General features: G+C 65.1%; 54 protein-coding genes, 1 tRNA gene and 1 pseudogene (1 of these 56 running past the window's edge). 29 read left to right on the top strand and 27 right to left on the bottom strand.

The features are described 5' to 3' along the window. Both lysA and IOC82_RS11925 read left to right on the top strand, forming a co-directional pair. Positions 1–852: the 3' portion of a diaminopimelate decarboxylase gene (gene lysA, locus IOC82_RS11930; protein WP_290546418.1), read on the top strand. It extends 420 nt beyond the left edge of the window; the window shows 852 of its 1,272 coding nt (coding positions 421–1,272); its start codon lies beyond the left edge, outside the window; its stop codon occupies positions 850–852. A 79-nt stretch (positions 853–931) separates the two neighbouring features. Continuing rightward, positions 932–3,457: a TIGR02302 family protein gene (locus IOC82_RS11925; RefSeq protein WP_290546417.1), complete on the top strand. Its 2,526-nt coding sequence runs from the start codon at positions 932–934 to the stop codon at positions 3,455–3,457. Here IOC82_RS11925 and IOC82_RS11920 read toward each other — a convergent pair. From IOC82_RS11920 to leuS, 4 genes are all read right to left on the bottom strand, one after another. Next, positions 3,451–3,903, bottom strand: a complete 453-nt coding sequence (locus IOC82_RS11920) for a hypothetical protein (protein ID WP_290546416.1) — start codon at positions 3,901–3,903, stop codon at positions 3,451–3,453. The two genes, IOC82_RS11925 and IOC82_RS11920, sit on opposite strands and share 7 nt — an antisense overlap. Positions 3,904–3,967: 64 nt before the next feature. Further along, positions 3,968–5,005 carry a DNA polymerase III subunit delta gene (gene holA, locus IOC82_RS11915; RefSeq protein ID WP_290546415.1) on the bottom strand — a complete coding sequence of 346 codons (1,038 nt, stop codon included), beginning with the start codon at positions 5,003–5,005 and terminating at the stop codon, positions 3,968–3,970. Beyond that, on the bottom strand, positions 5,002–5,511 hold the full coding sequence (locus tag IOC82_RS11910) for a hypothetical protein (RefSeq protein ID WP_290546414.1): 510 nt from the start codon (positions 5,509–5,511) through the stop codon (positions 5,002–5,004). Before IOC82_RS11910 ends, holA begins: the two co-directional genes overlap by 4 nt. Continuing rightward, a complete protein-coding gene (leuS, locus tag IOC82_RS11905; RefSeq protein ID WP_290546413.1) occupies positions 5,511–8,084 on the bottom strand; it encodes a leucine--tRNA ligase in 2,574 nt (857 codons plus the stop codon). The genes IOC82_RS11910 and leuS overlap by 1 nt, the downstream gene beginning before the upstream one ends. Before the next feature lie 108 nt (positions 8,085–8,192). Here leuS and IOC82_RS11900 point away from each other — a divergent pair, with 108 nt between their 5' ends. Then, positions 8,193–8,852, top strand: coding sequence for a YggS family pyridoxal phosphate-dependent enzyme (locus tag IOC82_RS11900; protein ID WP_290546412.1), 660 nt, complete (start codon positions 8,193–8,195; stop codon positions 8,850–8,852). Here the strand turns inward: IOC82_RS11900 and IOC82_RS11895 are convergent. Next, positions 8,849–9,373, bottom strand: coding sequence for a L,D-transpeptidase family protein (locus IOC82_RS11895; protein ID WP_290546411.1), 525 nt, complete (start codon positions 9,371–9,373; stop codon positions 8,849–8,851). The two genes, IOC82_RS11900 and IOC82_RS11895, sit on opposite strands and share 4 nt — an antisense overlap. Before the next feature lie 105 nt (positions 9,374–9,478). Between IOC82_RS11895 and IOC82_RS11890 the strand changes: the two genes are divergently transcribed. Next, entirely contained in the window at positions 9,479–10,165 is a 687-nt protein-coding gene (locus tag IOC82_RS11890; protein ID WP_290546410.1) for a response regulator transcription factor, read from the top strand. Between the two features lie 259 nt (positions 10,166–10,424). Then, positions 10,425–10,892, top strand: coding sequence for a Crp/Fnr family transcriptional regulator (locus IOC82_RS11885; protein ID WP_290546409.1), 468 nt, complete (start codon positions 10,425–10,427; stop codon positions 10,890–10,892). On the opposite strand, the gene IOC82_RS11880 is transcribed toward IOC82_RS11885, so the two are convergent. From IOC82_RS11880 to IOC82_RS11850, 7 genes are all read right to left on the bottom strand, one after another. Next, a complete protein-coding gene (locus tag IOC82_RS11880; protein ID WP_290546408.1) occupies positions 10,893–11,702 on the bottom strand; it encodes an exodeoxyribonuclease III in 810 nt (269 codons plus the stop codon). 265 nt (positions 11,703–11,967) lie between these two features. After that, positions 11,968–12,903, bottom strand: a complete 936-nt coding sequence (locus IOC82_RS11875) for an HAD family hydrolase (RefSeq protein WP_290546407.1) — start codon at positions 12,901–12,903, stop codon at positions 11,968–11,970. After that, on the bottom strand, positions 12,893–13,306 hold the full coding sequence (locus IOC82_RS11870) for a hypothetical protein (RefSeq protein WP_290546406.1): 414 nt from the start codon (positions 13,304–13,306) through the stop codon (positions 12,893–12,895). Before IOC82_RS11870 ends, IOC82_RS11875 begins: the two co-directional genes overlap by 11 nt. A gap of 322 nt (positions 13,307–13,628) precedes the next feature. Next, a complete protein-coding gene (locus IOC82_RS11865) occupies positions 13,629–14,276 on the bottom strand; it encodes an outer-membrane lipoprotein carrier protein LolA (RefSeq protein ID WP_290546405.1) in 648 nt (215 codons plus the stop codon). Positions 14,277–14,388: 112 nt separating this feature from the next. Continuing rightward, entirely contained in the window at positions 14,389–16,977 is a 2,589-nt protein-coding gene (locus IOC82_RS11860; RefSeq protein ID WP_290546404.1) for a DNA translocase FtsK, read from the bottom strand. 154 nt (positions 16,978–17,131) lie between these two features. Beyond that, positions 17,132–18,667, bottom strand: a complete 1,536-nt coding sequence (locus tag IOC82_RS11855) for an ammonium transporter (RefSeq protein WP_290546403.1) — start codon at positions 18,665–18,667, stop codon at positions 17,132–17,134. Between the two features lie 25 nt (positions 18,668–18,692). Continuing rightward, positions 18,693–19,031 (bottom strand): P-II family nitrogen regulator, encoded by a 339-nt coding sequence (locus IOC82_RS11850; RefSeq protein WP_111197642.1) that lies wholly within the window; start codon positions 19,029–19,031, stop codon positions 18,693–18,695. Between the two features lie 227 nt (positions 19,032–19,258). On the opposite strand from IOC82_RS11850, the gene IOC82_RS11845 reads away from it, so the two are divergent. Then, a complete protein-coding gene (locus IOC82_RS11845; RefSeq protein ID WP_290546402.1) occupies positions 19,259–20,497 on the top strand; it encodes an FAD-dependent monooxygenase in 1,239 nt (412 codons plus the stop codon). Here the strand turns inward: IOC82_RS11845 and IOC82_RS11840 are convergent. From IOC82_RS11840 to IOC82_RS11820, 5 genes are all read right to left on the bottom strand, one after another. Beyond that, the gene (locus IOC82_RS11840; RefSeq protein ID WP_290546401.1) at positions 20,494–20,847 is read right to left on the bottom strand and encodes a DUF971 domain-containing protein; all 354 of its coding nucleotides are present in this window, start codon (positions 20,845–20,847) and stop codon (positions 20,494–20,496) included. The genes IOC82_RS11845 and IOC82_RS11840 overlap by 4 nt on opposite strands. Next, a complete protein-coding gene (locus IOC82_RS11835; protein ID WP_290546400.1) occupies positions 20,840–21,025 on the bottom strand; it encodes a Trm112 family protein in 186 nt (61 codons plus the stop codon). The genes IOC82_RS11840 and IOC82_RS11835 overlap by 8 nt, the downstream gene beginning before the upstream one ends. A 9-nt stretch (positions 21,026–21,034) precedes the next feature. Then, positions 21,035–21,703 carry an LON peptidase substrate-binding domain-containing protein gene (locus tag IOC82_RS11830; RefSeq protein WP_290546399.1) on the bottom strand — a complete coding sequence of 223 codons (669 nt, stop codon included), beginning with the start codon at positions 21,701–21,703 and terminating at the stop codon, positions 21,035–21,037. Further along, positions 21,703–22,629 (bottom strand): thioredoxin, encoded by a 927-nt coding sequence (trxA, locus tag IOC82_RS11825; protein WP_290546398.1) that lies wholly within the window; start codon positions 22,627–22,629, stop codon positions 21,703–21,705. The genes IOC82_RS11830 and trxA overlap by 1 nt, the downstream gene beginning before the upstream one ends. A gap of 72 nt (positions 22,630–22,701) precedes the next feature. Further along, complete coding sequence (locus tag IOC82_RS11820) at positions 22,702–23,193, bottom strand: prolyl-tRNA synthetase associated domain-containing protein (RefSeq protein ID WP_290546397.1); 492 nt, start codon at positions 23,191–23,193, stop codon at positions 22,702–22,704. Positions 23,194–23,303: 110 nt separating this feature from the next. On the opposite strand from IOC82_RS11820, the gene IOC82_RS11815 reads away from it, so the two are divergent. After that, a tRNA-Gly gene (locus IOC82_RS11815) sits at positions 23,304–23,378 on the top strand. Between the two features lie 248 nt (positions 23,379–23,626). Continuing rightward, positions 23,627–24,295 (top strand): annotated as a pseudogene (locus IOC82_RS11810) (integrase core domain-containing protein); the annotation flags it as partial. Positions 24,296–24,342: 47 nt separating this feature from the next. Here the strand turns inward: IOC82_RS11810 and IOC82_RS11805 are convergent. Together IOC82_RS11805 and IOC82_RS11800 are read right to left on the bottom strand one after the other, a co-directional pair. After that, on the bottom strand, positions 24,343–25,269 hold the full coding sequence (locus IOC82_RS11805; protein ID WP_290546396.1) for a glycosyltransferase family A protein: 927 nt from the start codon (positions 25,267–25,269) through the stop codon (positions 24,343–24,345). A gap of 64 nt (positions 25,270–25,333) precedes the next feature. Beyond that, positions 25,334–26,239, bottom strand: a complete 906-nt coding sequence (locus tag IOC82_RS11800; RefSeq protein ID WP_290546395.1) for a glycosyltransferase — start codon at positions 26,237–26,239, stop codon at positions 25,334–25,336. Positions 26,240–26,504: 265 nt separating this feature from the next. Here IOC82_RS11800 and IOC82_RS11795 point away from each other — a divergent pair, with 265 nt between their 5' ends. The 5 genes from IOC82_RS11795 (at position 26,505) to IOC82_RS11775 (ending at position 29,567) form a co-directional block, all read left to right on the top strand. After that, the gene (locus tag IOC82_RS11795; RefSeq protein ID WP_290546394.1) at positions 26,505–27,209 is read left to right on the top strand and encodes a 1-acyl-sn-glycerol-3-phosphate acyltransferase; all 705 of its coding nucleotides are present in this window, start codon (positions 26,505–26,507) and stop codon (positions 27,207–27,209) included. Between the two features lie 105 nt (positions 27,210–27,314). Further along, positions 27,315–27,572 (top strand): acyl carrier protein, encoded by a 258-nt coding sequence (locus tag IOC82_RS11790; protein WP_290546393.1) that lies wholly within the window; start codon positions 27,315–27,317, stop codon positions 27,570–27,572. Continuing rightward, positions 27,572–28,786, top strand: coding sequence for a beta-ketoacyl synthase (locus tag IOC82_RS11785; protein WP_290546392.1), 1,215 nt, complete (start codon positions 27,572–27,574; stop codon positions 28,784–28,786). Before IOC82_RS11790 ends, IOC82_RS11785 begins: the two co-directional genes overlap by 1 nt. Positions 28,787–28,819: 33 nt before the next feature. Next, positions 28,820–29,176, top strand: a complete 357-nt coding sequence (locus tag IOC82_RS11780; protein WP_290546391.1) for a hypothetical protein — start codon at positions 28,820–28,822, stop codon at positions 29,174–29,176. Beyond that, complete coding sequence (locus IOC82_RS11775; protein ID WP_290546390.1) at positions 29,166–29,567, top strand: MaoC family dehydratase; 402 nt, start codon at positions 29,166–29,168, stop codon at positions 29,565–29,567. Before IOC82_RS11780 ends, IOC82_RS11775 begins: the two co-directional genes overlap by 11 nt. On the opposite strand, the gene IOC82_RS11770 is transcribed toward IOC82_RS11775, so the two are convergent. From IOC82_RS11770 to IOC82_RS11755, 4 genes are all read right to left on the bottom strand, one after another. Next, positions 29,564–30,460: a phosphatidate cytidylyltransferase gene (locus IOC82_RS11770; protein WP_290546389.1), complete on the bottom strand. Its 897-nt coding sequence runs from the start codon at positions 30,458–30,460 to the stop codon at positions 29,564–29,566. The two genes, IOC82_RS11775 and IOC82_RS11770, sit on opposite strands and share 4 nt — an antisense overlap. Then, a complete protein-coding gene (locus tag IOC82_RS11765) occupies positions 30,457–31,263 on the bottom strand; it encodes an SDR family oxidoreductase (protein ID WP_290546388.1) in 807 nt (268 codons plus the stop codon). The genes IOC82_RS11770 and IOC82_RS11765 overlap by 4 nt, the downstream gene beginning before the upstream one ends. Positions 31,264–31,271: 8 nt before the next feature. After that, on the bottom strand, positions 31,272–32,213 hold the full coding sequence (locus tag IOC82_RS11760; RefSeq protein ID WP_290546387.1) for an inositol-3-phosphate synthase: 942 nt from the start codon (positions 32,211–32,213) through the stop codon (positions 31,272–31,274). Between the two features lie 266 nt (positions 32,214–32,479). After that, complete coding sequence (locus tag IOC82_RS11755; protein WP_290546386.1) at positions 32,480–34,168, bottom strand: hypothetical protein; 1,689 nt, start codon at positions 34,166–34,168, stop codon at positions 32,480–32,482. A 147-nt stretch (positions 34,169–34,315) separates the two neighbouring features. Here IOC82_RS11755 and IOC82_RS11750 point away from each other — a divergent pair, with 147 nt between their 5' ends. Then, a complete protein-coding gene (locus IOC82_RS11750; protein ID WP_290546385.1) occupies positions 34,316–36,001 on the top strand; it encodes an ATP-binding cassette domain-containing protein in 1,686 nt (561 codons plus the stop codon). A gap of 5 nt (positions 36,002–36,006) precedes the next feature. On the opposite strand, the gene IOC82_RS11745 is transcribed toward IOC82_RS11750, so the two are convergent. Beyond that, positions 36,007–36,747, bottom strand: coding sequence for a phosphocholine cytidylyltransferase family protein (locus IOC82_RS11745; RefSeq protein WP_290546384.1), 741 nt, complete (start codon positions 36,745–36,747; stop codon positions 36,007–36,009). A gap of 98 nt (positions 36,748–36,845) precedes the next feature. On the opposite strand from IOC82_RS11745, the gene IOC82_RS11740 reads away from it, so the two are divergent. Further along, on the top strand, positions 36,846–37,598 hold the full coding sequence (locus IOC82_RS11740) for a phytanoyl-CoA dioxygenase family protein (protein ID WP_290546383.1): 753 nt from the start codon (positions 36,846–36,848) through the stop codon (positions 37,596–37,598). 111 nt (positions 37,599–37,709) lie between these two features. Continuing rightward, the gene (locus tag IOC82_RS11735; RefSeq protein ID WP_290546382.1) at positions 37,710–38,879 is read left to right on the top strand and encodes a glycosyltransferase family 4 protein; all 1,170 of its coding nucleotides are present in this window, start codon (positions 37,710–37,712) and stop codon (positions 38,877–38,879) included. Here IOC82_RS11735 and IOC82_RS11730 read toward each other — a convergent pair. Then, a complete protein-coding gene (locus IOC82_RS11730) occupies positions 38,852–39,835 on the bottom strand; it encodes a stealth conserved region 3 domain-containing protein (RefSeq protein WP_290546381.1) in 984 nt (327 codons plus the stop codon). The two genes, IOC82_RS11735 and IOC82_RS11730, sit on opposite strands and share 28 nt — an antisense overlap. A gap of 66 nt (positions 39,836–39,901) precedes the next feature. Between IOC82_RS11730 and IOC82_RS11725 the strand changes: the two genes are divergently transcribed. Genes IOC82_RS11725 through IOC82_RS11715 form a run of 3 tightly spaced genes read left to right on the top strand, consistent with a single transcriptional unit; the run spans position 39,902 to position 42,548 of the window. Further along, entirely contained in the window at positions 39,902–41,434 is a 1,533-nt protein-coding gene (locus IOC82_RS11725) for an FGGY-family carbohydrate kinase (RefSeq protein ID WP_290546380.1), read from the top strand. Then, positions 41,431–42,030, top strand: a complete 600-nt coding sequence (locus IOC82_RS11720; protein WP_290546379.1) for a CDP-alcohol phosphatidyltransferase family protein — start codon at positions 41,431–41,433, stop codon at positions 42,028–42,030. The genes IOC82_RS11725 and IOC82_RS11720 overlap by 4 nt, the downstream gene beginning before the upstream one ends. Next, complete coding sequence (locus tag IOC82_RS11715; RefSeq protein ID WP_290546378.1) at positions 42,027–42,548, top strand: DUF4833 domain-containing protein; 522 nt, start codon at positions 42,027–42,029, stop codon at positions 42,546–42,548. The genes IOC82_RS11720 and IOC82_RS11715 overlap by 4 nt, the downstream gene beginning before the upstream one ends. On the opposite strand, the gene IOC82_RS11710 is transcribed toward IOC82_RS11715, so the two are convergent. Further along, on the bottom strand, positions 42,538–43,002 hold the full coding sequence (locus tag IOC82_RS11710; RefSeq protein WP_290546377.1) for a phosphatidylglycerophosphatase A: 465 nt from the start codon (positions 43,000–43,002) through the stop codon (positions 42,538–42,540). The two genes, IOC82_RS11715 and IOC82_RS11710, sit on opposite strands and share 11 nt — an antisense overlap. Before the next feature lie 119 nt (positions 43,003–43,121). On the opposite strand from IOC82_RS11710, the gene IOC82_RS11705 reads away from it, so the two are divergent. The 8 genes from IOC82_RS11705 to IOC82_RS11670 all read left to right on the top strand — a co-directional run bounded on the left by IOC82_RS11705 (position 43,122) and on the right by IOC82_RS11670 (position 52,029). Next, positions 43,122–44,087 carry a glycosyltransferase family A protein gene (locus IOC82_RS11705; protein WP_290546376.1) on the top strand — a complete coding sequence of 322 codons (966 nt, stop codon included), beginning with the start codon at positions 43,122–43,124 and terminating at the stop codon, positions 44,085–44,087. 47 nt (positions 44,088–44,134) lie between these two features. Beyond that, positions 44,135–45,214: a calcium/proton exchanger gene (cax, locus tag IOC82_RS11700; RefSeq protein ID WP_290546375.1), complete on the top strand. Its 1,080-nt coding sequence runs from the start codon at positions 44,135–44,137 to the stop codon at positions 45,212–45,214. An 11-nt stretch (positions 45,215–45,225) separates the two neighbouring features. Beyond that, positions 45,226–45,888, top strand: a complete 663-nt coding sequence (locus tag IOC82_RS11695; protein ID WP_290546374.1) for a VIT1/CCC1 transporter family protein — start codon at positions 45,226–45,228, stop codon at positions 45,886–45,888. 80 nt (positions 45,889–45,968) lie between these two features. Continuing rightward, on the top strand, positions 45,969–47,636 hold the full coding sequence (locus IOC82_RS11690; protein WP_290546373.1) for a tetratricopeptide repeat protein: 1,668 nt from the start codon (positions 45,969–45,971) through the stop codon (positions 47,634–47,636). After that, positions 47,633–48,313: a glycosyltransferase gene (locus IOC82_RS11685; protein ID WP_290546372.1), complete on the top strand. Its 681-nt coding sequence runs from the start codon at positions 47,633–47,635 to the stop codon at positions 48,311–48,313. The genes IOC82_RS11690 and IOC82_RS11685 overlap by 4 nt, the downstream gene beginning before the upstream one ends. 12 nt (positions 48,314–48,325) lie before the next feature. After that, the gene (locus IOC82_RS11680; protein WP_290546371.1) at positions 48,326–50,638 is read left to right on the top strand and encodes a tetratricopeptide repeat protein; all 2,313 of its coding nucleotides are present in this window, start codon (positions 48,326–48,328) and stop codon (positions 50,636–50,638) included. A 30-nt stretch (positions 50,639–50,668) separates the two neighbouring features. Beyond that, on the top strand, positions 50,669–51,310 hold the full coding sequence (locus IOC82_RS11675) for a sulfotransferase family 2 domain-containing protein (protein ID WP_290546370.1): 642 nt from the start codon (positions 50,669–50,671) through the stop codon (positions 51,308–51,310). A gap of 14 nt (positions 51,311–51,324) precedes the next feature. Next, on the top strand, positions 51,325–52,029 hold the full coding sequence (locus IOC82_RS11670; RefSeq protein WP_290546369.1) for a hypothetical protein: 705 nt from the start codon (positions 51,325–51,327) through the stop codon (positions 52,027–52,029). Between the two features lie 48 nt (positions 52,030–52,077). On the opposite strand, the gene IOC82_RS11665 is transcribed toward IOC82_RS11670, so the two are convergent. Then, positions 52,078–52,743 carry a hypothetical protein gene (locus IOC82_RS11665; protein ID WP_290546368.1) on the bottom strand — a complete coding sequence of 222 codons (666 nt, stop codon included), beginning with the start codon at positions 52,741–52,743 and terminating at the stop codon, positions 52,078–52,080. A gap of 147 nt (positions 52,744–52,890) precedes the next feature. On the opposite strand from IOC82_RS11665, the gene IOC82_RS11660 reads away from it, so the two are divergent. Together IOC82_RS11660 and IOC82_RS11655 are read left to right on the top strand one after the other, a co-directional pair. After that, positions 52,891–53,655, top strand: a complete 765-nt coding sequence (locus IOC82_RS11660; RefSeq protein ID WP_290546367.1) for a sulfotransferase family 2 domain-containing protein — start codon at positions 52,891–52,893, stop codon at positions 53,653–53,655. 49 nt (positions 53,656–53,704) lie between these two features. After that, on the top strand, positions 53,705–55,708 hold the full coding sequence (locus IOC82_RS11655; RefSeq protein WP_290546366.1) for a tetratricopeptide repeat protein: 2,004 nt from the start codon (positions 53,705–53,707) through the stop codon (positions 55,706–55,708). The last annotated feature ends 136 nt before the right edge of the window (positions 55,709–55,844 follow it).

Genomic DNA, 55,844 nt, shown 5'->3' with positions numbered 1-55,844 from the left:
GGCCAGCGCGCCACGGTGTCGATCCGCGTCAACCCGGACGTCGATGCCAGGACGCATCACAAGATTTCCACCGGCAAGGCCGAGGACAAGTTCGGCATTTCCTACAAGCGCGCCCGCGAGGTCTATGCCCGCGCCGCGGCGCTGCCCGCGATCGACGTTGCCGGCATCGACATGCACATCGGCAGCCAGATCACCGGGCTCGAACCCTTCGAGAAGGCCTTCCGGCTGATGGACGAACTGACCGGGGAGCTGCGCAAGGACGGCCACAACATCCGCCACCTCGACTTAGGGGGAGGCCTGGGAGTGCCCTATCGCGGAGACAACGACATTCCTCCGCATCCGGACGAATATGCGGCCATGGTCAAGAAAACGCTGGGCCACCTGAATCTCAAGTTCGTGCTGGAGCCCGGCCGCATGATCGTCGGCAATGCCGGCGTACTGGTCTCCCGCGTGATCTATGTGAAGGACGGGACGGAGAAGCACTTCGTCATCCAGGACGCGGCGATGAACGATCTGATCCGCCCCACCCTCTATGATGCCTATCACGAGATCATCCCGGTGGAGGAGCCCACCGGCGGCGGGACCATGATGACCGATGTCGTCGGCCCCGTCTGCGAGTCGGGCGACTACCTCGCCAAGGGCCGCAAGCTGCCGAAGGTCGAGCCGGGCGACCTTCTCGCCACCATGACGGCGGGGGCCTATGGCGCGGTGCAGTCCGGCACCTACAACACGAGGCCCTTGGTGCCGGAAGTCCTGGTGAAGGGCGGCAAATGGGCCCTCGTCCGCCCCCGCCAGACCTATGAGGAGCTGATCGGGCTCGACCGGCTGGCCGCCTGGCAGGAGAAAAAGTGACGGTTTCGGGAGCTTGTCGCGATTGTGATCCGCGCCTTGGCGCATTTTGGCCGTCATCCGTGCTATGCTGCCGCTGATTATGGCAAATCCCCGCGCGACCCACGTCGACCACAAGATTGCCCAGGCCCGCCTGGCCCTGGGTTTCGAGCGCGTGTGGGCGGCGCTGCACTGGCCGCTGGTGCTCCTGGCTGCCGCCGCGGCCCTGGTGATCGCCGGCCTGTTGCCAATGCTGCCAGCCTGGGTGCGGGCCATTCCTATGGTGGCCTGGGCGCTGGCCTTCCTCTGGTCGCTCCGGCCCGTCTTCGGCCTCCGCTGGCCCAGCCGCCATGAGGCAATGCGCCGCGTCGAGCAGATATCCGGCCTTTCCCACCGCCCCGTCTCGGCGCGCGATGACCGGCTCCCCAGCGGGGCCGACGGCCCTGTACAGAAGGCGCTGTGGGAGGAGCACCGCCTGCGCCAGCTCAAGGGCCTGGGCGATCTCGAGGCCGGTGTTCCGCGCTCCCGCTGGCGCGATATCGACCCGCGCGCCCTCCGCCTGCCCGTTGCGCTGGCGCTGGCCGCTGCGATCCTGCTGGGTCCGGGCGACATCCGTGGCAGCCTTTACGGCAGCTTCACGTTCGCGCCGCCCGGTGCGCAGCCGGAACTGGCGCTGGATGCCTGGCTGAAGCCTCCTGCCTACACCGGCAAGCCGCCCCTGCTGCTCACCAGCGCCGCCATGGCCGAACGCCTGAAGCAGGACCCGGAGTTGCACGTGCCGGAGAATTCCGTGCTGTCGCTGCGCATTGCCGGGGCGAAGGCGCCCCAGCTCAGCTTCCATGAACTCTTCGACGGCGATGCGGCAACGCCCGAGATCACCGGCTTGAAGCCGAAGGTGAATATCGCGGATGGGTTGTTCCAGGCCGACGTGACGCTCACCCGCCCCGCCAATGTCAAGGTGACGGATGGCGGCCGCGACCTCGGCGCCTGGCGCATCGCGCTCATTCCCGATGCCGCGCCCAGGGTGGAGGTCACGGCCGCCCCGACGGGCGATTCCTCCGGCATGCTGACGGCGAAATGGAAGGTGGCGGACGATTATGGCGTCACCGGCGTCACCGCCGACATTTATCTTGCCGATGATCAGGACGAGGGCGTGGGCTTCACCGGCCCCGGCATCTTCGAGTTCGATCCTCCGAAGCTCAAGATCGGCCTGCGCAAAGCCTCGCCCAAGGACGAGGCGGGCGAATCCAAAGCCGATGTGGCCGAGCACCCCTGGGCTGGCTTCATGGTGGAGATGAGCTTGACCGCGCGCGATGCCGCCGGCCACACCACCGAAAGCGCCAAGCGCAATTTCCGTCTGCCAGAGCGCGTGTTCACCAAACCGCTGGCCCGCGCCCTCATCGAGCAGCGCCGCCGCCTCATTCTCAACCCGCAGGAGGCGGGCGGCGTGGCCGAGATGCTTGATGCCATCCTCACCTATCCCAGGGGCCTGATCGACCGTTCCGGCACGCAGATCGCCATTGCCGCCGTGCGCTCGCACCTGCGCGCCGCGGAGGATCGCGCCGGCATCGACACCGCCATCGGCGACCTCTGGCAGATCGCCGTCAATGTGGAGGACGGCGCCTATGCCGACGCCAAGGCGGAGCTCGAAGCGCTGCGCAAGGAACTCGAGAAGGCGCTGAAGCAAGGTGCGCCGCCGGAGCGCATCGCCGAGCTGACGGAGAAGCTGCGCCAGGCACTCAACCGCTACATGGACTCAATGATGAAGGAGGCGCAGAAGCGCCTCGCCGAAGGCCAGCAGAAAGAGGCCAGCCCGCCCCCGGGCAAAATGGTGACGCCGCAGGACCTGCAGAAGATGCTGGACATGATCGACAAGCTGTCGAAGAGCGGCAAAAACGAAGCCGCCCAGCAGTTGCTCTCGCAGCTCGAGGACATTCTCCGCAACCTGAGGCCGGGCATGCCGCAGCAGGGCCAGGGCCAGGGTCAGGAGAGCCCGCTGGGCCAGATGCTCGACAAGCTCACCGACCTGATGCGCCAGCAGCAGAAGCTGATGGACGAGACCCAGCGCATGCCGCAGCAGGGCATGGGCGGGGAAGACCCGCCCAACACCGGCCAGCAGCCGGGCGAGGGCAATCAGTCTGGCACGGGAAGCCTGGGCGACCGCCAGCAGGAGCTGAGCCGGATGCTGGAAGACCTGATGAATCAGTTCGGCCGGAACGGCATGGAGGCGCCGCGCTCCTTCGGCCAGGCAGGCAAGAACATGAACCGCTCCGAAGGTTCGCTGCGCCAGGGCGACCGCGAGCAGGCGCTGGGCGAACAGGGCGAGGCGATGCAGAATCTGCGGGAAGGCGCCAAAGGCATGGCCGAGCAGCTGATGCAGCAGTCGCGCGGCCAGCAGGATTCGCAAGGGCAGAACGGCGAGGCGCGCGGCGATGACCGTGACCCGCTGGGCCGCCCTTTGCCGAGCAGCGGCGAGGACCAGGGTCCGGCCAAGAACATGTTGCCCTCCGAGCTCGCCATGGAGCGCGCCCGCCAAATCCTCGAGATGCTGCGCTCCCGCGCCGGCGAATCGAACCTGCCGAAAATCGAGCGCGACTACATCGACCGGCTGCTGAAAGGCCTTTACTGAGCGGGCAGGCCCTGCTCGATCCGCAGCGGGCCGGCGGCCAGCCACCAGCGCCCGCCGCGGCGGCCCATCCCGGACACGGTGAGGCCGCCGGGCAGCTTGCTGCCGATGGTTACCGGCACCAGCGTCTTGCCCGCATCGCTGTCGACCGCCACGAAGGCCACGCTATCCACCACGGTGAGAAGCTCATAGGCGAGAACGGCGCCGGGCGTATCGCCGGCGCCGGCGCGAGGAACCGCGCCGAGCGACTGCGTGGTGAGCGGATCAGCGCCTGCCGGGCCATCCGTGATCACCTTGCGTTTGGGCGCCGGAAAATTGAGTCCGAGATTGGCGGGCGGGTCATCCATGCCGTTGAGCGCCACCACCTTGTAGGCGGCAAAGGCGATGACCCCGGCCGCCAGCGCCAGGGAAAAAACATAGGTGAGAATGTCGGTGAGTTTCTCTGCCATTGCGCGCCGCGGCCCCCTGAGCGCACTGTGCGCCAGCCAGCTTGCGCCAGCGTTGAGAGACGCTTCAGCGGTCGAGCCGCAGCGCAAGGCCCTTGCGCGCCAGCGACAGGAGGCAGCGCCCGGCAATGGCCTGCGCCAGTTCGCTGTTCTGGCGCGCCGCCAGCACATTGGCGGACAAGGTGCTGCCTGCCGTGACGAGGTCGGACAGGCCCCAGGCCCGCAACTGCGCAATGACCAGCCGCTGGCGGCGGAAGAACACCGGCGGGCGCGCCTGCTTCACCATCTGATCGGCCGTTGCGCCGCGGTCGATGGCGATGCGGAATTCGGCAAGCTTCAGCGCCTGACCGTGGACAACGCCGAGCAGCCGCCCGGCGTCATGCCCGCCGCGCACGAGATCGTGGAACAACCGGTCCGCCTCCTCCACCTCGCCGCCGAACACCGCATCCGCCAGCGCGTCAGGCGTCGAGCCCGTGTCGTTGCCGCAGATCGCCTCCACATCCTCCACGCTCACCCGATCGCGGCCGAGGCAATAGAGCGCCAGCTTCTCCGCCTCGCGCCTGGCGAGGCCACGCGCCGGGCCGGCGAGTTCGATGAAGCGCGCCAGTGCGTCCTGCCCGATCTTCAGATCATCCTTCTGGAGCAGTTGCTCCACCATGGCGGCGATCTCGCTCGCTTCCGCCTCGTAGAGCGGAAGAAGCAGCGCATGCGGGCTCCTCTCGAACTGGGCGCGGAGCTGCGAGTTCTTGGGCAGCGCGGCGGCTTCCGCCACCACCAGATTGCCCTTGGCCTTGCCCTCGAGCAGCGGCAGCGCGGCCTTGAGGAAGCCCTCGCCCACGCCCTTCACCCACACCGCCTTGGAGCCGCCGAACATCGAGATCGACTGCACCTCGTCGATGAGCCGGGCCGGGTCGGAGGCAACATCCTGATCGGTCAGCGCCGCCACGGTGAAGGGGTCGTCGAGCGAGCCCGCCACCTTCTTCACAGCCCGCTGGGCGAGTTCGTGCACCGCATCACCCTCCTCGCCATGGATCAGGATGGCGGCGATGGCGGGATCGGGTTTGCGGAGAAAGGCATCGAGCCCCGCGGGCTTAATGGCTGTCATGAGCTATGCTGTTGCTTGGCGAAGAAGGCGGCGAGCCTGGTGCGGACGTCGCCGCCCACTTCGCGCGCCGCGCGCTCGGTGGCGTCCCTCTGGGCCTGCAGGTCGGCGAAGGGCTGGCGGACCACGTCGTAGGGCACGCGGGAGAAAGTCGTGCCCTTGGTCACCACCTTGCCGGTGGTGCGGTCCACCAGTTCGTAATTGGTGGTGATCAGGATGGCCTGCCGCGTCACATTGGGCTGCTTGTTCTGGATTACCTCATTATCGGCCAGGGTGGTGGTGAGATTGAGGAGGTAGCGCTCCTCCTCGCCCTTGCCGGTCTGCATCGAGGAGATGAGCTCGTTGCGGATAAGCTGCCCTGTGCGGTCGGAGGCCTCGGGGATGGAGATCGCCATCAGGCTGCCGGCAACGCCCGGATTGCCGGCCGAGGAGGCATACATGGGACGGTAGCCGCAGCCGGCCAGCGCCAGCGCGGCTACCGTCAGCAGGATGGCAGGAAGCCTCGGCATCAGCCGACAATATTGGCGATACGGCCGGGCACCACAATCACTTTCTTCACCGGCCTGCCCTCCAGCGCGCGCGCCACCGACCCGAGCTTCAGCGCCAGTTCCTCCACCGCCTTGGGGTCCAAGTCCTTGGCCACCGTGATCTCGTCACGGCGCTTACCGTTCACCTGTACAGCAATGGTCACCTGGTCATCCGCTAGCAGAACTGGATCGGACTTGGGCCAGGCGGTGTCGACGACAAAGCCGGGTTTCTTCATGGCCTGCCAGCACTCTTCGGCGAGGTGGGGCATCATGGGGGCGGAGGTGAGGACGAGGAACTCGGCTGCTTCCTTCACCGAGGCTGCGTCAGCCTTGTCCGCGGAGAGGGCCGCACCCAACGCGTTGGCCAGCTCATAGATACGCGCGATGGCGCGGTTGAAGCGCAGCGAGGAAAGATCATCCGTGACGGCAGCGAGCGACTTGTGGGCCACGCGGCGCAGTTCCAGCGAAGCCGCGGCATCGCTGCCTCCGGCATAGGCGGCGGAGTCGTTGACGAGACGCCAGACGCGCTGGGTGAAGCGCCAGGCGCCCTCGGCGCCGGCCTCCGTCCACTCAATGTCGCGCTCGGGCGGCGTATCGGACAGCATGAACCAGCGCGCCGTGTCGGCGCCATAGCGGGCGATGATGTCATCGGGGTCGACCACATTTTTCTTCGACTTCGACATCTTCTCGACACCGCCCACCTCGAGCGGTTCGCCCGTCCCGGCATGCACCCATTTGCCGTCCTTGTGGACGGCATCCGCCGGCAGCACCCACTCGCCATTCCGTTTACGGAAGGTTTCGTGGATGACCATCCCTTGCGTGAACAGGCTCTCGAAGGGCTCCTTGACGGCGAGGTGGCCCGTCGCCGTCATGGCGCGCGCATAAAAGCGCGAGTAGAGCAAGTGCAGGATCGCATGCTCCACGCCGCCGATATACTGATCCACACCCATCCAGTATTTCGATGCAGGCATGCTGACCGGGTCCGCCGCGTGCGGCGAGCAGAAGCGCGCGTAATACCACGACGAGTCGATGAAGGTGTCGAAGGTGTCCGTCTCGCGCTTCGCCGGTTTGCCGCAGCTCGGGCAGTCGACGTGCTTCCACGCCGGGTGGTGCTCAAGCGGGTTGCCCGGCTTGTCGAAGGTCACGTCCTCGGGTAGCGTCACCGGCAGCTGGTCCTTCGGTACCGGAACGATGCCGCAGGAGGCGCAGTGAATGACCGGGATCGGGCAACCCCAGTAGCGCTGGCGAGAGACGCCCCAGTCGCGCAGGCGGAAATTCACCTTGCGCTCGCCGATGCCCATCTTCTCCATGCGCGCGGCGATATCGGCCTTGGCCTCAGGCACACTCATGCCATCGAGGAATTCAGAGTTGATGAGAACGGTGTTGTCGCCTTCCTTTTCGAGGAAAGCTTCAGTGCCGACTTCGAAGGTCGCCGGGTCCGTGCCCTTCGGCGCCACCACGGGTATGACCGGCAGATCATACTTGCGCGCAAAGTCGAGGTCGCGCTGGTCATGCGCGGGACAGCCGAAGATGGCGCCCTCGCCATAGCCCATCAGCACGAAGTTCGCGGCATAGACCGGGAGCCGCACGCCGGGGCGGAAGGGGTGGCGGGCATAAAGGCCCAGTGCGCAGCCCTTCTTTTCGGCGCGCTCGATCGTCTCTTCGGACGTGCCGAGTGCCGCGGCTTCGCGGCGGAATGACGCGAGCCCGGCGTCCTTCCCGGACAGGCGCCGCGCCAGCTCATGGTCGGCCGAAATGGCGCAGAAGCTGGCGCCGAAGATCGTGTCGTGGCGCGTGGTGTAGACGGTGAGGCGCTCGTCCAGCGCTTGGCCAGCTTCGTCCTCCAGCGCGAAGGAGAATCGCATACCCTCCGAACGGCCGATCCAGTTCTTCTGCATCAGCCGCACTTTTTCCGGCCACTTCGTGAGACCGTCGAGCGCCGAGAGCAGTTCGTCCGAGTAAGCCGTGATCTTCAGGAACCACTGCGCCAGCTCGCGCTTCTCGACCAAGGCGCCCGAGCGCCAGCCGCGCCCGTCGATCACCTGCTCGTTGGCAAGCACCGTATGGTCCACGGGGTCCCAGTTCACCATCGACACCTTGCGCTCGACAAGGCCCGCCTTCATGAAGTCGATGAACATCGCCTGTTCGTGGCGGTAGTAGGAGGGATCGCAGGTGGCGATCTCGCGGCTCCAGTCCAGAGCCAATCCCATGGACTGGAGCTGGCGCTTCATGGTGGCGATGTTGTCATAGGTCCAGGACTTGGGGTGGACGCCGCGGTCGATAGCGGCGTTTTCCGCCGGCATGCCGAAGGCATCCCAGCCCATGGGGTGGAGCACATTGTAGCCCAGCGCCCGGCGGAAGCGCGCGATCACATCTCCCATGGTGTAGTTGCGCACGTGCCCCATGTGGATGCGGCCCGAGGGATATGGGAACATCTCGAGCACGTAATACTTGGGGCGCGCGGCGTCTTCCCTGGCCTCGAAGCTCTTGGCGTCGGTCCAATGCTTCTGCCAGCGCGGTTCGGCGTCGCGCGGGTTGTAACGTTCGGTGCTCACGGCAGTCATCCTGTCGAAACGGGGCGGGATCGGTCGCCACGCTGGTACCAGTCCTTGAAAAGCCCTGCAAGCTTGGCCTAAAGCAGCGTGCTGACAGGAGTTTCCGGCATGGTCCACGAGGGTCTGAAAAAGCTGCTGAACGGGGTGGCGGCGGCCACCCGGCAGGCTCACCGGGCGCCGGACAGCGTCACCCTCATCGCCGTGTCCAAGACCTTCGACGGGCCGGAGATCATCCCGGTCATCGAGGCAGGCCAGCGTGTCTTCGGCGAAAACCGCGTGCAGGAGGCGAAGGCCAAGTGGCCGGCCCTCAAGATGGACTGGCCAGACGTCGAGCTGCACCTGATCGGGCCGCTGCAGTCCAACAAGACAGCCGAGGCGGTGCAGCTCTTCGACGCCATCCACACGGTGGACCGCCCCAAGATCGCGGCGGAGATTGCCAAGGAAATGCGCAAGCAGGCCAAGCCGGTGAAGCTCTTCGTCCAGGTCAACACCGGCCGCGAGCCGCAGAAGGCCGGGATTGACCCGGATCGGGCCGATGCGTTCCTCGCCGAATGCCGGGAGTTGCACGGCCTCGAGATCTCAGGGCTGATGTGCATTCCCCCCGCCGGGGAGGACCCGGCCCCGCACTTTTCCCTGCTGGCGGAAATCGCCCGGCGCAACGGCCTCAGCCAGCTCTCCATGGGCATGAGCGGCGACTACGCCACGGCCATCGCCTGCGGGGCCACCTATGTGCGGGTGGGTTCCGCCATCTTCGGAACGCGCGGTTAGATTCGGATCTTCGTCTGCGGCCCGATCAGGCCCAGGATGATGCGCATGTCGCGCATCGACACCGCGACGCAGCCCGCCGTGGGGCCGCCGCCGGGCTGACGGAGATGGAAGAACACCGCACTGCCATGCCCCTGCACCCGCGGCCGCTCATTGTGGGAAAGTTCGATGACGACGTCATAAAGTTGGTCAGGCCGCTTCATCGTCTCGTGCGACGTGGCATAGGGAATGCGGACGAGGCGGTTGTAGTTGCGGTCGCCCACCGTCTCGCACCAGCCATGGCAATCGCGTATCGCCTGCGCCTTAATGCCGGTGCGCGGCGGCAGGCCCTTGTCGGCTCGGTAGAACAGGCGGCGGACCTGCCAGTCGCCCCTTGGGCTCGCCCCGTCGCCTTCGCGCTTCAGGAAGCGTTTGCCGGAACGGCCAATAGAGCAGGGAAAGGTCATCTCGCCCACCTTCAGCAGGCCCGCTGCCGCCGTCGCGTTGCGGGTGAGGACGCGGATGGTCTGGAGAGTTCTTCTCACGGGGCGGAATTTCCGGCACTTCGGCCTTGAAAAGGCCATGTGACACCTTAACATTCAGCCTCGCCGGGGCAAGCGATTTCAAAGACTTCGGGGCAAGAGGTAGCGATGGGCAGCACGAAGAAGATCATCATCGTCGATGACGACGACATGCTGCGCGAGACGCTGACCGAGCAATTCTCCCTCCATGACGAATTCACTGTCATCGAGGCCGCCACAGCCACAGCCGGCGTCAAGGCCGTCAAGGCGGACGCGCCGGACCTTGTCATCCTCGATGTGAACCTCCCCGACATGGACGGCCGCGAGGCCTGCAAGATCATCCGCAAGAACGGCTACCGGGGGCCGGTGATCCTGCTGACTGCCGAGGCCTCCGAGGCGGGCATTATCCTCGGGCTGGATTCCGGCGCCAATGACTATGTGACCAAGCCGTTCCGCTTTGCCGTGCTCCTGGCGCGGATCCGCGCCCATCTCCGCCAGCACGAGCACAGCGAGGACGCCACCTTCAAGGTCGGCCCCTACACCTTCAAGCCCTCGGCCAAGCTGCTGCTGGGCGCAGGCGACCGCAAGATCAGGCTGACCGAGAAGGAAACCGCCATCATCAAGTTCCTGCTCCGTTCGAGCGAGCAGACCATCGGCCGCGACGTGCTGCTGCAGGAAGTTTGGGGCTATAATGGCGGGGTCACCACCCACACGCTGGAAACCCATGTCTACCGGCTCCGCCAGAAAATGGAGCGCGACCCATCGCGTGCCGAGATCCTGATCACCGAAGGGGGTGGCTACAAGCTCGTCCCCTGAGCTCCAGCCCCTTAGCGCAACGGGCCCTCAAGTGCATTCGCACTTGAGGGCGTAAAGTTGCGCCAGCTTTTGATTCTGGAGCATCTTTCGCTTCGCAAGCGATTCCACTTGCTCGCACGATGCTCTAAGCTTGGCGGCCCGCCCCGCCTCATGTAAACGAACCTCGAAGAGTCTGGCGCTTGTTCCTGTCGATCGGGCGATTGCACCCGATCGGATCATGCGCCAAGGACGAAAACAAGCGGGGCCGGGCTGGGATTTGATGAGCGTTAGGGCGGACGTCGAGACTTTGCGCAGCATTCCGATCTTCTCGGAGTGCGATGCCGTTCACCTGCAGCTGCTGGCCTTTTCCGCCCCGCGGCAGAACTTCTCCGCCGGCGAGTTCCTCATCCGTCAGGGCAACAAGGGCGCGGCAGCCTTCCTCATTCTCAGCGGCGAGGCCCGTCTTTCATCCACCGATGCGGGGCCACTCGGCTCCTTTGGCGAAGGCTCGCTCCTGGGCGAGATCGCGATGATCGGCGATCGGCCCTATTCAGTCACGGCCACGGCGGTCAACAGCATGTCCACCGCCCGCATCGACCGTGAATTGTTCATGCGGCTTGCCCGCGAATTTCCCGAATTCGGCACCGCCGTGTTCGGCGTGCTGTCACGCCGGCTCGACCTGGTGATGGGCGATCTCGAAGCCACCCGCAGGCAGTTCGAGAAGGCGCGCTCCTTCAAGTCGGTCTGATCAGGCGGCGGTGAAGCTCGCCATCACCGGCACGTGGTCCGAGGGCTGGTCCCAGCCGCGCGCTTCCTTGAGAATGTCGATCTTCTTGCAATGAGGCGCCAAGCCCGCCGTCGACCAGATGTGGTCGAGCCGGCGGCCGCGATCCGCCGCCAGCCAGTCCCTGGCGCGGTAGCTCCACCAGGTATAGAGCTTCTGATCCGCCGGCACGTGCTGGCGCAACAGGTCAACCCACTTGCCCTTCTTCTGGATGCGCAGCAGGCCCTCTGTCTCGACCGGCGTGTGGCTGACGACCTTCAACAGATCCTTGTGCGACCAAACGTCATGTTCCAGCGGCGCGATGTTGAGATCGCCGGCAAGAATGCTCTCATGCCCCTTCGGCACGCAGCCCTTGCCGAACCAGGCTTCGAGCTCGTCGATGAACTGGAGCTTGTGAGCAAATTTCCCATTGATCCTGGGGTCCGGCTCGTCGCCGCCCGCCGGCACATAGAGATTATGGATCGTCACCGGCTTCCTGCCGGCGATCGTCACCTGGATGTGGCGGCAATCCTCCTTGCCGCAGAACGGCTTCGTGGACTGCGCCAGGAACGGCCGCTTCGAGACAATGGCAACACCATGATAGCCCTTCTGGCCGAACTCGGCGATGTGCTCGTAGCCCGCGTCGCGGATGGGACCTGAGGGAAACTGGCCCTGCGGACACTTGGTTTCCTGCAGGCACAGAATGTCCGGCTGCCAGCGATCGAGAAGCTTGCCGACCAGCCCGATGCGGAGACGGACAGAATTGATGTTCCAGGTGGCGACCTTGAGGCTCATGCTCCGGTCTTAGAGCATGATCCGCGAAAGTGGAACCGCTTTTGCGATAAGATCATGCTCAAGCTGTTGATCTGGCGTATGTTCTTGTCGATCAGGTGAGTCCGTCTGACCGGAACATGCGCGAGAGCATCGTGCGAGCAAGCGGACTCACTTGCGAGGCGAAAGATGCTCCAAATTCAATAAGCTGGCGCAACTTTCCGCCATCAAGCGCAATGCACTCGATGGCCCGTTGCGCCGGCCGCGGGACAGCCTGGCTGGCAAGCCGTCACGAGCCGGCGGGGCCGAACACCGTGTTCCAGTCCCGCTTCATGTCGACGACCTGCCAGCCGCGCCCGGGCGCCTCCGCCAGCGCTGCAACCAGCTTTCCCGTGCTCTTCGTCACCGCGTCATAGGCATATTCGCGCTCGGCATCCGTATGGTGCACGATCAGGCCGAAGCTCGGGCGCGGGTTGCCGATGGTGGTGTATTGCAGCATGGCATGGTCGCCATCGCTGTTGCCGCAGCAGATGACCGGCCGCCGGCCGATGAACTGGTGGATGCCCGCGGGCTTGGCCTCCTTGTCGTTGACGAAGAGGTGGTCCAGCGACTTGGTCAGCACCGGCACCCCGTCGCGCAACGCGAAGGATGCTCGTCCCGCCGATCCCACCACGCGCTCGTGCGGAATGCCATAGACGCGCTCGACCCACACCCGCATGAAATCCGCGCCGCCGCCGGACACGATGAAATTCTTGAACCCCGCGTCATCGAGAAGGCGCAGCAACTCCCGCATCGGCTGGTAGGTCAGATCGTCGTAGCGCCGCCCGAAGCGCGGATGCCGCGCCGCCGCAAGCCAGGTTTCGACGGCATCGCGGAAGGCATCGGTGGTAATCTCCGCATGGCTGAGCGCGATCACCTCTCTCAGCCCGGCATAGCCATCCGCCACCAGAGCGCCGAAGTCGCCCGCCAGCGCCGCCTGAACCATGGGCGATGCGGAAAGTTCCGGCTCCGCCGCAACGCGCCGGCATAATTCGTGGAAGCCGAAGGCCGCTTGAAAGGGGATCGGGTTCTCCGGCCACAGCGTGCCGTCATTGTCGAACACCGCCACACGCTCCGGCAGCGGCACGAAGCCGGGCGAGGCGTCATCCGTCACGTGCGCCAGAAACGAGACGATGCCGCGCTTTGCCGCGCAGTCATTCCACGACGGCAGCGGATCAGCAGTCATGAAGGTGCTCCAGCTTCTTACGGGCCGTCCCGTAGTCGCCGAGCTGATAGAGGCTCACCGATACGGCGCGGACGGGGAAGCTCTCGAAGGGCTCCGCCTTCAGCGTCTCGACGAAATCGTGGGTCCCGATGCCCACCGTCAGATGGGCGTTGTAATTCTGCCCCGTGCGCGCGCCGATGAAACCCTTCACATAGTCGACCGTCGCCGCCCCGATCTCTTCGCCATCGGGGCGGGGCGCGAAGGCGGCGGCCGTTCCCTCCGGCGTGGCGAATGGAGAGATCGCGCCGATGACCTGCTGCTGCACGCGCCGCAAGTCATCCGTCGGCGTGATGACGATGCCGGCCAGCCCAAGCTTTCCGTCGCTCAGGGCATAGAGGCCCGTTGCCTTGCTGTGCCAGTTCACCGGACCGCGCGGCGGACACGGCCTGCGCCGCCTCGCCAAGCCTGGCCCGGTCGATGAAGCATTGCACCAGCGTCACATGCGGAGCGTGGTTGCCGTCGAGCGCGAAGCCCCGCGGAAAATCGGCCCTGAGTCGCGCGTTCACGGCGCGCGCCCGTTCGGCCGTCCGCGGGTCGGGGTCCATCAAAACGTTGACGGCAATCGAATTCATGAGGCCCTCTCGCAACAGCCGAACGATTTGCCGGATGGCCGGGGCCGCCAAGACGCAGAGAACACCCAACCGGCGAAAGCGCGAGAAGGCGCCCGCCTGCGCGGATAATCTGCGCTACGGACCATTCTTGCTCTCGCGCTTGATCTTGACCACGAAGAGCTTCGGATCCGGATCGATGCCTGCCTGCAGGTTCTCGAGCGAAACGGTGGTCTTGCGGCCCTTGCTGTCGGTGACGATCCACTGCTGCAGCGCCTTGCGGGCCTGGTCATAGACCAGTGTCAACTGGCCGTTGCCCAGCGTGTTCTTCTTGTCCTCGACGGTGACGGTGGTAATGCCGTCCTGGTCCTGGAAGTCGATGATGTTGGTATCGCCCAGGATGTCCACCTTGTCGCCCAGCACGAGGCGCAGCGGCGTCTGGGAGAGGGGGAACTGGTCGCCCTTCTCCTTCTTGACGTTCTTGATGGTGAGCCAGGTGCCGTCCGCCACGATCAGGAAGGGATTGGGTGGGGCATATTCGAAGCGCATCTTGCCCGGCTTCGCGATGTAGAAAATCCCCTGCGACATGTTGCCTTTCGGGCTTATTTGCGTGAACTCGCCCTGCAAGGTCTTGAAGCTGTTCAGATAACCGGAAATAGCGCCGATCGCCGTCTTCTGCTCCGCGCTCAGCTCGATCGGCTCCGTGGCCTGAGCCGGAAGGGCGGCGGCAGTGGCGAAGGCCACTCCCAGGAAGGCACGGCGCGAGAGCTGCAAGGGACTGGTCATCCTGTTCTTTCCGGATTGGGGGCGGCGCAAATCGCCCGGGCTTCTAGGTCATGGCAGGCTTTTCTGCAAGAACGGGCCAATTTTGAGGCAAGGGCCGGAGATAACGCAAATGTCAGTCCCGGGCGCTGTCCCCCGGCGCCAGGATTTCGCGTTTTCCCGTGGCATTGGCAGCCGAGATCAGCCCCTCCCGTTCCATCCGCTCGATGAGGCTTGCAGCCTTGTTGTAGCCCACCTGCAGGCGGCGCTGCACATAGGAGGTCGAGACCTTCTTGTCGCGCAGCACGACCTGCACCGCCTGGTCGTAAAGGTCGTCGCCAGAGCCGCCGCCTTCACCCGCCATGCCGCCGCCCTCGCCAAAGGCGCCGTCCTCCGGCTCTTCGGTAACCGCCTCGACGTAAAGCGGATCGCCCTGCGCCTTGAGGTGAGCGACGATCTTCTCCACCTCGTCATCCGACACGAAGGGGCCGTGTAGACGCGAGATTCGCCCTCCGCCGGCCATGTAGAGCATGTCGCCCTGGCCAAGCAGCTGTTCTGCCCCCTGCTCGCCCAAGATCGTACGGCTGTCGATCTTGGAGGTGACTTGGAAGGAGACACGGGTGGGGAAATTGGCCTTGATGGTGCCGGTGATGACATCGACGGAGGGGCGCTGGGTTGCCATTATCACGTGGATCCCGGCAGCACGCGCCATCTGGGCCAGGCGCTGCACGGCTCCCTCGATATCCTTGCCCGCCACCATCATAAGGTCGGCCATCTCGTCGATGATGACCACGATATAGGGTATGGGCGAGAGGTCCATCGCCTCCTTCTCGAAGACGGGCTCGCCCGTCTCGGGGTCGAAGCCGGTCTGGACGGTGCGGTGCAACTCCTCGCCCTTCTGGGCGGCCTGCTTCATGCGCGCATTGTAGCCGTCTATGTTGCGCACGCCGACCTTGGACATCTTGCGATAGCGCTCTTCCATCTCGCGCACCGCCCATTTCAGGGCGACCACCGCCTTGCGCGGATCGGTGACGACGGGGGCGAGGAGATGCGGAATTCCTTCGTATACGGACAATTCCAGCATCTTGGGGTCGATCATGATCAGCTTGCAGCGCTCCGGCGGCAGCCTGTAGAGCAGCGACAGGATCATGGTATTGATGCCCACCGACTTTCCGGAGCCCGTTGTGCCGGCGATCAGCAGATGCGGCATGCGCGCGAGATCGGCGAATACCGGTTCGCCGCCGATGTTCTTGCCGAGCGCCATAGCGAGGTTAAGGGTGGTCTTCTCGAAGGCCTCGGAGCCCAGCATCTCGCGCAGGAACACCGTCTCGCGCCTGGCGTTGGGCAGTTCGATGCCGATGGCATTGCGGCCCTGAACGACGGCGACACGCGCCGAGATGGCGCTCATCGACCGCGCGATGTCGTCGGCCAGCGAAATGACGCGCGACGATTTGATGCCCGGTGCAGGTTCAAGCTCGTAGAGTGTCACCACCGGGCCCGGGCGCACCTTTAGGATCTGACCCTTCACGCCGAAATCGTCGAGCACGCCTTCCAGCATGCGGGCATTCTGCTCCAGCGCCTCGTCGGAGAGTTCGGCGGGCTTGCCTACGCGCTTCGGTTCGGCCAGGAGAGTGAGCGGCGGCAGCTCGTATTCCGGCGCGGCGCCGAAGCCGAGGCCCGGCTGCATGTCCTTCTTCAGGCGCTTGCCTTGCTTCAGAGGCTTGTTGGAGCGCGTCACCTTGGGAGCGCGGGTGCTGTCTTCCGCGGCCTCCTCTTCCCCGGCATACTCCGGTCCGGTTTCGTAGCCGTCTTCCCCGGCGGAGGACTGTTCCTCCCCTGCGTAGTCTTCCGCCGCAGGCTCCTCATCCTCGAGGAGAGGGGCAGGACGGCGGGCGGAGAAAGTGGGCTCGATGCGCGCCGCCGTCGGGCTCCGGCCGCGGCGCGGTGTTTCGGTCTGCGGGGCAAGGCGGCGGATGATATCGTCGGCATCGCCCTGCTGCTGCTCGTACTGGGCTTCCGCCCGGCGCAGCTCGCGCCAGCGCGACCAGAGTCCGCCAAGCGAGCGGAGGGCCACGCCAATCCCCGAGCCCGCGGCGCGCAAGGCCTTGCGGCTTCGGCTTGGCGCAGCCGCGGCCTGCTCGACGGCGGCGGCGCGGCTGACGCCCAGCGCACGCAGCCCGAAGAACACCGTCATCGCCAGCATGAGGAGGCCGGTGGCGAGCGTCGGGACCCAGCCGGAGATGGCTATCGCCAGCACCATCATCAGGAGGTTGTGGATGACGTCCCCGGCATTGCCGCCGAGGCCCGATGTGAGCGACCAGCTGGACGGAGCAGGGACGGCCGCAAGCGTGGCACAGGCCGCGAGTGTGCACAGGATCCACGAGATAGACTGACGCAGCGGGCGCGGCAGTCCGTCATGGGCCAGAAAGCCCATCGCCCAGCGCATGGGGATCGCCAGAAGCACCAGCACGCCGAGACCGAAAAACTGCATCAGCTCGTCGGCGGCGACGGCGCCTGGATAACCCAGCCAGTTGCGCGCCGTGCGGTCGAGTGCATGGTTGAGGGAGGGGTCATCCACGGACCAGGAGGCCAGCGACAGGCTGGCGGCGATGAGGCCGAGGAACAGAATGGCGCCGGCCGCCTCGAACAAGCGGCGCATGAAGAAGATCCGGACCGCGGCGGGAACCGCACTGTCGTCGGTGTCGTAGGACGGTTGATAAGCCATCACAAAGCCTCCGCCGGGCAGACGCTCCGCCGGCCCTAACACATGGTTAAGGCTATTCTCGCCGGGCCGTGGTTAAGGCTGGGTTTAAGGGGGTATCAAGAGACCCGGCGGAGGCACCCCCGCCGGGTCCGATGCCGATACAGGATAGATCAGGTCAATTGTAGGCGCGTTCGCCGTGATCGACGAGGTCGAGGCCCTCGCGCTCCTCCTGCTCCTTGACGCGCAGGCCGGTGACCGCCTTGCAGATGAACAGCGCCACGGCAGAAACCGCCGCAGTCCAGACAACGGCGACGATTACAGCCATCACCTGCGCATACATCTGACTGCCGAAGGAATAGGCGGCAACCGCCGCGGTGGGACCCGCCGCAAGATAATCGGTGACGCCCGTGCCGCCCAGCGCCGGGTTGACGAAAACACCGGTCAGCAGCGCGCCGAGGATGCCGCCCACGCCATGCACGCCGAACACGTCGAGCGCGTCGTCATAGCCGAGCTTGGCCTTAAGCACGACCACCGCCCACAGGCAGAGGAAGCCCGCGGCGATGCCGATGAGGATGGCGCCGCCGGGGCCGACGAAGCCGCAGGCCGGCGTGATGGCAACGAGGCCTGCGACCGCGCCCGAGGCGCCGCCGAGCAGGCTTGGGTGGCCGCGGAAGATCCATTCGCCACCCATCCAGGCCAGTGCCGCCGCACTCGCCGCGATGGTGGTGTTGAGGATGATCAGCGCGGTGAGGCCATTGGCCTCCAGGCTCGAACCAGCATTGAAGCCGTACCAGCCGAACAGCAGCAGGCCGGCGCCGGTGAGCACAAAGGTCAGGTTGTGCGGCGTGATCGGGTCGCGGCCATAGCCTACGCGCTTGCCGAGGAACAGGGCGCAGACGAGGCCGGCGATTCCGGCATTGATGTGCACCACCGTGCCGCCCGCGAAGTCGAGGGCGCCGAGGCTGAACAGATAGCCATTGCCGGCATTGACGAGGGCGGCATATTCGCCGAGCACCGCGGCCTTGGCGTCATCCGTCGTTGCGGCGGCCAGCGCGTCGAGCAGCTGCCTGGCCTTATCCTCGCCGACGAGCGAACTGACCAACGCCAGATTGTCCGCCGACAGCGTGTAGGCGTCAGGTCCGGCCCAGAACCACACCATGTGCGCCATGGGCAGATAGGCGAAGGTGAACCACAGCACCATGAACAGCAGCACGGCCTGGAACTTCATGCGCTCGGCGAAGGCGCCGATGATGAGGGCCGGCGTGATGCAGGCAAAAGTCATCTGGAAGATGACGAAGGCCAGTTCCGGAATGTTGGTTTCCTTGGAGAAGGTGCCAACCTCGGAGGCGGCCGTGACGCCCCCCAGCATCAGCTTGGAGAAGCCGCCGAAGAAGGGGTTGAGCGCCGCGCTGGCATTCGATGTGAAGGCGACGGAATAGCCGTAGATCACCCACAGGATGGAGACGATCGAAAACACCGTCAGCACCTGCATCAGCACCGACAGCACGTTCTTGGCGCGCACCAGGCCGCCATAGAACAGCGCGAGGCCCGGCACGGTCATCAGCACCACCATGCAGGTGGCGATCAGCATCCAGGTGGTGTCGCCCTTGTTGACGGTGGCCGCGGCCTCCGCAGCGGTGACGAAAAGCGGGGTGAGGCCCAGTCCCGCCGCTGCGAGTGCCAGCCTCTTGGTGATGGTCGGAGAAATCATCGGAAACTGCTCCTTGATGCTGTGATTAGAGGGCCGCCGTACCGGACTCGCCGGTGCGGATGCGGACGGCCTGTTCGAGCGGCAGCACGAAGATCTTGCCGTCGCCGATCTGGCCGGTCTGGCCGGTGGTCTGGATCGCCTCGATGACCTTGTCGGCCATGTGCTCGTCGACCGCGAGTTCGAGCTTCACTTTGGGCACGAAGCTCACGGTGTATTCTGCGCCGCGGTAGAATTCGGTGTGGCCGCGCTGCCGGCCATGGCCGCGCACCTCGGTGACCGTGATGCCCTGGATGCCCAGCGCCCCCAGCGCCTCGCGCACCTCCTCAAGCTTGAAGGGCTTGATCACTGCAATGATGAATTTCATGCCTACTCCCCGTGGTTGGTGTAGAAGAGCCATCACAAGTTTCATGCCACTTCTGCGCTGCAGCTAAATCCTTGATTCTGTGGTGAAATATGAGTCACCATTTTGCGATCCTGATTAAAAATCGGTCATCTCTCGGTGTGATCTATTCACCTGCCTAAACTTAAGGCAGTTGATCCGCGACGCTGAACCACCTGTATTTCCCGCCGCAAACCGGCGAAACAGGGTTCATGAGCAAGTCTCCCGACGTCATCGTCATCGGCGCCGCGCTGAACGGCCTGGCCGCAGCCCTGGCTCTGGGCGGCACGCAAGTGAAGCGCCCGCTGTATGTGGTGGTAGTGGACCTGAAGGACCCGCGCTCCTTCTCCACCAATGCCTTCGACGGCCGCGCCTCCGCCATCACCGCCGCGGCGCGCCGCATGTTCGAATCGCTCGGCATTTGGGACAAGGTGGCGCACCACGCCCAGCCCATGGCCGAGATCATCGTCACCGACAGCGCCATTCCCGGCGGCGCGCGCCCCGTGCTCCTCCAGTTCGGCGAGGCCGACATGAAGGGCGGCCCCTCCGCCCACATGATCGAGAACCGCTTCCTCTATGGCGCCATGCTGGAGGACGCGCAGAAATCGCCCCACATCCGCTTCTGCGTCGGGCAGGCGGTGGAGCATTATCATTTCAAGCCCGGGCTCGCCGCCGTGAAGCTTGCCGACAGCACGGTGCTGAAGGCGCCCCTCATCGCCGCCGCCGACGGCCGCAATTCACCGGCGCGAGAGGCGGCGGGCATCAAGCTGATCGGCTGGCCCTATGACCAGATGGGCCTCGTCGCCACGGTGGAGCACGAGCTCCCGCACAATGGCCGTGCGGAGGAACACTTCACGCCGTCCGGCCCCTTCGCCATTCTGCCGCTCCCCGGCAACCGCTCATCGCTCGTCTGGTCGGAGCGCACGGAGTCGGCACAGCGCATGCTGAAACTGCCGATGAAAGAGTTCGAGGACGAGCTGAAGCTGCGCTTCGGCAACCATCTGGGCGAGGTGAGGCTCATCTCCGGCCGCCACGGCTATCCGCTGGCCATGTATCTGGCCGAGACCTTCACCGGCCCGCGCTTGGCCCTCGCCGGCGATGCGGCGCATGTGCTGCATCCGCTGGCAGGGCTGGGCTTCAACCTGGGCCTTCGCGATGTGGCGGCACTCGCCGACTGCATCCATGATGCGGCGGCGCTTGGCCTCGACATCGGCAGCGAGCCGGTGCTCGACCGCTACACCCAGTGGCGCCGCTTCGACACGGTGGCGACGGGCGCCATGATGGACGGCATGAACCGGCTCTTCGCCAACACCAACCCGGTGCTGACGCTCCTCCGCCGCGCCGGCCTGATGACCGTGAACCGCATGGGCGGCATGAAGTCGATGTTCGTGTCGGAAGCCGCCGGCATCTCGGGAGACCTGCCGCGGCTGTTGCGCGGTGAGAAAGTTTAGCGGCTGAAACCCGCCGCCTTGAGCTTTCCGAGATAGGCGGGCCACAGCGTGCAGTGCTCGCGCCCGAGCTTCAGGAGATAGGGCCAAGTATAGAGGCCCGTCGCATGCCCGTCATCGAACACGATGCGCACCGCGTAAGTACCCACGGGTTCGAGCCGCGCGATCTTCACATTGCGCTTGCCCCAGACCAGCTGCTCCTGGCCTGGGCCATGACCCTTCACTTCCGCACTGGGGCTCTCGACGCGCAGATATTCCGCCGCCAGCGCCACCTGCTCGCCCGTATCGAAGCGCACGTGCAAGTCGCTGCCGCCGTCCGCGAGCCGCAGCTCCTCCGGCCAGGGTTCATTCACGGTTGATCTCGCGCGCCTCATCGGGAAGCATGATGGGAATGCCATCACGGATCGGGTAGGCGAGGCCGGCCGCGCGCGAGATCAGCTCCTGCTTTCCGGCGTCATATTGCAGTCTGGTCTTGGTGACGGGGCAGACGAGCAATTCTAAAAGGCGCGGATCGGTGCGGATATCGGCCATGGTGAACCCCTATTGCAGGCGCGGCTTGGCGCCCTTGCCCATCTTGCTCAGCGCCACTTCGGTCAAGGCCACAAGCACGTCCGCGCGCGTCCTCAAATCCGGCGCCTCAAGCAATGCCTGCTTCTCCTGCGGCGGATAGGGCGCCAAGAGCGACAGCGTGTTGACCAGCACCTCGGTCGGGGCCTGGTCCACTTCCTGCCAGTCGGCACTCATGTTGTTGGCGTCGAGATAGTCGCGGAACACCTTGAGCAGCGCCGGGCGGTTCACCTCGGCAGCGCCCGCCCCCATGGCAAGGTCCGCTGCGAAAGGATGGTAGTCGGCGATCACCTGGCGGAACGGCGTTCCGGCGTCGAGCTCGTCGACAATCTGGAAGCGTGCGACACCCGTGAGCGTGATCAGCATCCGGTCATCGGGCGTTTCCGCCCATGAGGTGATGCGCCCCACGCAGCCAACCTTCATCAGCGGCGGAACATCGCCCGCCGCTTCGGCGGCCGCCGGCTGAATGATGCCGATCAGCTTGTCGTTGGCGAGCGCATGCTCTATCATCGCGAGGTAGCGCGGCTCGAAGATATTGAGCGGCAGGTCGGCGCGTGGCAGCAGCAGCGCGCCGGCGAGCGGAAACACCGGAATGCGCTGCGGCAGTTCCTGCGGCCCGCGATAGCGGTCGAAGATGCCCATTAGGAGAACAAGACTGAAGAGAGCTTGCGGCGGCCGGCGATGGTGAACTCGTCCTTCGGGCCCCAGGCCTCGAAGAACTTGACGAGCTGCTTTCGCGCCGCCTCATCGTTCCACGCCCGCATCTTCTTGATGATGTAGATCAACTGGTCGGTTGCCGCCTCGCGCTCGTTGGCGCCGTTGAGCAGCATGGCGAGCTCGAGCCGCGACTGGAAGTCATCCGGGTTCGCCTCCACCTTCGCCTTGAGCGTGCCGATCTCGGAAGTATCGACCGGGTTCAGCGCCAGTTCGAGCTGCGCCTTCACGCTCAGCACCTCTGGATCGTTGGCCTTGGCGGGCGGAACGAGGGCGAGTGTCTTCTGCGCATTTTTCAGGTCACCCAGCGCCATTTCGCAGCGCGCGAGACCGGCGATGGCGCCCACGTTCTCACGGTCGGCCTGCAGGATCTGCGCGAAGAGCTGGGCGGCGTTCTGGTAATCCATTTGCCCGGCAAGATCGCGGGCATCGGCCAGAACTGCCTCGATCTCCTCGGCCATGCTGCCCTGGCCGCCGAGGCGGTCGATAAACTGCTTGATCTGGCCCTCGGGCAGCGCGCCCATGAAGCCATCGACCGGCTGGCCGTTGACGAAGGCATAGACCGCGGGAATGGACTGGATGCGCATCTGCTGGGCGAGCTGCTGGTTCTCGTCCACATTGATCTTGACCATGCGCACCTTCCCATTGGCGGCCTTCACAACCTTTTCCAGCGCCGGACCAAGCTGCTTGCAGGGCCCGCACCACGGCGCCCAGAAATCAACGATGACGGGCTGCTGGCGCGACGCCTCGATCACATCCTTCATGAAGGCCTGGGTGTTGGAGTCCTTGATCAGCTCGCCCGCCGCGGACGGGGCGGGGCCGCCGGCGGACTGGCCGCCGAATGTCATGCTCATGGAACTGCCCTTCGAAACTGTCTCTGCCCCCTATGTGGAGCAAACCCTTCTTCTTTTCAATGACGCTGCGCCTCAGGCCACCGCCACTACCTTCGGCTCATGCCCGCAGGAGCGGATGAAGGTGACGAGGTCCGCCGGGCGGATGGTGGTCGTCGCGGTGTTCTCCAGCGGGTGGTAATTGACCAGCTCATGCGCCATCATGGCGGCGTCCAGCACAACGTTAACGCGCTTTTCGGTGTCATTGATCAACCCGAAAGGCGTCACTGAGCCTGGCTCCACCCCCAGAACCTCCCGAAGCAACTCCGGCTTGCCGAAGGACAGCCGCCGGGAGCCAATCCTGGCCGGGGCCGCCTTCAGGTCCACCTGCGCCTCCTCCAGGCAGACGATGAGCCAGATATTGCCCTTGTCATCCTTCAGGAACAGGTTCTTGCAGTGCCCGCCGGGAATCTCGCCCCGCAGCGCCCGGGCCTCCTCCACGGTAAAGACGGGGGCATGGTCCCGGGTGGTGGTCTCAAGGCCCAAGGCCTCGAAACGGGCAAACAGATCGTCGCGGGTCGCAGGCATGGCGGCCGAATGTCCCTAGTGAAAGATCGGAATGATCTTGTTCTTGCATTTCGCGGCGAGTTAGGCAATAAGCCTGCCACCCACCGGCGGCGTCCGGTCAGGCCATGGAAGCGGGCGTAGCTCAGGGGTAGAGCATAACCTTGCCAAGGTTAGGGTCGGGCGTTCGATTCGCCTCGCCCGCTCCAATTTCTCAACGAAAATAACTGACTTAGAAAATCGTCTTCGGGCGACCGGGTCCGTTTTAGGAGTATTCTGGCGTAGCCGGATCGTGAACGGATTTCCTTTATTCCGACCCCCATTTACCATCAACTTGGGTCAATTCCTAAGGGTTAGCCGCCTTGAGTGCCTCTGACCTCCTCCTGCAGATTTCCTCCGGACAGATCTAGAGTCCAGCCCAAGAGACGGAAACAGACGATGAAGAGAAAGCGGTTCACGGAAGAAAGGACTTGGCGTGAGAAAAGCGCAAGGGCCGCAAGTGGGCCGTTGGCGTCCGGGTGCCCTTCCCCGGAGAGGCGAAGCCGAATGCCTGTGCTGGCCGCCGGACTTCGTCCGTGACCATATGGCCAATGGCCGGCGCTTCAGGGTCCGCGACGTCGTCGATGACGTCACTCACGAATGTCTGGCCGCCATCCCGGACACCTCGATTTCCGGCCACCGGATTGCCAGAGAGCTCACGGCTCTCGTCGAGCGGAGAGGCCGCCCCGGCATGATCGTCAGCGGCAATGGAACAGAGTTCTCCTCCCACGCCATCTCCACCTGGGCGAAGAACCAGCGCGTCGAGTGGCGCTACATCAGGCAAGGGAAACCGATGCAGAACAGCTATGTCGAGAGCTTCAATGGCAAGATGCGGGACTGGCTGCTGAATGAGACGCTGTTCTTCAGCCTCGACCAAGCCCGGGAAGCGGCCGCCTCGTGGGCTGAGGACTGCAACACCACAAGGCCGCATTCGTCGCTGACCTACGAGACGCCCGCGGCATTCGCCGCGAAGTTCGCCGCAACAGGCTGGCACGCTGCACCCCTCCGGGGCTCCGCATGCCAACTTGTTGCTCAACCCGCCCCACAGGGCATACAACAGGTCAAGGCTCTAGAAGCCAATAGATGAAAGCTCAGTGGCAGGTCAGCTGGCGTCGTCTGTGTTGAAGTGAAAGTTCAGATGAATTCTCGTCGCTTGCCTGCTGTGCCGTAGAAGGCGAACGGCACACCCGCAAGCCGTGACAGGATGCCACCGCAGGCCGCGAAATCATCAGCGGCGCGATAGAATCTGGCTGGGTCGGTGAGAGACCAGAAAAGGTGATTCAGTCCGAAGCCCGCCTTCTGCGCCGCCTTGCCGAGGCAGAGCAACATCTTTTTCGCGGGGCCTTCTTTGCCGATCATCACTTTCTGTGCCACAACCACGCCGTCTCGAAGCCCGTGCCGCAGCACAAATCCGAGTGTCAGGCGCCCGCCGGGGATGGTTTCGCTGACGATTGCATTCCCGGCAATGCCGTGGACCGCTCCCTGCCGCGCCAGCCGGTTCAGGAACTCGTTGTCTTCGCCACCCGTGAGGTTGAATGCCGGATTGAACCAGTTTTCTTCGCCAGGCAGGAGCATGGACGTCCGGAGGATGAGATTGGACGTGCAGTATGTGCTGCCTGACTTGCGGAAGAAGTCGATCGCCCAATCAGGTGGCGGCGCCGCAAAATCCGGAACGACGGGTCCTGTCGCAATGTCCAGCTGCCCCGTCACGGCCGCCGCCACGAGATTGCCCAGCCAGCCGTGCATCGGCACCTCATCGTCGTCAATGAAGACCAGGAATTCCGGCTTGTGCGCCAATGCCACGCCGAGACTTGCATTGCGGGCGACAACAAGCCCGCTCCGCTCAAGACGCCGGTACTTGACAGGCAGGACGTGTCCGAATTGCTCCGCAATGTGCCGAACCGGAATTGCACCATTATCGATGACGACCACCGCCAGCGTTAAGCAGTCCGAGTCTTTCACTTCCCGCGCCAATGCGCCCAGGAGGCGCCGCAAGAGTTCGGGACGATCGCACGTGCATACGAGTATGGCAATGCTTGTGCGCGTTACCGTATCGGTCATCCGTCACCCGCCTCACCCGCCGCAATGGCCCGAACTGCATGAAACATCCACCGGCCAGTCCCTGCTAGCGAAATATGGCAACTGCCGCCAGAAACACGAGGGCAACCACCAGTGCAAGCGTCGCGGCAATCGAGAGAACGGCAAGCTTCAGCACGAGACCAATGTTGTCGCGAAGTTCCTTTGCGAGCAGGTCCGCGAGTTTGGCGATGACGGGTTGGGGTGGTTCGACATAGACCTCCTTGAGCACGACCGGTTCCCGGACCTTGGAATAATGGCCTGGCACCGCGGACTGATGCTGTTGCTGCAGGCCGCCGTCGTTGCCATAGAGACTGTAGTGGATGCCCCATTGGGCAAGATCGACCGCCTGGTAGGCAAAGTGGTCGAGCAGCGGATAGATGGCCCGCGTGTAGGCGATCGGTCCTGACAGGCGCAACACGCCATAGGCATCGGTGCCGAAGCGCCCGGGTGTGTAAGACTTGATGTTTACGATCACCTGCCGCACGGCCGCCTGCAGAAACGGGTGGCGTGGCGCCGCGATGATGTTCCACTGCTGAAACTCGCCACCCGGAACATCCGAGAGTTCGGGGTGGAGGCCATAGCCCACATAGTTCTCACCGATCTTGTTGGGCCACTGCGAAAGGACAAATCCGCAATCCAGATCCAGAGCGGCCGTGAGCGGCTTGCGTGCAGTGCTTTTGATGTCGAGATAGACACCACCCTCACGATAGATGACCAGATATCGGAATAGATCGGCGAGGACCACGCCGAAGCGCGGGTTCACCAGTTGGACCGCCTCCCAGTCCTCAGGACTGAGGTGTGCTTCCAGATAGGCCTTGACTGCGGCGTCGTCAAAAAAGCTGTAGTCCCAATCGGGATTGAGGTCCCTCAGGCTGCGGATATTGTCTTTGATCTCGCCCGGCAGAATGTCGTAGGCCTTCGCCGTCTGGAACAGTTTCTTTGGGATTGTCATCGGTGTTCCTATCGCTGGCGCCGCGAGCGGGGCGGACCCTACTGAAATCTCCTGGAAGAACGTCACTACTCTGGCCTTGCTGCAGCGTCAGACTGCCAATCCTTGTCCTTTGGGGCCAACGGACTTGACCGCCGCCAGCAACATCTTTAGCCCGGTTTCCGGCCAACGGCAAAACTCTGGAGAAGGCATTGAGGACACAGCGCATTCTCCCGTCTGAGGCATAACGGCAATGGCGCCGGATGCGGCCCTGTTCTTGCCGCGAAGAGTGGCGCAGCTGATCGTGTTCTGGACAGCCGTGGCCGCGCTCACCCTGTGTTATGCCTTGTTGCTGCCCATTTTCTTCGCTCCCCGCAGCTGGTGTCTCGCCATCGTGCGATCATTTCTCCGGAGTGTCCTCTGGCTGCTGCGCGCCGTACTCGGGCTCCGCTGGGAGATCAGGGGTAGCCTCAATGCGGCAAAGGGGGCCGTCCTTGTCGCCGCCAAGCATCAGTCCGGCTTCGAGACCCTCATCCTGCAATACATTCTGGAAGATCCCGTCATTATCCTGAAACGGGAACTGCTGTCCATTCCCCTGTTCGGCTGGGCGCTGCGGCGCCTCGGCCACATCGGGGTCGACCGCTCCGGAGACCTCGAATCAGCACGGCATCTCCTAGGTGCGGCGCGCCAAGCCCATGCGCAGGGCCGCCCCGTCTTGATTTTCCCGGAGGGATCGCGACGCGAGGTGGGCGCGCCGCCTGACTACAAGCGGGGAGTCGAACTCCTTTATGCAATCCTCAAGTGCGACTGCGTGCCCGTGGCAGTGAATTCAGGCCGGGTTTGGCCTGCAAGATCGCTGGCGCCCCGCGCAGGCCTCATCGTTCTCGAATTCCTGCCGCCGATCGGGACCGGCCTGCCACGCGCGGCATTCAGACAGCGTCTTCAAAGCGAAATCGAGGAGGCCACCGGCAAACTCGCCGAGCTGCGCGTTTAGGCGGCGGACACGGCCGGATTTCAGCGAACGTCTGTAGACAGTTGATCCGCGCCTTTCTAGATTGTTTGTTACAACCCATTCTTGCGCCGGGATTATTTGCCTTAGATGGATGCTTCAGACGAAATTGACGATCGGCTGCTCGCGATTGTGTCGCGGGAGGGACTGATTGACCGCGCGAAACTCGCTTCTGATGCAACCCTCGACAGTCTTGGGATCGCTTCGGCTGACGTCATCGTGATCCTGATGGCGGTGGAGGAGGAGTTCGGAGCCTATATCCCTGTCGATGGTTCGCTGTCCGATGCCCGCACGGTGGGTGAATTCGTGGCGGCGCTGCGGCCGCATCTGGAGAAGACGATCACCTGATGATCTCCCGCCCGCGCGTCTTCGTCACCGGATTGGGGGCCGTCACGGCCCTAGGCCTTGGAGCGGAAGCTCTCTGGCAGGCCGCAAGGGATGGCCGAACGGGTGTCCAGGAAATTGCTCTGCCACGCACCGCCAATCAGCTGGTCAAGCGGGCAGCGCATCTGCCCTTCTTCGATGCGGCCAGTCTGCTGCCGCCCGAGATCGTCCGGTCGACGGACCGCTTCGCGCAGATGGCAATCGTGGCGGCGCGTGAGGCGCTCGCCGATGCCTGTTGGCCTCTGGCAGAGGCTCTGGGTCCGCGCACCGCTGTTCTCGTCGGCAGCAGCATCGGCGGCGCCACGACGTCCGATATCGAGCATTTCAAGTTCTATCAGACGCGCGAGCGGACAGATCCCATGACCATTCCCAAGGTCATGCCCAATGCAGCGGCGTCACAGCTTTCCATGGCATTCGGGGCGCGTGGAATGTCGCTGGCGGTGTCCAGCGCGTGCTCCTCTGCGAGCCAAGCGATCAGTCTTGGGCTGATGCTGTTACGGCAGGGCGTGGCCGAGCGGGCCCTGGTGGGCGGAAGCGAGTGTCTCATTACGCCGGCCACTTTCCGCGCCTGGGAGACGCTTCGCGTGATGACCTTGGGCGAATGCCGTCCATTTTCCTCAGGGCGCGATGGCATGACCCTTGGCGAAGGCGCGGCAGTGCTCATGCTTGAAACAGAGGAGTCCGCCCGTGCGCGTGGGGTCCGTCCCCGTGCGGAGCTCGCCGGTTTCGGTACGACCAGCGATGCCGGTGACATCGTGCGGCCTGACGCGGCGGGCGCAGCCGGCGCGATGGAGCTTGCCCTGGCAGACGCTAAGCTCGATGTGGCAGACATCGCCTACGTCAATGCACATGGCACGGGCACCATTCTCAACGACCGGTCAGAAAGCGAGGCGCTGCGGCGAGTCTTCGGCGGAAGGCTCGATAAGCTTTCGGTCTCCTCAACGAAGCCGGTTCACGGCCACACACTGGGCGCTGCGGGGGCACTCGAGCTTCTGATCACCGTGCGGGCCCTCGAGAGCGGGATTGCACCGCCCACCCTCAATTGGCTCGGACCGGACCGTAACTGCATTCCCGATCCGGTGCCGAACGTCGCACGAGCCGTCGACATTCCTGCTGCGATGTCGAATTCCTTCGCCTTTGGCGGCATCAATGCCAGCCTGATCCTGCGCAGGGCGTAGTGGGCCGTGACTGATGCTGGAGGATGGCTCGCCGTGCCAACCTTCCCGTTCCGTATGGAACCGGAAGAGGTCGAAGCTTACCGCATGGCGCTCGGTGTCGGCAGCGGTGGCGCGATGCTCGGTATGGCGCTTCGCGCTGCAACGGCGGAAACGGTGGTGGCGGCCCTGACGGAACTCAGCCGGGACCGCTTGCCCATCCACGTCGCGCAGGAATACCGGGCAGACCGGCCGCTCCGCAGCGCCGCTGACTACTGCTGCGACATCCGCCTGTTGGACCTCGGCAATGATCGATTGCGGATCGAGCAGACATTGCGGGACACAGCCGGACGATGCTGCGCCGTCCTTGTCTCGGAGATCGTTCTTGCGCCGGACCCGAAGCATGCCGCTTGAACTCCCCGATGCGGAAACGACCGCCCCGGTGACGGCCGCGCAGGTGCAGGCATTCGCCGTGGCCTCGGGCGATACGAACCCGCTCCACCTTTCCGATGAGAGTGCGCGTGCCGCAGGCCTCCGGGGCGCCGTGTTGCACGGCATGTTCATCGCAGGCCGTTTCGAGGCCTTTCTTGAAAGGATCCCGGGGCATCGGATCGGCGAATTCCGCGTGCACTTCACCCGCCCTGTTGCCGTGGGCTCTTGCTTGACTATTTCCGCAAGGCCAATCGCTCCAGCCGGAGGACTGCCTCATCTTCGCCTTATGGCACATGACGGAACGGGCGTTCTCGTGGCGGTCGCCGATGCGCGCCTCGTGAAGCTGGACGGCGGCGTCGGCGCAGAAAGCTAGCGCCAGCCGAGCAATGCGAAGAACCCCACCAGACAGGGGCCAGCGACGATCCACGAATCGGCGATGTCGAGAAGACCGCCCTGGACGGTCATGACGGCCGGATAGTCCTTCACGCCGGCGTGCCGCTTTGCGAGGGAACCCAGCAAATCGCCTGCGATGGCCGCAATCGCCACAAGCCCGCAGGCAACGAGCCCTTGCAATAGCGGCAGATCCAGCCACATGGCAAGAGACAGCACGGCGATGAGCATCGCAGAAAGTCCGGTCGCGAGCCCTTCCCAGGTCTTGCGCGGACTGAGACGCGGAACCAGCGGCGTTCTGCCAAGAAGCTTTCCGCCCAGCAGGGAAAAACTGTCGAGGATCTCCACCAGGAAGAAAGCCAGCACAAGCAGCGGTGCAGAGTCTGCATCATGCGCGGCGTGGCTGAATGCAGCAAGCGGCAGGAGTGGGAACACGGAGAAGCGTGCCAGACTTCCGATGACGGATTTTCCTGCTGTAAGACGTGTTGCCGCCAGCGCCACGCCAGCCAAGAATGCCGCAGCCGGAAGAAAATAGGCGGACGTCATGAACCATGCCAGTCCGCTGGCTGCAACGAGTGCAAGCAGATAGCCGGCGTTGAAGTTCCTTCCGGCTGTCACGCCATGCACGCAGCCGCTTTCATAGCCGATGCGTGCAGCGGCAATCAGTATAAGGGGCAAGAGGAAGTCTCGCGGCAACAACCACGGCAGCACGCCAACGGCCAGGATTGCGGCCTCCGACGCGAGAACGGGCCAAAGCTGACGCGCCACAGACCGGCTGCCCGGAAGGACGGTGAGAATTCCGAGAAGCAGGGCGCCGAAGCCAAAGGCAAACCCGATCGCCTGCGCCAGCAGGGCGACGGTGATGAGTGGCGTCACAAGTCCTCGCCGGAACGCTTGACCAGCCGATCCTGATAGCTGCGGAGAAGCGGGGCGATCAGGCTGTGAGTTCGCGCCAGCAGGCGGAGCTGCCAGCCAAATGTGACCTGGAAATCGCCGCGCTCTGCTGCCGCGATGATGCCCTTTGCAACGGCATCGGGGCTCATCACCCCGACGCCGCTGGCCAGTTGGCTCGTCACTTTCGGCCGCAACTTCAACTCCGAGCGCAGTTGCGGCGTGTCGGTATCGCCGGGAAACGCGATGGTGACGGAGACATTGCGCGGCTTGAGTTCCACCCGCAGGCTTTCCGCCAGTCCGCGCACCGCGAACTTGGCTGGGCCGTAGGAGCTGTATCCGTACAGGCCGGCGAAGGCCGCACCCGATGCGATAAGCACCAGCCTGGGCCTCGATGATTTCTCCAGATGCGGCAGAATGAAATGCGCGAACTGCAGCGAACCGAGGTAGTTGGTTCGCCACTGGTCTTCATGATCGCGCAGTGTCTGCTTGACGAAGGTTCCCGGGATCACGATCCCGGCCGAGCAAATGCCCCAGCCGGGCGGGCCGAGGCTGTCCACTGCGGAGGCAATCGCCTGCTTCAAACCATCGGGGTCGCGCACATCTGCCGAGAATGTCTGAACGGCCACCTGGCCGTTTGCTGCGGCGAGCAACATCTCCCGTGCCGCGGCCAGTTTGTCGCGATTGCGGGCAACGAGGGAAACCGAAACACCGCGCGAGCACAACTGCTTTGCGGCCGCCAGACCGATGCCGCTGCTTCCGCCCGTGATAATTGCGTGCCCCGGCATGTCTCGGATCAGAGCCTTCCGTCGGCAAAGTCCACGAGCAGTCGCATGCCTTCGTCATCCTGGAGCTGACGGGGCGGGTGCTTGAACAGGAAAGCGGAAGCCTCCCAGATCGCCCCCGACAGCTTGCGGTCGAGCGCAATCTTGGCGCAGCGGATCGCCGACAACGCCATGGCCGCGGCATTGGGCGAATCCTCCACCGAAAGCCTGACCTCCATGTTCATGGGGACGCCGCCGAGCAGCCGGCCCTCAAGACGGACATAGCCGACCTTCTGGTCGTTCAGCCACGGAACGTAATCGGAGGGCCCGATCCGCACATTGTCGTCGCTGAGGCGGTTTTCGAGCACGGACTGCACCGCTTCCGTCTTGGATTCGCGTTTGCTGAGCAGGCGGTTGTGGTCCATCATGTTCAGGAAGTCGGTGTTGCCGCCGACATTCAGCTGGTAGGACCGGTCGAGAACCGCACCCCGCATGTCGAACAGATGCGCAAGCATGCGGTGGACGATGGTCGCGCCGACCTGCGCCTTGAAATCATCTCCGAGAATCGGCAGTCCGCGCTGCTTGAAGGCGTTTGCCCAGGAGGGGTTGCTGGCCAGAAACACCGGAATGGCGTTGACGAAGGCAGCACCGGCTTCGAGAGCGCAGCTGGCATAGAATTCGCTCGCCTGTTGCGAGCCGACGGGAAGAAAGCTGATTACCACCTCGGTCCGCGCCGCCTTGAGGGCAGAGACCACTTCAGCGGCCGTCATTTCCGGGGCCGGGCTGGGCACGAAGCTGCGCTGGGACGCCTGGTTTCCGAGGAAGGCCGTCATGCCGTCGAGGCTCGGTCCGCGGCCCACCGCGACATTGAGTTTCGGCACGTCGGCGTGGAAGACGGCGGTGCAGTTCGGCGCGGCGAACACGGCCTCCGACAGATCACGCCCCACCTTGCGTCCATCAATGTCAAAGGCCACAACAAATTCAATGTTTTCAGGGGTATAAGGTCCCAGCTTGGGGAAGGGGACGCCGAGGGCGGACGCGCCCTTGGCGCGGCAATAATGAACGCCCTGAACCAGTGAACTGGCGCAGTTCCCAACACCCACGATCGCGGTGCGAATCACGATATCCCCCGCAAGAACAATTCAAATTCGAGTTACTGGGACAACTGTCACAGAATTTGTGGTTAGACAAGCGGATCATCGGCGTCGTTGGAAAGCTGCCGGACGCTTGGAAAGCTCCGTCACCGGGCGCGATCGCGGGTGTCGTAAACGATTACATCACCCATTCTCGACATGTGGTGCGAGGGGAAATTCTGTGGAATTCCGGGCAGGAAATCAATTGACGTAGCTGCGACTTCCGTGAAGCTTGCTGGAGAAAGATCGGTAATCCGCATAGGTTGCAGACCTTCGCCATAGTAGCGGCTGCTCCGCTGCATGAGGCGCATGAGGCTGCCGTCGTGATTGCGCGTGATGAGTCCGGCGTTGCGGCCGGTGCCAAAATCGTTGTCGCCGTAGACACCGCGGTTGTTGACGGGATGCGGTTCGAAGCAACCGGACAACAGACCGGCGGAATGGTGGATCTCGAGGTGGCGGTTAGGCCATGCCCCGCCCCGGACCGAGGTGATGAGATACCACCGCCCCTCATGCTCGACCGCCATGGTGTCAACCGCGTCGATGCCGAAGAGCAGCCGCCGGGCCAGCTGCCAGCGGTCCGGCCAACGGTCGCAGACGAAGAGGTCGATCGCCTGTCGCTCATGGGTCTCCGGGATCATGCAGATCTCGCCGCCATGGCTGAAGATGAACGGAAACGAGGCATGGCAGTCCAGTGCCGCAAAAGACGGCAGGAACTGTACCGGCCGGGCGGAGGCGACGTGGCCGCCGCCATCAAGCTCCAGCACGCTGATGTGGCCGCGGTCGCGGGCGTAGACGAACTCCTCGACGAAAAGCCAGGTCCTGCCATCGCGCTGCCAGACAAAGGGATCGGCGTAGTAGCCTCCGGCCGGACCGGGGATCGGGGTGTCACGGCCGCTTGCGGCATCCCTGAGCCTGACCGAGAAATGCTCCTTCCAACGGCGGCATAACCCGTCGATGCGGGTATCGTCGAAGTGGCGCAGCCGGTGGTAGGCCCGGTCGGCGGCCTTGTACAGATGCTGGCGGGCGCGCAACAGGGGGTCGGCGGCAAGTGGCATATGGTCCGAAACGAAGTTTCGGGTCGATACCATGGGACTCGGCGAGAACGAGCTGATGTCGATCTCCGCCGTCGTTGGGGCGAAGGCGCCGGCAAAAGCCTCCCGCGCCAGCAGGCAGTTGAGCAGGGCCTGGTCATGCTTGTGGAAGGGCGCATAACCCTCCGGCACGATGTGCTCCGGGATCAGGGCGTGGCGGGCCCAGCCGTCAACGAGGCGGCGGCCCAGGGGTGAGGACAGGTCGAAGCCGACCGCACCAGCGGCATATTCGCGAAAATGCCGGACCTCGGGCGGCACGGCGAGCGCCTCAAGAACGCGCGGATCGCATTTCTGGGCCAGCGGCATCTGGCTGCGCAGGCCCCAGAAGCCCTGGGCGCGCAGCGCCTGCAGGCCCGCCTCCAGCGGCTGGCGCAGGACGGTGCCGCTGTCGAACCAGAACACCGGCCCCGCCTCGCCGGCCGCAGCCTCGCGGATGGCAAGCGGCTTCCAGGCATAGCTGCCGGCAGCCAGCGCCACGTGCGGCGGCAGGCCGGCGAAGACAAAAGGCCGCAGCGCGGCCCAGGGAAAGCGGCGGGCGAGCAGGGCGCGGTCCGCGTCGAGAAGGCCCAAGTCGTAGATGGCCCAGCGGCAGCGCCGGTGCTCGCCGTGGCGCTCGGCCGACAGCAGGAACTGCGACAGGGTGCGGGCAAAACGGCGATCGGCCGCAGTCACGACCAACGGCTGGCCTGACGAAGCGTCCGTCATGTGCTGGCCGGGGGGATGTCCGAAGGACCGGTCAAATCAACTTCCTATTGTGGCCATCCGCGGCTGTGTCTATCAAGTGCCGCACAGTTCGGCAAGCCACGGTTGCCGGCGTGCAGCACGTCAACAGGCAGAGCCGGCGTCCCGATCGTGAACAGCATTTTCAACAGCCTCATGCCCATGCTGAAGTTCCTGTGGTCGCATGCGCCGCAGCGGCTGAAGTACCTCGTGCTGGGGCTGGCGCTGGTCGCCGGTCTGTCGCGCGACTGGGTGATGATGGTGGTGAACAAGGCCGCAGCGTCGCCCGTGCACGAGACGATGTCGGTATGGCTGCCGATGTTCATCGCCACGTTCGTCACCGTGATCGCCGCCACCTTCCTGTACCAGATCCTCGCCACGGTGGTGACGACAAAGGTCATCAACAACGTCCGCCTGCGGCTGATCCGAGGTCTGCTGAAGGCCCAGCCGAGCCTTATCGACCGGCGCGAGCATGGCGCGCTCTACCACATCCTCACCACCGACGTGAGCGCCGTGGCGGGCTTCACCAACACCGTCCTCAACATGATGCCGGCCGTCATCTTCCTGACGATCGCCGTGCCGCAGGTGTTCTATTATTCCCTGGTGGCGGGCTTTTTCGTCATTCTCGTCATGATCGGCGGCACGCTGTCCTATCATCTCCAGCAGAAAAAAATGGCGCGCCTCAACGACGATGGGCGCGCGCTGGAGGTTGCTTATTTCGAGCGCGTGTCGGAGATGCTGCGCGGCTTTCGCGAACTGCGCCTGCACCGGCGGCGCCGCGACAGTTTCAGCGGCGACATCGACCGCGTGCTGGAGCGGTTGCGGAAGGTGCTCATTCGCGTGAACATCATCTACGAAACCGGCGAATCCTCCGTTCACGCGCTCAAGTTCCTGCTGTTCGCCGGCATCGTGTTCCTGGTGCCCTATCTGGTGCGCACCGAATCGGTCGTCACCTTCCAGGTTCTGACCCTCGTCCTGTTCTCGCTCACACCCTTCGAGCAAATCGTATCGAGCTATCCCGCGGTCATCGGCACGCTTGTCTCCTATATGCGCATCGACGACCTGGCGCGCGAGCTGGCCGAAATCGAGCGCGCCGCCGGCGAAAGCCCGGGCTACACCCTGCCCGCCAGAGCGCCGAAGTTCGAGAAGATCGCGCTCCGCGGCATCGAGACCCGCTATGCCGCGCGCGAGACGAGCAGCTTCGCGCTCGGCCCGCTCGATTTCGAGCTCCGGCGCGGCGAGGTGGTGTTCCTCGTCGGCAGCAACGGTTCCGGCAAGACGACCTTCATGAACGTGCTGACAGGCCTGCTTGAGCCCACCGCGGGCAGCATCGAAGTCGATGGCGCGCCGGTGAATTTCGCCAGCATGGATGCCTACCGTGCGCAGTTCTCCGCCGTCTTTACGCAGTTCCACGTGTTCCGCCAGCTCTATGGCCTCGAGGACGTGACGCAGGACACGGCCGACGAGATGGTCAGGAAGGTCCATCTCGACGGCATCACCCGGATCCAGCCCGACGGCATCACCCGCATCGACCTCTCCGCGGGGCAAAGGCGGCGCCTGGCGCTGGCCGTGGCGCTGCTGGAAGACCGCAACGTGCTGGTGCTCGACGAGTTCGTGGCCGACCAGGACCCGGAGCGCCGGAAATATTTCTTCAACGTGCTGGTGCCGTGGCTGAAGCAGCAAGGCAAGACGGTGATCGTGTCAACTCATGACCTGGCCTGGCTCAATTGCTGCGACCGGGTCTTGTCCTTCGAGAATGGCAAGATGACCGAGGAGGCGCTGCCGCCGGCCAGGGCCGCCAGCGCGGCGGCGTCATAGCAGCCTCAACTCAAGCCCGCTGCCAGGATACGCGGCCACAGCGCCGTTTCGACGCGGGCCAGCATGGCCTCGTCGTCGATCTCGCCCCACAGCAGGTCATCGACGCGCTGGCAGGCGATGACAATGTGGCCCGCGGCCCGCACGATGGCGCTTTCGTAATCGGCCTCGGGTCTGGCTTCGGCGGCGTGCTGCGCCAGTTTGGCGGAGAGCTGGCGCGACAGCTTCGAGATGCCCACCAGCTCGCCAAAGGGCGCATCGGCATGCGCCGTCCGCGACTTCGACATGGCGCGGAAGCGCGCGGTTCCGGCCGCACCGTCCGCCCAGACATAGACCTCGTCGCCAGCACCGGTGGGACCGGAGGCGAGGATCAGGCTGTCATGCGGCGACGCGAGAACCGTGGCGAGTGCGCGCGGCTCATAGACGATGTCCGACTCGAGCAGCAGGAAATCGCCGCGCATGGCCGAAAGCCCGATGCGCAGGCTTTCGAAGCTGCCCTTTTCGGCATAGAGCGGATTATGCAGAAGGGTGAGCGACAGGCCAGTGGGAGGCGATAGCCGTGTGTAGAATTCGGCGAGGTGGCCGGTGACGATGGTGACATCACGGATGCCTGCGCCTGCCAGCAGGGCCAGCGAGCGCGCCACCAGCGGCACGCCGCCCAGCGCGATGAAGCCCTTGGGAATGTTTTGCCCGCGCGGGCCCATCCGCACACCGCGGCCTGCCGCAAGGATTAGCGCCTGGCTGATCATCCCACCCTCACCCCATGCGGTTGCGGAAAAAGAAACTGCTCGACAAACATCCGCCGCCTGTAGCATTGCGGGCCGTCGAGTCAAGATCGAGGCCTGTCATGCAATTGACCAAACAGGACATCGAGCAGTTCCGCAGCACCGGTTATATCATTATCCGCAAGTTGTTTTCGGGACCTGCGCTCAGCCGCCTCATCGCCTGGACCGGCGAAGTGGAGGCCTGGCCCGAAACGCCGGGCCAGGCGATGAAATATTTCGAGACGGCGCGCGGCGATGGCGCGCGCCTGTTGCAACGAATCGAGAATTTCTATCCCTATCATGACGGCTTCCGCGCCCTGTGCGACGGGCCGGAACTCAAGGGCGTCAGCGCGCAGCTGCTCGGTGACGAGGCGGTGCTGTTCAAGGAGAAAATCAATTTCAAGCTGCCGGGTGGCGCCGGCTTCGAGCCGCACCAGGACGCGCAGGCCGACTGGGGCAAGTATTCCGGCTTCCATCTCACGGCCATGGTGAGCGTCGATCCCTGCACCGCCGAAAACGGCTGTCTGGAGATGGTGGCGGGCCACCACGACCGCGGCCTGATCGGCGATCTGTGGAAACCGCTGACGGCGGAGCAGATGAAGGGCATGGACTTCATTTCCGTGCCCACCGCGCCGGGGGACGCGATCTTCTTCGATTCCTATGCGCCGCACCGCTCCGCGCCCAACATGACGGCAAAGCCGCGCCGGGTGCTTTACATCACCTACAACCGCGCCGCCGACGGCAACTGGCGGGTGCAATATTATGCCGACAAACGCAAGAGCTTCCCGCCCGACTGCGAGCGCGAGCCGGGCAAGGCCTATGAGTACAAGGTCTAGAATCGCTTGCGAAGCGAAAGATTCTCCAGAGTCAAAAGCTGGCGCAACTTTCCGCCCTCAAGTGCAGGTGCACTTGAGGGCCCGTTGCGCGAGCGCGGAACCGTCCGGCGCATGAGGATCGTTCAGGTTTGCCCCTATGACCCAGATCGCCATGGCGGGGTGCAGCGCCACATGCATGCGCTGGCCGGTGCGCTGGCGGCGCGCGGCCACGCGACGCTGATCATCGCACCGGGTGCGGGCAAGCCGAGTGACGGCGGCCTGTGGCGGCTAGGCGGCATGCGCAGCGTGGCCTTTGGCGGCACGCGCTTCGAGGTGACATGGGCCTCCGGCGCGGAGCTGGCGCGGGTCGCCGCCGAACTGCGGCGCTGGCGCCCCGATGTGGTGCATTTCCACACGCCCTGGGACCCACTGATGCCGTGGCAGCTGTTCCGCCGCGTCGGGGTGGCCCGCGTCGCCACCTTTCATGACACGCCGCCGCCGGGCGCCACGGGGGCAGCACTGCGCAGCCTGTTCAAACTGCTGAGCCGTTATCTGCTGGCCCGCCTGGACGGCGCGATTGCCGTGTCGGAGGCGCCGCTGGCCCATCTGCGCCCCGGCGCCTCCGGCGTGACGCCGGTGGTGTTGCCGCCGGTCACCGGCCTGTCGCCGTTCTTCGCACTCGACAAGGCACCGCAGGGAGAGCGTGCGGATGTGCTGTTCCTCGGCCGGCTGGAGCCGCGCAAGGGCGTGGAGGTGCTGCTCGAGGCTGTGTCACGCATCGCCGGCGGCCAGGCGCCGCTGCCGCCGGGCCTGCCGCGGCCACGCTTCGTGGTGGCAGGCGACGGCGACCTGCGTGGCGCCGTGCTGGCGATGCAGGAGAGGCTTGGGCAGGGCTGGATCGACGTCATCCCGTCGCCTTCGCAGACTGCGCAGCTGGCGCTGCTGCGCGGCGCGCGCCTTGCGGTGTCGCCAGCGCTCTATGGCGAGAGCTTCGGCATCGTGCTGGCGGAAGCCCTGGCCAGCGGCACGCCGGCGATCGGGGCTGACAATGCAGGCTACCGCACGGTGCTGACCGGGCGCGGTGCGGCGCTGCTGACGCCGGCGGGCGATGCTGCAGCGCTGGCAGAAAAAATCATCGAGCTTCTCGCCCATCCGGAGCTCCGCGCCGAACTTGCGGACTGGGGACGCAGCCATGCCCGGCAGTTCGACGTGACGGCGCGCATCGGCGATTTCGAAGCCTTCTACCGTGACGCAGTGGCGCGCCATGCCACGCGTCACCCGCGCTCGAAGGCCGAGGGCTGAGGCGCCACGCGGCGCAGGAAATTCTGCGCCATGCGCTCCGTCACGCGGCTCGGGTTGTTGCCGAAATTGTCGTTGAGGGTCACCCATTTCGGCAGGCTGCGCCGCACCCGCCACAGGCTGAGCGCGGTGACCGGCCAGAAATCCTCAAGCGGCACATAGCCGCAACTGGCGGCGAGCTGCGCGGGGCTGGCGCGTTCAGCCTTGCCTTCAGCGAGCATGAATTGCGGATAGAGATATTCCGGCGCGATATTGCCCGCAGCGCGGAAGCGCGCCTGGCGCGTGGCGGCGAAGGCTTCGGCGAAGCGCTCCGTCATGATGCGCCATTGCTCCCTGTCGATCAGAAGCGGCACGTGGTTGACATAGCCGCGCCGCGCCGGGCCGTAGGCGTCATCAAGCAGGCGGTTCGATTCCGCCAGGGCGAGGTTCCACGGGCGCTCCTTCGCGGGGTCGCGGATCGCCTCATAAGTGGGGGTTGCCGCCGGCTTTTCGAACACCAGGAGGCGGCCGTCCGCAGCCCGGAAATCGGCGAGGCTCACGTCCCGCAGCAACAGCATATCATCCTCGAGATAAAGGAAGGTCTCCGCCAGGCCGGGGATCAGGTGCAGGTGGCTGACGATGGCGAAGGAGTTGAAGGTGGGCAGCAGGTCCGGCGCGATCACCCCGTCATGATGGACGACGGTGAGGCGCGGATGAGCCGTGTCAAGCCAAGCCGGAACCTGCGGGCGGCAGGTGAAGAGGAAGACGCGGTTCACCCAGGGGGCATGGCGTTCCAGCAGCCGAAGATTGTAACGCAGGATCTCCAGATTGTCGCGGGTGCGCGAAGGGTCGAGGTCGGGAACGGCTTTCGCATAGGTCTTCAGAAGGTCACGGTAGCCCGGCGTGCGGTCGTCGACCCAGGTGATCACCGCATCGACCGGCCTTGCGGCGGCGTCCGCCTTGTTGTGTGCTTGGAACAATTGAATTGACCTTGCCGGCATATTCCCGATAACGGCTCCTTAGCCTCAATTCGTTTCCGGCGCATTGTGAAACAAGACCTCATCATTGCGGTGGACGTCGGCACCGGCAGCCTGAAGGTGGGGCTGATCGGACCCGGTCTCGACGTCCTGCATTCCGCCGATCATGCCTATCCCGTCAGCTATCCCGGCCCCGGCTGCGCCGAGCAGGACCCGCTGGACTGGTGGCTGGCGCTGCGCCTCGCGCTGGTCAAGCTCTCCAGCAGTTGCCCTGGCCTGCGCGAGCGGGCGGCGGGCATGGTCATCGCCTCGCAGATGTGCGGCGTGGTGGCGGTGGACCGCGAAGGCCAGCCGCTGCGCCCCTGCCTGATCTGGCTCGACAAGCGTGCCGCCGCCATCGCGCGCGAGGTGATGGGCGGGTTCCCCAAGGTCATCGGCTATGGCCTGTTCAAGCTGCTGAACTCGATCCGCCTCACCAATGGCGCGCCGTCGCTCAACGGCATGGATCCGCCGGCCAAGATGCTGTGGCTGAAGCGGCATGAACCGCAGGTCTATGCAAAGGCGTGGAAGCTGCTCGACGTGAAGGACTGGCTGCTGCTGCGGGCCACCGGCCATGCGGTGACCACCGCCGATCTCGCCAATGTCACCTGGATGATGGACACGCGCAAAGGCCGGGAGGGCTGGTCGGATGCGCTGATCGGGCGCTTCGGCCTGACGCGCGAGCTGCTGCCTGAGATCATCGGGGGCACGGCCTCGCCCGGCGGCCTCACCGCGGCCGCCGCAACTGAGCTGGGCCTGGCCGAGGGCCTGCCGGTTTTCGCGGGGGCAGGCGACGTCTGCGCCGCCGCCATCGGCAGCGGCGCGGTTGAGGATGGCGAGCTGCACATCTCGCTTGGCACCAGCTCCTGGATCAGCGGCTTCTATCCGGGCCGCCGGCTGTCGGCCAGCGAGGGCTATGCCACCATTCTGAGCCCCTTCGGCAACCGGCCGCTGCTCATCGCCACCCAGGAAAGTGCCGGTTCCTGCCTCGACTGGCTGGCCCGCGTGATGGGCCCGGAGCTGGAGGAAGAGACGCCCGGCGTGGCGCCGCCCTTGTTTCTGCCGTGGCTCGCCGGCGAGCGCGTGCCCGTCGACGACAACCGGCTGCGCGGCGCCTTTCTCGGCCTTTCGCTGCAGCACGGGCGCGACAGCCTGCGCCAGGCGGTGACCGAGGGCGTGGCGCTCAACACCCGCTGGGCCTGGCAATCGGTGGCCCGGCAAAAGGGCACCAGGCACGCGCATCTGCTGCGCGCGGTGGGCGGCGGCGCGCTCAACGCCACGCTGTGCCAGGCGCTGGCCGATTGCCTCGGCGCTGACATCGCCGTGGCGCGCGACCCGCGCAATGCCGGGGTGCGCGGCGCCGCGGCGATCGCCGCCGCCGGCCTTGGTTGGCGCGCCAGCGTGTGGGAGGCGGCGAAAAGCTTCGACCGCTCGTCCGAAACCGTCTACCGGCCCGATCCCTCGCGCAGGGCCTATTTCGACCGGCGTTTCGCGCTGTTCCTCGACGCCTATAAGAACAACGCGCGGTGGTTCCGCTCAGCCTTCCAGGATGCGGGCAGATGATCGACGGATTGTTCAAGAAATACATCGATCCCCTGTGGGAAGCGCCGGCGCGGCCGCTGGCGCGCGTCTTTACCGCCAATCAGGTGACGCTGATGGGGCTTGGCCTGATCGCCCTCGTCAGCCTCGCCTATGTCTGGCACCGCGCGCCGTTCTGGTATGCGGTGGGCCTCGCCATCGCCTTCTCGGCCGACTCGCTCGACGGCGCGGTGGCGCGCATCAGGCGCGAGAGCTCGAAGTTCGGCGGCTATCTCGACGCCATCGCCGACCGTTATCAGGAAATGATCGCGCTCGCCGCACTCGCCTATGTGAGCGATGCCTGGGCGGCGGGCTATTTCGCGCTGTCCGGCGCCTTCCTGACGAGCTACATGAAAGCCCGCGCGGCGATGGAGACCAAGGTCGACAACGCCGCCTGGCCGGACCTGTTCGAACGCCAGGAGCGGATCTTCTTCATCTGCCTGGCGCTGGTCTGCCAGAGCCTGGTGGGCGCGCATGCCGGCGTCATCCCCTGGGCACTATGGCTGCTTGCCATCCTCACCCACCTCACCGCCGCGCAGCGTTTCCTGCGGGCGAAGAAGCTGCTGCAGGAGAAAGGATGAAGCGGGCAGCCGCGGCGCTGCTGCTGCTTGCCTCCGCGCTCATGCCTGCTGCGGCCGGGGACAGCTACCCCGTGCCGCGCGAGCCTAACCAAGTATTCTATGTACAGCGCTCGATGAACTCCAACACAATCGTTTATGTTGCCCGCCTCGCCGGCGGCAAGCTCGACCCCAGGCAGCCGGTGGAGGCGTTCTGGCGGCGCTTCAACGACGAGGGCGAGAAGAAGGACCTCTCGACGATCGAGCGCAACTTCGCCTTCGGCGTAAAATCCGAGCCGGCGCAGGGCATGCCCGGCAGCTTTCTTGTGCGCGTCGTATCCTATCAGAACCGGCCGGCACTGCTGAAGCTCGTCGATGGCGTGCCGCGCCTGGAGGCGAAGGTGGCGGGCGAGCCCAGCGTGCTCGGCTATGCCTATCTGCACCTCGACGAAAGCGGCAGCGTGCCGAGCGTCAGCAAGGTGGACCTCTATGGCTATTCGCTGGCGACCGGCAAGCCGGTGATGGAAAGCTTCATACCGTGACGGCCTGAAGGAGGCCGAGGGCCGCCCACACAATGCCGGCCGCCGCAGCGCCCGCCAGCGCATCGTCCGCCATAATGGCGGCACCGCCCGAAAAACTCTCCTCCGCCCGGCCGATGAGCCAGGGCTTGTTGATGTCGAGCACGCGGAAGGCCAGGAAGCCCAGGAGCCACGACAGCGGCGTTGCCGGCGTCAGCACCAGCACGATCAGCATGCCCACCGTCTCGTCCCAGACGATGGCGGAGGGATCTTCGCTTCCCAGCACGGCGGCGGCGCGGCCGCAGGCGAGGCAGCCCAGCGCCAGCAGAGCCAGCGCCAGAACGCCTTGCAGCAGCCATGGCAGATGAATCACCAGGGGATAGAGCAGGAAGGCCCCAGCCGCGCCGAAGGTGCCCGGCATCCACGGCGCAAGGCCAAGGCCGAAGCTGAGCGCCAGCGCCACGGACGGCTTCGCCATGTGACGAAACTCCGCCTTCATGCCGGCCCCCGAAACTCTCTGCGCACGAAGTTTCCCGCTGACTTTCTGCTGTCGTTCTCTTAACATAAGCCCATGTGGGCACGTAGAAAACTTTCGCCATGCTGAGCGGCATCGGGGCCGCCCTGCTGGGCCTTGGCGGAACCGCGGCGGCGATCGGCATCCATGATTTCTTCGAGGGCGAGACGCTGATCCGCGACGTGGCGGACGAGCTTGCGCTGAGCCGCATGAGCCTCGCCCAACTTGATGCCCGCTGGGCGGCGAATCCGCGGCGCACGCCCGCCGTGGTCTCGCTCACCTCCATCCCCAGCCGCCTGCCGCTGATCGGGCGCACGCTGAAGAGCCTGCTGCGCCAGAGCCTGGCTCCGGAGCGCATCGTGCTGAACCTGCCCCGCTTTTCGAAGCGCGAGGCGGTGGACTATGAGGCGCCGGCCTTTCTCGAGGGACTTGCAGGCGTGCACATCCGCTGGTGCGAGGACGCAGGCCCGGCGACCAAGCTGCTGCCGACGCTCGCGGCGGAGGCGCCGCAGACGCCGGTCATCGTGGTCGATGACGACCGCATCTATCCCGCCAATCTGGTGGCCGGCCTGGTGGCGGCGGCGGAGCGCCAGCCCGATGCCGCCTTCTGCATGAGCGGCTGGGTGGTGCCGGCCGACCTGATCGACCGGCCCACCACGCTGTGGAGCAACCTCAACATGCTGCCACCGGCGCCGGTGCGGGCGCGACGGCTTCGCCAGCCGGTTGAGGTTGACATCGTACAGGGCCTCTCGGGCTATCTCGTGCGGCCCGCCTTCTTCGATCTTACCGCGGTCACCGATTACAGCCAGGCCCCGCCGGAGGCCTTCTTCGTCGACGACGTGTGGATCAGCGCGCATTGCCGGGCGCGGCGCTTCGTCATTCCGTCGCGGCGCGCCAACTACCAGCCCAAGCTGCACCGCGGTTTCTATGGCCGCACCAGCCTCGGCCGCATCAACCGCGGGCCGGGACCCGACGCGCAGCGCAACAATTCGATCGTGATCCGCCACTTCGCGCAGGCGTGGATGACCTCGGCCGCGGGGGCAGCGTGAGTGGCTTCGCATGAACGGCCGCGGCGGCGCGGCAGGAGGAAAAGTGCATGGGTAATCTGCTCGACGCCATTCGCGGCAACAAAGTGCTGTGGCTTCTGCCGGCGGTTCCAGCCCCGCTCATCGCGGAAGCCGCGGCGCCCGCTGCCCATACGCTAACCTTTCTTCTCTCCATTCTCGCCATTGTGCCGCTGGCCGCACTGCTGAGCCTTGCCACGGAGCAGGTGGCGGTGCGCACTGGCGATGCCATCGGCGGGCTGCTCAACGCCACGCTGGGCAACCTCACCGAATTGCTGATCGCGATCGCCGCGCTGCAGGCGGGCGAATATCTGCTGGTGAAGGCGACGATCGCCGGCGCCATCGTCACCAATGCGCTGTTCATGACCGGCATGTGCTTTCTGCTCGGCGGGCTGCGCCACCATGTGCAGGACTTTAACCGTGCCAGCACGCGGCTGCAGGTGGGCCTGCTGTTCCTCGCGGCCTTCGGACTGATGGTCCCCTCCGCGCTCGCCGGCATGGACCAGCAGACGCTGCCGCCCGCGCTCAGCCCAGCCATCGCCGTCATCCTGCTGGCGGCCTATGGATTCAGTCTGGTGTTCACGCTCGGCACACACCGCAAATATTTCTCCGCCGCAGCGCATGAGACGGAAGAGGGCGAGGCCTGGCCGCTGGGGCTCGCCATCGGCGTGCTGGTCGGCGCCACGGTGGCGGTGGCGCTGGCGAGCGAGGTGTTCGTGGCCTCGCTGACCGGCGCGTCGGCGGAACTTGGCCTGTCGCCGGCCTTCATGGGTTTCGTGGTCGTGGCCATCGTGGGCGCGGCGGCGGAGATGACGGCCGCCTTCAGCGCGGCGCGCAAGAACCGGCTCGACCTCAGCCTCGGCATTTCCTTCGGCAGTGCGGCGCAGATCGCGCTGTTCGTGGCGCCGGTGCTGGTGCTGCTCAGCCATGTGCTAGGCCCCGCGCCCATGTCGCTGCAGTTCTGGCCCGGCGCGGTGGTGATGATCTTCGTCGCCACGCTCGCCGCGGCGCTGACCACGGCGAGCGGCCATGCCGCATGGTTTCTGGGCCTGCTGATGCTGATGATCTATGCGATCTTCGCGGTGACGCTCTATGTCATGCCACCCGTCTGAGGTTCCCGGCGATGCCTGAAGCTGCCCCGCAACCCCGCAACCCTGTGCTCGAACCTGGCGAGCGGCTGGCAGAAATTCTGTTCGGCCTGATCATGGTGATGAGCTTCACCGGATCTCTGAGCGTGGCAACGGCGGATCACGGCGAGGTGCGGGTGATGCTGATCGCGGCGCTGGGCTGCAACATCGCCTGGGGGCTGATCGACGCCATCATGTTCGTGATGGCGCGGCTCAACGACCGCGGCGGCGGCCGCAAGACGGTGCTGGCGGTGAAGCGGGCGCGCAGCCATGCCGAGGCGCGTGCCCTGATCCGCGACAACCTGCCGCCGCTGGTGAGCGGCGAGTTGACGGACGAGATGACGGATCGCATCCGCCAGCGTATCGCGGATCTTCCGCTCGAATCAACAGCGCCGCCGGTAACGCGCGACGACCTGCGCGGCGCTTTCAGCGTGTTCCTGATCGTGGTCGCCTCCACCTTTCCGGTGATCCTGCCCTTCGTGTTCATGTCGGACCTGGACTCGGCGATGCGGGTATCGAATGGCATCGGCCTCGCCATGCTGGCGCTGATCGGCCATGCCTATGGCCGGGCCTCGGGCTTTTCGCCGTGGTGGACGGCGGGCGCCATGGTGATCCTCGGCGCGGTGCTGGTGGCGCTCACCATTGCGCTCGGTGGTTAGTCCGTCACGCTGGACGCTGTCCGGCCGTGGGTGATAGAGGACCCCGCAACACCGCCGCATGAAGGACTGGACCCAAAACCGTGGCCGCGCCGAACGACATTTTCCGGAAGGCGCTGGCGTTGCATCAGAGCGGCAAGCTTGCCGCGGCGCAGGCGCTCTATGCTCAGGTGCTGGCGCTGGACCCCCGGCATTTCGACAGCCTGCACCTGATGGGGCTCACCCTCGTTCAGTCGGATGAGGCGCAGAAAGGCGCCGAGCTGATCCGCCGCGCCATTGCGCTGCGGCCGGGCTTCGCCGAGGCGCATTACAATCTCGGCAATGCGCTGCTGACGCTGGGGCGGCCTGCCGAGGCGCTGGACAGCTTGCGCCAGGCGCTGGCTCTCAAGCCCGGCGATGCGCAATATCACCTCGAAGCCGGGAATGCGCTGAAGGACCTGAAGCGCGACAGCGAGGCGATCGCCGCCTATGATGCCGCGTTGCGGCTGGACCCGCAGCTGGCGGAAGCACACAACAACCGCGGCATCGCGCTCAGGGACACCGGCCGGCTGGATGAGGCGGTGACGAGCTATGATGCGGCGATCGCGCTCCGCCCGCGCTATGCGGAGGCGCACAGCAACCGCGGCAATGCTTTGAAGGAGCTGGGGCAGCTTGAAGAGGCGCTGGCCTGCCATGACCGGGCCATCGCATTGCGCCCGGCCTATGCCGAAGCCCATTACAACCGGGCCAATGCGCTGGTTGAGATGGGGCGTTCCGGCGCGGCGCTGGAGAGCTTTGACGCGGCGCTGCGGCTGCGGCCGGATTATGCCGAGGCGCAGCACAACAAGTCGCTTCTGCTGCTGGGGCTGGGGCGCTTCGGCGAGGGCTTCGGCCTCTATTCCTGGCGCTGGAGGAGCCCGGCCTTCACCAGTCCGAAGCTGGTGACGGACTTGCCCGCCTGGGATGGGCGGCCGGAGGGCCATGTGCTGCTGTGGGGCGAGCAGGGGATCGGCGACGAGATTTTCCATGCCTCGCTGCTGTCATTGCTGCCGGAGGGCCTCAGCGCTACCGTGGCCGTTGACCGGCGGCTCCTCGCCATTCTGCGCCGCTCCTGCCCGCACCTGACGTTCATCGATGGCGCGCTGCCGCCCGAGGGGCGTTTCACCGCGCAGGCAGCGCTGGGCGATCTCGGCGCGCTGCTAAACGTCGATGCAGCGCTGATCGCGGCGCGGCGCATGCCGTTCCTGGTGGCCAATGCAGCACGTCGCGATGCGCTGCGCCGCGACAATCCCTTTCTTGCGCGTCATCCGGCGTGCGGACTGTCGTGGAAGAGCGCGAACAAGAAGTTCGGCCCCGAGAAGAGCCTCCGCCTGATGGATCTGGCCCCGCTGCTGGCCACGCCGGGCGTAAGCTTCGTGAACCTGCAGTATGGCGAGGTGGAGGATGAGATCGCCGAGGTGCGGGCGGCCCTCGGCGTGACCGTGCATCGGGCGGAAGGGCTCGACGTTCTCAACGACATCGACGGGCTCCTCGCCCTCGTCGATCTCTGCGGCGCGGTGCTGACCACTTCCAACGTCACGGCGCATCTTGCCGGCGCCCTGGCGAAACAGGGCGTCGCGATGGTGCCTTCTGGCAAAGGCTGCCTGTGGTATTGGCAGGGTGGACCCAACAACCTATGGTATCCAAGCCTGCGGCGCATCGCCCAGGACAGTCCAGGGCAATGGCAGGCCGCCATCGCAGCGGCGGTGATGGCGGTAAAGGACAGTCTATGACAGAGCGCATCAATCTCATCGTCGGCTTCGACCAGCGCGAGGCCATCGCCTATCACGTGTTCTGCCAGAGCGTGATTGAAAAGGCGAGCCTGCCGGTGCAGTTCCTGCCGCTCAATCCACGGGTCATCGCGGGCTATACCGAGCGCCACCGCGACGGCAGCAATGTGTTCATCTATACGCGTTTCCTCACGCCCTATCTGATGGGCTACCAGGGTTGGGCGATCTTCGCCGACGGCGACATGGTCTGCAACGCCGACATCGCCGAGCTGTGGCGGCTGCGCGACCCTTCGAAGGCGGTGATGGTGGCCAAACACGACTACAAGACCAAGGCCACGACCAAGTATCTCGGTAATAAGAATGAGAACTATCCGCGCAAGAACTGGTCCAGCGTTATCCTGTGGAACTGCGCGCATCCGGCCAACCGCCAGCTCGACCCCGGCTTTGTCGCAGCGAAGGACGGAGCCTTCCTGCACCGTTTCACCTGGCTCGGCGACGAGCTGATCGGCGAAATCCCGAAGGAATGGAACTGGCTGGCCATCGAATATGACGCCAATCCGGCGGCGAAGCTGGTGCATTATACGCTCGGCACGCCATGCTTTGCCGGCTACCGCGGCACGGACATGGCGGAGCTTTGGCACGCGGCGCTCAGCCGCACCGAGGAAGGCCTGGGGAAATAGGCGCAGCCGCTGATGTCCAACACGCTCACCAGGCTGCGCCAGGCGGTGGGGCTGCTCCAGGGCGGCGACCTGGCCGGCGCCATTGCCGCGGCGCGGACGATCCTGCTCACGGAGCCGCGCAATTTCGATGCCCTGCACATCGTGGCGCTGGCGAGCTTTCACCGCCGCGAGCTCGACACCGCGCTGGCGCAAATCGAAAAGGCGCTGGGCGTGCGGCGCGACATGGCCGACGCCTTCAACACCCATGGCATGATCCTGCGCGCGCTCGGCCGCCAGCCCGAGGCGGCGGAGGCCTTCGGCAAGGCGGCGAAGCTCAATCCGAAATCGCGCGAGGCGCATTACAATCTGGGCAACTGTCTCCAGGATCTGGGCAGGCTTCCCGCCGCCGTCGAACGCTATGACGCGGCTTTGAGGCTCGACCCGGCCATGCTCATGGCATGGAACAACCGCGGCCTGGCGCTGCGCCGGCTGGGGCGCGGCGCGGAGGCGGTGGCGAGCTTCGGCGAGGCGATCGGCCGCGCCGCAGGCTTCGCGCCGGCCTATGTTAACCGCGGCGATGCGCTGGCGGCGCTGGGCCGCGGCGGCGAGGCCATTGCCGATTATGACCGCGCCATCGCGCTCAAGCCCGATTTCGCCGAAGCCCATTGCGGCCGCGCCAACGCGCTGATGGAACAGGGCGAGACGGCGGCGGCGCTCGCCGGCTATGACCGCGCGCTGGCCCTGGCGCCGGGCTTTTTCCAGGCGCAGATGGGCCGCGGCATCGCGCTTGCCGCCCTCGGGCGCCCCGCGGAAGCGGAGGAGTGGATGCGCCGCGCCACCGCGCTCGAGCCGGGCTCGGCCGAGGCGCAATATAATCTCGGCAAGCTGCTTCGCGGGCAGGGCCGCCTTGCGGAGGCGGTGGCGGCCTTTGACCGGGCCATCGCCAGCAACCCCAACCATGCCGAATCGCATAGCAGCCGCGGCGCCGCGCTGAACGAGCTGGGCCGGATGGACGAGGCGCTGGAGAGCCTCGACTGCGCCCTTGCGCTCAACCCCGATTTCGCCGAGGCCCACAGCAACCGCGGCAATGTATTAGCCGGGCTGATGCGCTTCGAGGAGGCCTTGGCAAGCCACGGCAGGGCCGTGTCGCTGAAGCCTCAGGGCGCCGAATTCCATCTCAACCGCGGCAGCGCGCTGAAGGAGCTGAACCGCCTGGAGGAGGCAATGGAAAGTTTCGACCGGGCCATCGCGCTCCGCCCGGACTATGCCGAGGCCTATTCCAACCGCGGCAACGTGCTGCGCGAGCTGGGCCGGCTGGACGATTCGCACGCGAGCTTCGACCGCGCCATCGCGCTCAACCCCGGAGCCGACGCGATGCGCTACAACAAATCGATTTCCGCCCTCGAGGCGCAGGATCTCCCGCTCGGCTTCGCGCTCCACCGCACCCGCTGGAACACGCCGGATTTCGTGGGGCTGATGCCGCGGACCGCCATCCCCGCATGGGACGGCGGCGCACCCGGCGGCCCGCTGCTGCTGTGGGGCGAGCAGGGGGTCGGCGACGAGGTGTTCTATGCCTCGCTGCTGTCTCTGCTCGATCCGGGGTTGTCCGCCGTCACCGTGGCGGCGGACCGGCGGCTCCACCCGCTCTACCGCCGCTCTTTCCCGGGCCTGCCGCTGTGCGACCGCGCGGACATCCGCGAGGAGATTGCCGGCAATTTCGCCGCGCAGGCCCCGCTGGGCGATCTGGGGCACCTGCTCGGGGTGGATGGCGCAGCGCGCGCCCGGCGGCGCATGCCCTATCTCATCGCCTCGCCGGAGCGCCGGCAGCAGCTGCTCGCCGATAATCCGGTTCTCGCAAGGCGGCCGGTCTGCGGCCTGTCCTGGCGCAGCGGCAATCCGAAGCTGGGTGCGGCGCGCAGCCTCGGTCTTGGCGCGCTGGCGCCCGTTCTCGCCGGCAGCGGCTTCAGCCTAGTCAACCTGCAGTATGGTGACGTGGCGGCGGAGCTTGACGCGGCGCGCCGCCAGCACGGCCTCGACGTGCGAAGCCTTGAGGGCCTCGACCTGTTCGGCGACCTCGACGGGCTGGCGGCGGCCATCGCCCTGTGCGACGTGGTGCTGACCATCGACAATGTGACGGCGCATTTCGCCGGCGCCCTCGGCAAATCCGCGATCGTCCTCGTGCCGCGCGGCAAGAGCCGCCACTGGTACTGGGGCGGCGAGCGGCAGAGCCTGTGGTATCCGAGCCTCAGCCTCGTCTACCAGCAGCGCATCGGCGAATGGGACGCGGCGCTGGCCGAGGCCGGCCGGCTGATCCGCGGCCTCGACGCAGCGCGCCTGGCGCGCTAGATGTGCCGGTGACACAACGGAAGCGCCGGAATGCCGCTCTACCAGTACCGCAAGGACGCGTTCGAAAAGACCTTCCTGTTCGTCCACGTCCCCAAGACGGGGGGCACGGCGGTTGAGACTTTTTTCCGCGGCGTGGGCTTTGCCGGCTATTTCGATCCGCCGGCCTACATGCCGGTGCGGCCCTATATCAAGGTGCCCCCGGCGCACTACGACTATGAGATGCTGAGCCGCCTGTTCGAGCTCAATCGTCTATACAGCTTCGCCATCGTGCGCGACCCGGTGAAGCGGATGGTTTCGCAGTACAAGTGGGCGGTGGAGAAATCCACCCAGGCGGAGACGCTGGCGAAGCTGGATTTCGGGCACTTTCTGCGCCACATGTTCGCCGAATACCGCAATGACGAGAATATCGCCGCCGGGCACTTCAAACCGCAGGTGCGCTTCGTCGGCGAGAAGGTGACGAAAATCTTCAAGTACGAGGCCGGACTCGAGCCCATCGTGCGCCAGGTGCTGGCCGATGTCGGCTTCGCGCCGCAGGGCGAGCTCAGGCTGCCGGTCGTGAACACGTCATCGGCGCGCAAGGTGGAGCCGAATGCCGCCGACATCGCGCTGATCCGCGAGGTCTATGCCGAGGATTTCGAGGCTTTCGGTTATGGCGCCGGCGCCGACACTTGACAGGGGAGCGCGCAATGACCGGTAAGCCGCCAGACCAGCAGCCGGCAACGAATGCCAATCGGGCGCGAGAACTTGCGTTCTTGCACATCGGCAAGAATGCCGGCACCCAGATCATGCACCTTGCGCAGCAATTGACGGTGCATGGCCTGTTTATCCGCCAGCTGTCTCATGCGACAAAACTCTATGTGGTGCCAGAGCAGATCGCTTATTTCTTCTCGATCCGCAACCCGATCACCCGCTTCAAGTCAGGCTTCTACTCGCGTAAGCGAAAAGGCCAGCCCCGTATCTATGTCGAGTGGTCCAGGGCAGAAACCATGGCCTTCGGCGCCTTCGAACATGCAAATGACCTTGCCGAGGCGCTGTTCCGTACAGATGCGCGTGGGCTGATCGCGGCGCAGGCCATCAGCGCCATCCGGCATACGTCAATGCAGCAGATCGACTGGTTCGAACGTATCGGCTTTCTCGACGCGCGGCCGCCTGTCTGGATCGTCCGTCAGGAAAACTTCGCCGCCGATTTCGACGCGCTCCTGGCGCGTTTCGGCATGAAAGTCGCGCTCCGGGATCTCCGGCCAGCCAAGGATTCTGCGAGCGCTCACAGCAATGACTACTCGAATACTCCCGATCTCAGCGATCTCGCCAAAGAAAATCTGCAGCGCTGGTACGCGCGCGACATGGTGTTCTACGACGTCTGTGTGAAGTGGCTCGAGAAACATCGTTAGAGCGGCGCACGTCATGCACCGTTGCGCCCGGCAAGCCAGGGGATTTCGTTAGCCGAAGTTCCAGCGCGACAGATAAGCGGAAGCGAGCGGGCCGAGATCAGCCCGGAGGAATATGTCGAGTGCCTGGCGCTCGGCAGGTTCGAGTGCAGCCTGGTGCGCCCGGAGGAGTCTTGGATCACCTCGGGTCTGCGATCCAGATGGCTGGTTCTTGTTGTACCACTCGATGCCGTCCGTTCTGATCTTGTCGAGTTTCGAGGAATCGAAGGTGTCGGCAATCCCCAGAAATTTGAAAATTGTGCGCAGCGAATCGTCACCGCTCACAAGATCGTCATAGGTGACGAGAAGCTTCTTGCCGGCGAAAGAGTCAAACAGCTGAATGTTCCGGCAATACTGCTTCATCTGCAGCAAGTTCTTGCCGAACGCTCGCACGAAGCTTTCGGCGGGGTCGCGCAGAAGTAAGATCGCCTTGGAATAGCTGCTCGTGCCTTCGGGATTGAAGAGTGGCGCAAAGGGGCCCATGGGCGGCCCGCTGTGGCCGGCAAAGTGGGTGCGGTGAAACAGCAGCGGGCCTTCCTTTACGAGATGAATCTTCCCCGGCGTGCGCCGGCCGCTCAACGCCTCGCAGGCGTGGCGGACAAGGTTGAGGCCGGATCGCTCCGCCGAGACAATCATCGTATCTGGGAAAGGCGCATAGCCATTCCGGTAGTCAGCCATCGGTTCCTATCTCCTTATAATGGAAGCGTTTCCCGTCCGTGCCGCCCCGAGCCGGAACAGGTAGTTTCCGGTCGACGAGCATGGATTGGAATTGCTAAGACAGCAATGTTGCAATCGGCGATGATATTCAATGCTGAAGTTAGGGTAATGGGCATGATTATCTGCCACGCGAAGCGATTTATCTTTCTTAAGACGCGCAAGACGGCCGGCACCAGTTTCGAGATCTTGCTGTCGAAATACACCGCACCCGAGGACGTGGTTACCCCCATTGCCCCCTCGGACGAAGCCATCCGGGCGTCGCTTGGCTATCGAGGGCCGCAGAACTACCTCGCGCGGCCGAAGGCCGATATGGATTTCGAGTTTGCGGATCGAACTGAGGTGCAGTACCGCAACCATATCGAAGCCGCAAAGGTTCGGTTCATAATGGGTCAGGAACTCTTCGACGCCTACCTGAAGGTCTCCATCATTCGCAATCCCTTCGATAGCGCCGTAAGCTGGTATTTCTGGGAGCGGTCGCGCTCAGGGCCAACATCCCAGGAGGATTTCCGACGCTGGCTCATCCAAGAATTTGCGAAACGGACGGAGATCCAAGCAGCCTATGTCAGGAATATCCGGCCCAATCCCGGATTCTTCGCGTCGAACCGCACCATAACCCATATCGGTGGAAAAACCGCGGTCGACGTCATGATTCGCTATGAGAAGTTTGAAGCGGACATCGCTGCTTTTGCCGAGCGGGTGGGACTGCCAGGTTCCCTCTACCGGGAATTCGGAAACATCCGTGCGAAGGGCAGCTACCGTCCGGCGTCAGCCACGGCCGCGACGATGTTCACTGGGTTTGAAGAAGGCAAGGATTTGATCCTTTCGATCTTCGCCGAAGAGATCGACACATATCAATACACGCTGGGCACATGAGGCGAACCCGAAACTGACGAGCTGGAACCGTTCTCATTGACGACTTTGCATGCCGCTTGACGACAAGAACAACTTTCAAATGGCGCTCGCCCTTCACCAGCGGGGCGACCTCGCCGCCGCGCAGGCGCTTTACGCGCAGGTGCTGAAGAAGGACCCCCGCCACTTCGACAGTTTGCACCTGCTCGGCCTCGTTCTCGTCCAGTCCGGCGCGCTGGCGGAGGGTGTGGCCCTCATCCGGAAGGCGATCGGTGTACGGAGCGATTTTGCCGGGGCGCATTACAATCTCGGCCATGCGCTGCTGAGTCTCGGCCATCCGGAGGAGGCGCTGGCAAGCTTCGACCGCGCCCTGGCGCTTGCCGCAGCCGAACCGCTCTATCACTTGGAGCGCGGCAACGCGCTGAAGGAGCTGGGGCGCACGGCAGAGGCGCTGGCGGGCTTCGGGCAGGCGGTGCGCCTGGCGCCGCGCCTTGCGGAGGCTCACAACAACATGGGCATCCTGCTCAAGGAGGAGGGCCGCTTCGCGGAGGCGCTGGCGTGCTATGACCGGGCGATCGGCCTGAGGCCCGGCTATGCCGAGGCCCATGGCAATCGCGGCAATGTGCTGAAGGAGCTGCGCCGCTATGGCGAGGCGATGGATAGCTATGACCGCGCCCTTCAGCTGAAACCCGACTATGCCGAAGCCTACAGCAACCGCGGCAATGCCCTGGCGAGGCTGGGCCGCCACGCCGAGGCGCTGGAAAGCCATGACAAGGCGCTGAAGCTGAAGCCTGACTATGCCGAGGGCCACAGCAACCGCGGCAATGCACTGAAGGAACTGGGCCGCTTCGAGGAGGCGCTGGAGAGCTTCGGCCGGGCCATCAGCCTGAAGCCGGATTATGCCGAGGCCTACACCAACCGTGCCGGCGCTTTGGAGCAGATGGGCCGCCTGACGGAGGCGCTGGCGGAGCACGACAAGGCCGTGGCGCTGAAGCCCGGTTCCGCCGAGGCCTGGTGCGCGCGCGGCAATGCGCTGGCCGATCTCGAAAGGCTGGACGAATCGCTGGCGAGCTATGAGCGGGCGATCAGCCTCAAGCCCGGCCTGGCGCTTGCGCAATACAATGCCTCGCTGCTGCTGCTGCGCAGGCACGACTTCGCGCGGGGCTTTGCGGGCTACCTGCAGCGCTGGGCCGCCGAGGAAGACAAGGGCGCCAAGCCGCAGACCGCCATCCCCGCCTGGGACGGAGGCGCAGTCGGCGGCGAACTTCTGATCTGGGGCGAACAGGGCCTGGGCGATGAGGTGTTCTTCGCCACGCTGCTGCCGCTGATCGACCCATCCGTCAAGCTCGCCCTGTCGGCGGACCGGCGGCTGCACCCCGCCTTGTCACGCGCCTTCCCGCAGCTCACGCTGCTGGACCGGAAGGACATGATCGAAACCATCGCCGGTCCCTTTGCGGCACAGGCGCCGATGGGCGACCTCGGCCACCTGCTGAAACTCGATGCGGCGCGGATTGCCGCGCGGCGCTATCCGGTTTTCGCGGCGGATGCCGGCCGGCGCGCGCGGGTGCTCGATGCCAATCCGGACCTGGCCCATGGCCCGGTCTGCGGCGTGTCCTGGCGCAGCGGCAACCCCAAGTTGGGGCGGCACCGCAGCGTGACGCTGGCCGATTTCGCACCGCTGCTGCAGAGCCCGGGCCTGCGCTTCGTCAATCTGCAATATGGCGAAGTGGCGGAGGCGATCGCGGAGGTGGAGAACCGCTTCGGCATTGCGGTGCCTGTGGCCGCGGATGTCGACGTGTTCCACGACATTGAGGGCCTGCTGGCGCTGATCGACCTATGCGACGTGGTGTTCACCATCGACAATGTCACGGCCCATCTGGCGGGCGCGCTGGGCAAGCCCGCCGTTGTGCTGGCGCCCGCCGGCAACGGCCGCCACTGGTATTGGGGCGGGGAGAGCCCCAGCCTGTGGTACCCAAGCCTGCAACTCGTCTACCAGACTGAGGCCGGCGACTGGGCAAGCGCCATCGCCGACGGGGCGCGGCGGGCGATCAGACGGGTGACGACCGGGGCCTTCTAGAGCATTTTCACGCTTAGCGGAATCGCGGATTTTCTTAGGGCCTGTTTGGTGATTCAGTGTTCATGTTGATTCGGCATGGAGACCTGCGATGGGAGTTGCCTATTCTCAAGATCTGCGTGAACGTGTTCTGAGCGTC

The sequence above is a fragment of the Aestuariivirga sp. genome (assembly GCF_020252395.1).
Classification (GTDB): Bacteria; Pseudomonadota; Alphaproteobacteria; order Rhizobiales; family Aestuariivirgaceae; genus Aestuariivirga.
This window is presented reverse-complemented; position numbering and strand designations above follow the sequence as displayed.

Excerpts from the sequence above, each read along its gene's own strand:
- IOC82_RS11925 (WP_290546417.1), top strand. The coding sequence starts at position 932 with ATGGCAAATCCCCGCGCGACCCACGTCGACCACAAGATTGCCCAGGCC.
- IOC82_RS11920 (WP_290546416.1), bottom strand. The coding sequence starts at position 3,903 with ATGGCAGAGAAACTCACCGACATTCTCACCTATGTTTTTTCCCTGGCG.
- holA (WP_290546415.1), bottom strand. The coding sequence starts at position 5,005 with ATGACAGCCATTAAGCCCGCGGGGCTCGATGCCTTTCTCCGCAAACCC.
- IOC82_RS11910 (WP_290546414.1), bottom strand. The coding sequence starts at position 5,511 with ATGCCGAGGCTTCCTGCCATCCTGCTGACGGTAGCCGCGCTGGCGCTG.
- IOC82_RS11900 (WP_290546412.1), top strand. The coding sequence starts at position 8,193 with ATGGTCCACGAGGGTCTGAAAAAGCTGCTGAACGGGGTGGCGGCGGCC.
- IOC82_RS11890 (WP_290546410.1), top strand. The coding sequence starts at position 9,479 with ATGGGCAGCACGAAGAAGATCATCATCGTCGATGACGACGACATGCTG.
- IOC82_RS11885 (WP_290546409.1), top strand. The coding sequence starts at position 10,425 with ATGAGCGTTAGGGCGGACGTCGAGACTTTGCGCAGCATTCCGATCTTC.
- IOC82_RS11880 (WP_290546408.1), bottom strand. The coding sequence starts at position 11,702 with ATGAGCCTCAAGGTCGCCACCTGGAACATCAATTCTGTCCGTCTCCGC.
- IOC82_RS11875 (WP_290546407.1), bottom strand. The coding sequence starts at position 12,903 with ATGACTGCTGATCCGCTGCCGTCGTGGAATGACTGCGCGGCAAAGCGC.
- IOC82_RS11865 (WP_290546405.1), bottom strand. The coding sequence starts at position 14,276 with ATGACCAGTCCCTTGCAGCTCTCGCGCCGTGCCTTCCTGGGAGTGGCC.
- IOC82_RS11860 (WP_290546404.1), bottom strand. The coding sequence starts at position 16,977 with ATGGCTTATCAACCGTCCTACGACACCGACGACAGTGCGGTTCCCGCC.
- IOC82_RS11855 (WP_290546403.1), bottom strand. The coding sequence starts at position 18,667 with ATGATTTCTCCGACCATCACCAAGAGGCTGGCACTCGCAGCGGCGGGA.
- IOC82_RS11850 (WP_111197642.1), bottom strand. The coding sequence starts at position 19,031 with ATGAAATTCATCATTGCAGTGATCAAGCCCTTCAAGCTTGAGGAGGTG.
- IOC82_RS11845 (WP_290546402.1), top strand. The coding sequence starts at position 19,259 with ATGAGCAAGTCTCCCGACGTCATCGTCATCGGCGCCGCGCTGAACGGC.
- IOC82_RS11835 (WP_290546400.1), bottom strand. The coding sequence starts at position 21,025 with ATGGCCGATATCCGCACCGATCCGCGCCTTTTAGAATTGCTCGTCTGC.
- IOC82_RS11830 (WP_290546399.1), bottom strand. The coding sequence starts at position 21,703 with ATGGGCATCTTCGACCGCTATCGCGGGCCGCAGGAACTGCCGCAGCGC.
- trxA (WP_290546398.1), bottom strand. The coding sequence starts at position 22,629 with ATGAGCATGACATTCGGCGGCCAGTCCGCCGGCGGCCCCGCCCCGTCC.
- IOC82_RS11820 (WP_290546397.1), bottom strand. The coding sequence starts at position 23,193 with ATGCCTGCGACCCGCGACGATCTGTTTGCCCGTTTCGAGGCCTTGGGC.
- IOC82_RS11805 (WP_290546396.1), bottom strand. The coding sequence starts at position 25,269 with ATGACCGATACGGTAACGCGCACAAGCATTGCCATACTCGTATGCACG.
- IOC82_RS11800 (WP_290546395.1), bottom strand. The coding sequence starts at position 26,239 with ATGACAATCCCAAAGAAACTGTTCCAGACGGCGAAGGCCTACGACATT.
- IOC82_RS11790 (WP_290546393.1), top strand. The coding sequence starts at position 27,315 with ATGGATGCTTCAGACGAAATTGACGATCGGCTGCTCGCGATTGTGTCG.
- IOC82_RS11785 (WP_290546392.1), top strand. The coding sequence starts at position 27,572 with ATGATCTCCCGCCCGCGCGTCTTCGTCACCGGATTGGGGGCCGTCACG.
- IOC82_RS11775 (WP_290546390.1), top strand. The coding sequence starts at position 29,166 with ATGCCGCTTGAACTCCCCGATGCGGAAACGACCGCCCCGGTGACGGCC.
- IOC82_RS11765 (WP_290546388.1), bottom strand. The coding sequence starts at position 31,263 with ATGCCGGGGCACGCAATTATCACGGGCGGAAGCAGCGGCATCGGTCTG.
- IOC82_RS11755 (WP_290546386.1), bottom strand. The coding sequence starts at position 34,168 with ATGACGGACGCTTCGTCAGGCCAGCCGTTGGTCGTGACTGCGGCCGAT.
- IOC82_RS11745 (WP_290546384.1), bottom strand. The coding sequence starts at position 36,747 with ATGATCAGCCAGGCGCTAATCCTTGCGGCAGGCCGCGGTGTGCGGATG.
- IOC82_RS11740 (WP_290546383.1), top strand. The coding sequence starts at position 36,846 with ATGCAATTGACCAAACAGGACATCGAGCAGTTCCGCAGCACCGGTTAT.
- IOC82_RS11735 (WP_290546382.1), top strand. The coding sequence starts at position 37,710 with ATGAGGATCGTTCAGGTTTGCCCCTATGACCCAGATCGCCATGGCGGG.
- IOC82_RS11720 (WP_290546379.1), top strand. The coding sequence starts at position 41,431 with ATGATCGACGGATTGTTCAAGAAATACATCGATCCCCTGTGGGAAGCG.
- IOC82_RS11715 (WP_290546378.1), top strand. The coding sequence starts at position 42,027 with ATGAAGCGGGCAGCCGCGGCGCTGCTGCTGCTTGCCTCCGCGCTCATG.
- IOC82_RS11710 (WP_290546377.1), bottom strand. The coding sequence starts at position 43,002 with ATGGCGAAGCCGTCCGTGGCGCTGGCGCTCAGCTTCGGCCTTGGCCTT.
- IOC82_RS11705 (WP_290546376.1), top strand. The coding sequence starts at position 43,122 with ATGCTGAGCGGCATCGGGGCCGCCCTGCTGGGCCTTGGCGGAACCGCG.
- cax (WP_290546375.1), top strand. The coding sequence starts at position 44,135 with ATGGGTAATCTGCTCGACGCCATTCGCGGCAACAAAGTGCTGTGGCTT.
- IOC82_RS11695 (WP_290546374.1), top strand. The coding sequence starts at position 45,226 with ATGCCTGAAGCTGCCCCGCAACCCCGCAACCCTGTGCTCGAACCTGGC.
- IOC82_RS11685 (WP_290546372.1), top strand. The coding sequence starts at position 47,633 with ATGACAGAGCGCATCAATCTCATCGTCGGCTTCGACCAGCGCGAGGCC.
- IOC82_RS11680 (WP_290546371.1), top strand. The coding sequence starts at position 48,326 with ATGTCCAACACGCTCACCAGGCTGCGCCAGGCGGTGGGGCTGCTCCAG.
- IOC82_RS11675 (WP_290546370.1), top strand. The coding sequence starts at position 50,669 with ATGCCGCTCTACCAGTACCGCAAGGACGCGTTCGAAAAGACCTTCCTG.
- IOC82_RS11670 (WP_290546369.1), top strand. The coding sequence starts at position 51,325 with ATGACCGGTAAGCCGCCAGACCAGCAGCCGGCAACGAATGCCAATCGG.
- IOC82_RS11665 (WP_290546368.1), bottom strand. The coding sequence starts at position 52,743 with ATGGCTGACTACCGGAATGGCTATGCGCCTTTCCCAGATACGATGATT.
- IOC82_RS11660 (WP_290546367.1), top strand. The coding sequence starts at position 52,891 with ATGGGCATGATTATCTGCCACGCGAAGCGATTTATCTTTCTTAAGACG.
- IOC82_RS11655 (WP_290546366.1), top strand. The coding sequence starts at position 53,705 with ATGCCGCTTGACGACAAGAACAACTTTCAAATGGCGCTCGCCCTTCAC.